This window comes from Corallococcus sp. CA049B (genome assembly GCF_003611685.1).
In the GTDB taxonomy this organism is placed as follows: domain Bacteria; phylum Myxococcota; class Myxococcia; order Myxococcales; family Myxococcaceae; genus Corallococcus; species Corallococcus coralloides.
On the sequence record NZ_RAWC01000041.1, the window covers coordinates 1 to 53140 of the forward strand.

Consider the following 53140-nt stretch of genomic DNA (forward strand, 5'->3'; position numbering starts at 1 on the left):
GGGTGGGGGCCTCCAGGGACAGCGGCAGCCGCGTGATGCCATGCCGCGCCAGCGCGTCGTCCACGCACGCGGCGAAGAGGGCCTCCGGCGCGTCCACGGACAGCTTCACCGCGGCGGCCTGGGGGCACGGCCCGCCCGTGGGCGAGCGCCACGTGCAGCGCACTCCGCCGCCTCCGCGCACGCAGGCCAGGTTCGCGCGCTCGGCGTTGACGTCCACGTTCACCACCGCGGACAGCGTGGCGAAGGTGGGCGTCCACTGGACGGAGGGCGCGTCCGCGCAGGTGGCTCCGGGGGCGCGCGCCAGCGCCAGGTCCACCACGTTCTCGCGGAAGACGAAGGGCGTGGGCGCCGCGCTGTAGGCGTAGGCCGCGTCATCCCAGGCCCAGCCCGGGCCCATGCCGCCGTCCAGGCCGTCCGTGCCGGAGATGCGCACGTTGCCGCGCCACTGGTGGATGCCGCGCGCCTGGAAGGCCTCCGCGATGCGGTCGCACGCGAGCGCCGTCTCCGGGAAGCGCCACGAGCCCAGCGACGGGTCCCCGGACGCCTGCGCCACCACGTCGCCCAGGAACAGGCCTCCCGCCTGCGAGCCCTCCAGGAACACCGGCGTGGTGAAGCGGAAGTCCGCTCCCAGCGCGGACAGCACGGCGGACGTGGACACCACCTTCATCGTGGACGCGGGCAACAGCCGCACGTTCTCGCGGTGGGTGAAGAGGGGCTCGCCGGTGCGCGCGTCCACCACGTACGCGCCCGCGAGCGCGCCGTCCGCCTCCAGGGTCTCCAGCAGGGCGTGAGTCACCCCGGGCAGGGTGTCGCGTGGGGCGCCGTCTGGCGTGGCGGCCGTGTGGGTGCAGGCGGACAGGAAGAGGGCAACGACGCTGGCGGGAAGGAGGGCGCGGCGCATGGCGGCGGCCACCGTATGTCGCGTGCCTGGGAGTGTCATGGATTCCCGCCAGCGGGTGGGGCGGAAGAAGTGCACGGTTGGACGGCGCCCGGGCAAACGGCTTCCGGCGAAGGCTATTCCCGGCGCTTCACGTCCAGCCACACCGAGTGCCTTGACGCGGCGACACAGGACCCCCATCCTGCCGCGCCCCATGCCTGTCCTACGTGGTGCAGTGACCTTTTCGCGCTTCCGGACCGAGCCGGCCAAGGATGCGCCGTCCGACGTCAAGCGCTGGATGACCAAGGGACTCAAGTCCCATGCGTTCGAGCCCATCGACCGCCGCTCCGAGGAGGAGCGCGCCGCGGGGTTTGTCGAGTTGGAGAACCCGGAGTCCTCCGAGTTCGCCACCGGCAACCTCTTCTATGGCGAGTACGCCCTCTTCGCCTTCCGCATCGACACGCTGAAGGTGCCCGCGTCGATGATGAAGTCGGAGCTGGACAAGTGGGCCGCCGCCTTCGGCAAGGAGAACGGCCGGCCGCCCGCGCGCGCGGAGAAGAACAAGCAGCGCGCGGAGCTCAAGCAGTTGTTGCGTCAGCGCGCGGTGCCGCGCACCAGCACGCTGGACGTGACGTGGAACCTGAAGACGCACACGGTGCAGGTCTGGGCCGCGTCGCGCAAGACGGTGGATGAGATCTGCGTGGCGCTGGAAGGCGCCCTCGCGGTGAAGGTGATTGGCATCACGCCCGCGTCCATGGCGCAGCGCGCGGGCATCGACGAGAAGGCCCTGGGCCCCACGGCGGAGCTCATTGGCATGGACCTGCCGGCGACGGCTTCGGTGGAGGACACCCATGGCGAGGCGTGAGCAGGCGAGGGAAGAGGCGGCGTTCGCCCGGGGCGATGTCGGCGTGGATGGTGCTGCCACCGAGGAGGAGAAGGACGAAGCCGAAGTCGAAAAGGGCAAGGCGCGCGAACAGCTGCTGCGCGGCCGGGCCTACCTGGGCCGCGAGTTCATGACGTGGCTGTTGTGGCGCTCGGAGTCGGGCGACCCGCTGGTCGAGCACGACGGCGCGGGCGTGGTGGTGCTCTACCTGGGCAAGGTGGTGCTGCGCGGCGTGGCCGGCGACGTCACGGAGATGAGCGCCAAGGGCACGCTGGCGCCGTATTCGGAGAACGTGCGCCACTCGCTGGACCGGGGGCTGCTGGTGTCCCAGGCGCGGCTGCGCATCTCGCACGGCGAGCGCGAGTACGAAGTCACGCTGGATTCCGAGTTCCTGGACATCCGCGCCGCCAAGCTGCCCGCGCTCATGACGGAGGAAGAGGATGATCAGCTCTCCGAGCGTCTGGAGTTGACCGAGCAGCTCTCCGCCATCGTGGACGCGCTGGTGCAGGACTTCCTGGCCGTGCGCGCCGGCCGCGCCTGGAGCAAGCAGGTGGTGCCCGCGCTGAAGGCGTGGATGAAGGGCGAGGAGAAGGGGAGCGACCTGCTCTCCAAGGCCGCCCGCGCCAAGGGCCGTGACGCCCGCGCCGCCCGGGGCTGAGCAGGAGATTGGAGGGAACAGCCGCCCGCGCCCGAGAGGTGACGGGCGGCTGTCCTGTTTCAGGGCAAAGGCGTTGAGCGTGCGCCGATGGCTGGAAAGCGTTCGTAGGTCCGCTTGAGCGCTTCCACGTGCACGGGGTTGTCGTAATCAAGCGGCGTCTCCGTGAGCTGCACGATCCACCCGCCTGACGGAGTGCGACGCGCCCGCGTGAGCAACTCGGCATCGCGAGCAGGATCCGGGAACCCGATGACCTCCGCGGCGGCAGCGGACCAATAGTTCACCCATCCAAGGAAAGAGGGAGTCTCCGGCCTGGGGCTCTTCTCAGGCATGTTGAGCATGGGGAGCCCACGGGGAGATTGCTCAGGTCCGTCCGGTGAGCGGCGGAACTGCTGCGCGACTTCCGAGCCGTAACCATACGGCGACGCGTGCCCCCAGAACGCACGAGCCCCTTCCGCCACGGCCTCAAGCAGAGCCGCCGCTGCTGCGATTACAGGTGCGTCGAGTGGCAGCTTGCCATGAACTTCAAATTGGGCCTGGCCGCCGGGACTGAAGAGCTCGGACCGGTCCCTTCCATTGACCGTCACGGGATAACTCTCGTCCCCGTTGCATATGAGGGGGAATCCTCCATCCTCAATGCTCGCCAAGAGCCATTCGTCGCGCCGTGGCAATGCAATAAGGCGCCCGCCTTCTCCGACTTCCCACTCCAGTCGTATGCTGGGCAACGCCTTCTCCATCCCATTGACGATGGCGACGGGGCGGCTGTCGTCAACCAAGAGCGCAGGCGCGTAGACAATGAGAGTGAGTCTTTTTCGCGTAGTCATCGTTGACACCCTGTGACGACGATAATGAGAGTGGGTTCCAGTTCCTCCAGCGCCGCTTTGTGCGCCTCGGTGCTCACCCCAACGATGAATTCATATCCACAGGCCTTCGCGACCTCTCGCTCCTTTTCTAGCTGATCCAGTTCTTTCTCAATCTCTCTGTCCTGGATGAAATCATTATACGAGTCGAATCGGTGGGTCTTGATCTCCCACAGTTTGCGGACACCGACTTGCAGCGCATCGAAGCGTACACCGCCAACAAGCACATCCATCCCGGGATAACGGTTGGGCGGAAACTTATCGGCACACTCGTTATGCGCACGATCTTCGCCCGCGTGACGCACGGGAACAGGCTCGCAGCTGGCGCGGCCCGTCCTGTCCACGGGCACAGGCGGCACCGGGGGCTGTCTGCCCTGGCCCGCTGGCTCCGGTTCCAGCTTGGGCTTCGGCTTCGCTACAGCATCTCGGGACGCAACCTTCGTCCCTCGTGAGCTCCCTGCTTCCTCGGGGTAGAGATGGCGGAGCTCATAGGCGTCCCATTCTTCCTGGATGGCGACGGCGACGACCACCACGCCCAGGACGATGACGGCTCCCACGGCGATTTCAGGGGCCGCCAGCACGCAGAACCCGAGTCCCAAGGTCGCGGCGTCAGCGGAGGCGACCGTGCATCTTCCCGTGGTGTCACGGAACTCGACGCGAGCATGATCGAGCGCCGGATAGCACCGCTCCACCAGCACGGGCCAAGGCTGGGACGCCTCGCGGACAACGCACCGCCCGTCATCCCTCCAGGGCAGCGCCGCCGCTCGTTGGAGGTTGGCCGCCCTCGTACCGCGGGCCGCTGGCGCACGGGCGCGTGGCTCCGTCGTGGCGCAGGCCGAAAAAATGAGCAGCAGCAAAAGGGCGCCGCATGTCCGGAGACGCATGGCCATCTCTTCGCAACAATTGGAAAGCCTCCGAGTCCTGGGACTCGGAGGCTGATGGGGGCGCTTCCTTCAGGTGTCTACATCGGGTTGGTGCAGCGCCAGACCCCGCAGGAACCCTCACGCGAGCCACAGTCATACTGGCTCGAGCACGGCTTGCAGCTGGCCGAACAGATCATCTGGACAGCGGACGTCTGATTCTCGGTCGTCTCCGCCGTCGAGCCGGGAACCATGGCCAGCGCCGTGCCCGCCATGATGCCGATGATCAGCGCGAATCCAGGAATCGTCTGCTTCAGTCGCGATGCCTTCATGTTTCCTCCGGGGTGGGTGCCATCGGGCCGGAGCATCCCCGCCCGCGCACAGGATGCATTCGAACAGACGCCGAGCAGCGTTCCAAGCTCGGCAGGCGCTCCAGTCTGGAACACCACGCACCGGAATGGAGCGAGCCCCCATGCCAGTCCGGAGCGGTGAGGGGCTGTTCCAGGGCGGAGCGGTGACGGCATGGGGCTCGCAATGACTCGCGGCCGAACCCCACCCCCGCGAGCAGGTGTGCCATGCCGTCCGCCCCCAGCACCGAAGCCATCCAGCGCATCTCCCTGAAGAACCGCGAGTACGCATACATCGAGGACGCCAACCGCGGCGTCGTGCTCATGGAAGTGGGCCCGCGCGTGCTCACGCTGGAAGCGCACCTGACGCTCGTGGCGAAGGAGCGGATGGTGGAGGTGGGCGCCGGCAGCTGGTGCGTGGTGCGCAACCCCGTGGTGCGCGTGGACGGACAGGTGGCGCTGGACGACTTCGGCCAGGCCCGCGTCGCGGTGGGCGACCGAGAGGTCCGCGTGGGCCCGAAAGTCTTTCCGCTGTACCCGGGCGAAGAGCTGGAGGGCGACATCGTCCCGGAATACGTCCTGGGCGTGTCCGAAGCGCTGCGGCTTCGCGCGCTCACCGCCTTCACGGACACCCACGTCCCGGACGCGCCCCGACGCCGCGAGGCAGGTGACGAGTGGCTGGTGCGCGGCCCCGGCCGCTACGTGCCCGGCGAGTCCGTCACCGTCGTGTCACTGGAGAAGGCCCGCGTCCTCAAGGAGACCGAATACTGCGTCATCCTCAATCCCGTGGACCGCGCCACTGGCCGAGTCCAGGAAGGCCGCCGCAAGGTCGTCTCCGGTCCGGATGTCTTCTTCCTCGAACCCGGTGAGGCGCTGGAAGGGGACGTGCGCCGCAAGCACGTCCTGTCGGAGCTCCAGGGGCTGAAGCTCCAGGCGCTGGATGACCTCTCCGAGAACGAGGGCGGCGAGCCTCGCGCGCGCAAGGCCGGTGACACGTGGATCGTCCGGGGCCCTCGCACCTACGTTCCCAGCGAGAAGGTCCTCATCCACCGTGAGATTGCAGCGCTGTCACTGGGGCAGGGGGAAGGCCTGTACGTGCGCGACCTGCGCTCGGGCAAGGTGTCGCTCGTCCAGGGCCCGTGCCAGTTCATGCCGGAGGCGCACCAGGAGCTGCACGAGAAGCGCCTGTCCCCGGACGCGGAGGCCCTGCTGGGCCTCACGCCTCCGCTGCCGCCCGCGGAGGCGAAGGACGCCCGCGCTCCTCGCCCCATGATCGCGACGGAGAAGGGGGACCGCACGCGCGCCATCGTGCTGCGCATCGAGGACAACACGGCGGTCCTCATCAACGACTTCGAGACCAACCACGCGCGCGTGGAGTTCGGCCCCGCGAAGGTGATGTTGCGCCCGTACGAGGACGTCACCGTCCTGGACCTGTCCGGCAGCACGCCCAAGCGCCCGCGTCAGCTCAAGGTGCTGATGCTGCGGCTGGGGCCGGACTTCGCCACGGACCTGTTCGAGGTGGCCACGCGCGACCACGCGCGGCTGCGCATCAAGCTTTCCTACAAGTGGCAGTTCGACGTGCAGGGCGACCCGGAGAAGGACAAGGCCATCTTCCGGGTGAACGACTTCATCGGGTACGTGTGTGAGAACCTCGCGTCGCGCATCCGCCAGGTCGCCGCGGAGAACGAGTTCGAGACCTTCCACAAGAACGCCAGCGTGCTCATCCGCCGCGCCATCTTCGGCATGGATGACGCGGGCCGCGCGCGCAAGGACCGCCTCTTCTCCGAGAACCTGCTGCGCATCATCGACATCGACATCAAGGACATCGCCCCCGTCGATGAGAAGACAGCCCTGAAGCTGCGCGAGGCCATCGACACCAACATCCAGATCCAGCTGGACGCCTCACGCCAGGAGGCCCAGGCCGCCGCGGAGCTCAAGCGCATCCGCAGCGAGGAGGAGAAGCAGCTCGCGGACATCGCCAGCCACCGCAAGTCAGAGGCGGAGCGCCAATCCCTCATCGAACTGCAGAACCGCAACCACCAGCTGGAGACGCTCAGCCGCGCCAAGGTGGAGGCCGAGGCCCAGCTGGAGCGCGCCCGCGTGGAGAGCGAAGAGGCGCTGGCCCGCGCCGAGTCCGACGCTCGCGCCTCGCGCATCCGCTCCGAGGCGGAGGCCGAGCGCGAACGGCTCACCACCCAGGTGGCCCTGGAGCGCCAGCAGCGCCTCAACGACCTGGAGGTGGAGCGCCAGTCGCGCCTCGCGGAAGTGGAGGCCAGCCAGTTCCGCCAGCGCGTGGAGTCCCTGGGCGGCGGAGAGAACTTCGTGAAGGCCGTGGCCGCGCAGGCCCAGGCCGCCGTCGTCGGAGGCCTGGACAAGGTCGTCTTCCTCCCCAGCGGCTCCAACCTCAACCTCTTCGACGCCATGCAGGGGCTCCTGGGCCCCGGCGGACAACCCCGCCTGTCCGCCCCCCACGCGCCGAAGCCGGCGGACGTTTAGCGCTCGTACTCGTCGCACCCCGTCTCCTGCTTGGACGGGAAGGCGGACTTCTTCTCCTGGCGCACGTAGTCGTGGCTCTGGGAGAAGAGGTCCGGGCTGTTCACGGACACGGTGCCCTTCGCGGCGTCGGCCGTCTTCCACTGGAGCGCCTCCGGCTTGCCGTCCGCGGACGTGAGCCCCAGCACCCAGGCCCCGGCGCCCTTGCCGGGCTCCACGGACGTCACCTTCAGCGTCGTGGCCTCCTGGCCCAGCTGCACCTCCACCTCGCCCGTCGCGGGCTTGACGGTGAAGCTGCGCGTCGCGGCCGAGCAGGGCTTGAGCACCACGAAGCCCTTGCCCTGCCGCGTCAGCTCCACCCACGTCCCCGCGAAGGGCTGGAGCTTGTCCGCGGCCACGGGGGCCTTCACGGCGGCCTTGGGCGCGGACTCCGCCGCACAGTCCAGGTCCTCGCGCTTGAGCAGCCCCGCCGTGGCCTTCTGGGGCCCCTGGAAGCGCGCCGCGAGGAAGTCCGGCTCCACCGGGTCGACGTAGGCCTCCACCGCGTCGCCGGACACCACGAACGCCTTGCGCGGCGTGTTGGCCGCGTCCGACGCGTGGAAGCCCGCCTTGGACACCTTCACCTTGCAGATGCCCAGCGGCCTGGCCGTGCTCCGGGCGAAGGTGTCCTTGCCCGGGTAGCCGGCTCCGCAACAGGACGGTGACGGACCGGACTCCAGCACGAACTGCTTGGGATTGACGCGCAGCGTCCAGGCGTCCTCCTCGCCGGCCTGCTGAAGTGACCAATTCGTCGCGGTCTTCTTCTGGACGACCAGGGCGCAATCGCACGTGCCCGCGCTCTCGCCCTGCGGGAACGAACCGGAGAAGTGCACCAGCGTCTCGTTGCTGCCCTCGACGATGGCCAGCGTCCCGCCCTTGTTCGAATAGACCCCCGTGAGTCCCTCGGGCCCCTGGGCCGAGGCCTCCGGGACCGCGCTCGTGACGCAAATGGCAAACAGTAATGCCACACTTTTGAAATCCGGTTGGATCCTGGACATCCGACTGGGCCTCCTGGGCAGGTTCTTCAGTCTCAGCGGATCCATCCGTTGAAACTGAAGTTGCCGGAATCACTGGTTTAACGGGATTGTGACTGGGAATGCGAAACTGATCGCATTGCCTTCCGATAATCGCTGCAATCCAAGCACGTCCGCGGCGCGTCTGTTCGCGGCCTGACATAGAGGGGTCTTCTCCGTGACCGTCTCCAATATCCGCATCAAGTCGGGTGACACGCTTACCGGGCTCGCGAAGCGCTACAACACGACCGTCGACGCGCTGGCCAAGGCGAACAACATCAAGGATCCGAACAAGATCCAGGCCGGCAAGACGCTGAAGGTGCAGGACGGCTTCGACACGAAGGGCACCACGAAGTCGAGCGCGGGGACGAAGACGTCGGGTGACAGCTTCACGCAGGCCACCGACGGCGCGAAGGCGACGACGCCCGCGACGAACACGTCCTCCAGCAGCGCGGCCAGCGGGGAGCTGGGCGGGCTGAGCCGCAAGTACGAGGCGCGCGGCCCCGGCACCGTGTCCACGGGCAAGGGTGACAAGGGCGGCGTGTCCTACGGCTCCTACCAGTTCGCCTCCGCGAACGGGTCCGCGCAGTCGTTCGTCAACTCGCTGAAGAAGACGCACCCGGAGTTCCACCAGGCGCTGTCGGGCAGCAAGCCGGGCTCCGCGCAGTTCTCCGCCGCGTGGAAGCAGCTGGCGGCGAAGGACCCGAAGGGCTTCGACAAGGCGCAGCACGACTACATCAAGGCCACGCACTACGACAAGGGCGCCGCCAACATCAAGAGTGCGACGGGCATCGACCTGGACAAGCGCTCCGCGGCGCTGCGGGACGTGGCCTGGTCCACCTCCGTGCAGCACGGCCCGGGCAAGGCGGATGACATCTTCAAGAAGGCGCTGGCCGGGCGCGACCCCTCGAAGGTGAGCGACGAGCAGCTCATCAAGGACATCTACGCCGAGCGCGGCCGCACCAACGGCAACGGCACCCTGGTGCACTTCTCCGGCAGCTCCAAGGACGTGCAGAAGGGCGTGGCCAACCGCTTCAAGTCGGAGGCGAAGGACGCGCTCGCGATGCTGAAGCAGGAGAAGTCGGGCGCCACGACGAAGCCGGCCAACACCAACACGGGCGTGGTCCCCCCGTCCGTGAGCGGCGACTCGAAGCCGGGCCGCACGGAAGGCCAGGGCACGAACACGTCCAAGCCCACCACGGAGGCGGCCCCCGCGAACACGGAGCAGGTGGCCCCGTCCAAGGACAAGCCGGCGGTGCACGTGAAGGTGCCGTACTACAGCCAGTTCGAGAACGGCCACGGCTACACCGCGAGCGACACGGCGTGCTTCAAGGCCGCGACGGCCATGTCGCGCGACGCGGGCGCGACCGTGCTGGGCCCCGACCGCCGCATCCAGGTGGGCACCAGCGAGAACGGCGTCGGCGCGCTGAAGGTGGACTCGAAGAAGGCCGCCGAGGGCCGCAACTACATCGACAAGCAGCTGGAGGCCGGCAAGCCGGTGGTCGTGGGCGTGAGCCACAAGGACGCGAGCTACAACGCGGACGGCCTCACGGACCACTTCGTGACCATCACGGGCCGCGGCGTCGACGAGAAGGGCCGCACCTACTACACGTTCCACGACCCGGGCACGAAGAACGCCAGCACGGGCAAGGACACGAACCCGAACAACCGCTTCTACGTGGATGACAAGACCGGGAACATGTACCGCCCCGGCAAGGCCGCGAACGGCTACGTGACGGAGCGCCACTACGACGTGGCCATGGTGCGCCGCAACGCGTAGTCCCTGGCGCAAGGCAGCCCTCCGGAAGTGCTTCGGCCCGGCGACCTCGTGAGGAGGTCGACCGGGCCGTTGCACGTCATCCGTCTGTGATTCGAAGCGACGGCCCTACGCGTGCGCCGCCTCGCGCCGCGCGGGCACCTCGCCGCGCAGCTCCGCGACCTCGGCGCGCAGGAGCCAGTCGGACGGGAAGTCCGTGCTCGCCCGGGCGATCTGCTCCAGCCGCTCGGGGGCCAGCTGCCCCGCCTCGCGGATGCGGCGCACCTCCGTGTAGAGGGCGGCCAGCGACGGGGGCAGGGCCTGCGCCTTGCGCTCGCGCGCCTGGGCCTCGCCGTCGCCCGCGGTGAAGGCGTCCAGCTCCCCGAACCACTCGTCCCACGTGCCCGGGTCGGCGGGGCCGCCCGCCACGGACGGCAGCCGCTCCGTCAGGTACAGGCGCGCCATGGACGGCAGCGTCAGCTCCTGGCCGGCCAGCGTGCCGCGCAGGGCAATCACCTCGCCGCCGCCCACCGCGAAGCCCTCCAGCACCAGCCCGCTGTCGAGCGTGAGCTGGAAGCTCCCGCGCTCCGGCAGGGTGCCCTGGCCAAAGGCGACCAGCGCCGCGCCGCTGAACGGCTTGTCCACGGCGTGCCCGTTCACGGACGTGAGGATGGGGCCCTCCAGCCGGGCCAGCGCGGTGGACAGGCCCGGGGCCACGTCCTTCGCGGCGGGCAGCAGCTCCACGACCTTGCCCGTCACCTCGCGGCCGTCCGCGAGCACCAGGTGGTTGACCGTGCGCGCGCGCAGCGCCTCGTTCAGGCCGTGGTCCCCGCCGCGCTTCCACGCGAGCGTGGACTCGAACTCCGCCAGGACTTCGAAGAGGTGTTCAAAGTCGCGCGCCACGAAGAGCTGCGGCTGCATGCGGGTGATGTCGTAGTCCGTGTCCGCGCACGCCACGCCCAGGGGCAGCTTGTGCACGGCGGACGTCAGGCAGTGCCGGGCCTCGCCGATGCTGGACAGCAGGCCCGCGCCGTAGATGCGCGGGTGCTTCAGGTCGCCAATCAGCCCGTACTCCGCGGTCCACCAGTACAGGCGGCTCGCGCGGGTGCTCTCGCTGATGTAGCGGTGACTGGCGTTCGCGGCCTCCAGGCGGGCCTGGGCGTGGGCGATCTCTTCTTCCGTCGCGGTGGGGTCCTCCTTCACCACGGAGAGGTTGCGGATGGCCTCGAAGACGGCCTGGTCCTCCACGCTGGCGATGGCCTTGAAGCCCACCAGCCCCACGGCCTTGAGGTACTGGGCATACCGCGCGTTGGCGATGATGGGCGCGTGGCCCGCGCTCTCATGGACGATGTCCGGCGCGGGCGTGTACTGGATGTGCTCGTGCGTGCGGATGTCCGCCGCGATGGCCAGCACGCCCAGCGCCTGTAGCTCCGTGAAGACGGCCGGCGGGATGAAGCCGCGCACCGCCACGCAGGCCCAGCCCAGCTTGGACAGCTTCTCGTTCATCTCGTCCAGGCTGGGGATGGCCTCCGCGCCAATACCCGTGGCCTCCAGGCCCTCCAGGTAGACGGGGTGCGCCTTGTCGCTCAGGTGCTCGCGCAGCTGCCCCAGGATGTGCCGCCACACCGCCTGATCCCGGGGCGTGTACGCCGCGTAGTCCTGGCTCACCACGTAGCGGCGCAGGTGGGCGGGAAGGCGGGCAATGGTCCGTTCCGTGGGCGTCATCGCGGGCGGCTCCTTCTGGAGAAACAGGACTCCTGAAGAATACGCATGACGCTGCAAGACGGAAATCCGGCAGAATTCGACGTCTTCGTCGGATTATCGCCGTTTCCCCAGGCGACGACGCACCCCGTCGAGGATGGCCTGGACGGCGGGGCTGAGGCCGCCGGAGGGCCACACGGCCACGACCTCCACCACCTGGGGCTCCCGTTCGCGCAGGGGCCAGACGTGGAGGTCCGCCGGGAAGGGCTGGGTGGGGCGCACGTCCGGGGCGATGGTGCAGGCCTTGTAGGCGCGCAGCAGCTCGTAGAGGTGGAGGAAGCTCTCCACCCGGCCGACCTCGGTGACGGAGACGCCGTGCGCGGCGAAGCGCGCGCTGTTGGCGCCGCCGTAGGGGTCGTCCCGCAGCCAGTCCACGAAGCGCTGACCCTGGAGATCCTTCACGTCCAGGGAGCGGCGGGAGGCGTGCGTCCGGGCGAGCGCGGAGTCAGGGCCCGCGATGACGACGAAGGACATGCGCAGCAGGGACTCGGTGTCCACGCCCTCGTGTGGGGGCAGGGGGGTGAAGTCGAGCGCCAGGTCCTGCTGCCGCGTCTGCACCTGCCGCATGAGCTCGTGCGAGCCGCCGAAGCCCACCACCAGCTTGAGGTCGGCGGCGGCGGCGTCCTGCGCGATGCCGCCCAACAGCGACATGGACAGCGTGGGGTTGAGGCCCAGGCGCAGGGTGGGCTCCACGCGGGCCAGGTCCATCAGCCGCTTCACGTCCAGCTGGTGCAGCGGCGTCTGGGTGCCCGCGTAGAGGCGCTCGCCGCGCGCGGACAGTTGCAGGCGCCGGCCCGGCCCCCGCTCCAGCAGGGCGGCGCCATCCGCGAGCGCCTCCTCCAGGGCGCGGATGTGCTCGCTCACGACGGAGCGGGCGACGCCCAGGTGCTCCGCGGCGGCGTCGATGCTGCCGGCCTCCACGGCGGCGGTGAAGGACTCGAGCCAGACCAGGTGCCGCTGGAGCTTGCGCGGGGGCATGGGGCCTGAGGCGCGCTAGAGGAAGAAGTCGGGCAGGAGCTCCGCGCCGGGGACGGACTGGTACTTGTCCAGGTCGGTGATGCCGGCGGCGCGCAGCACCTCATCGTCGATGCAGAAGTTGCCGGTGAAGGAGCGGCTGGGCTTGGTGAGGATGGTGTACGCGGCGTCCGCCATGATCTCCGGCTTGCGGCTGCCCTTGATGGTGTCGTCACCGCCCAGCAGGTTCTGCACGGCGGCGGTGGCGATGACGGTGCGGGGCCACAGCGTGTTGACGGCGATGCCGTCGTCCTTCAGCTCCTCCGCCATGCCTAGCGCGCACAGGCTCATGCCGTACTTCGCGATGGTGTAGGCCACGTGCGGGCCGAACCAGCGCGGCTCCATGTTGAGCGGCGGCGAGTTGTTGAGGATGTGCGGGTTGGAGGACTTCTTGAGGTACGGGATGCACGCCTGCGAGCACGCGAAGGTGCCGCGCGTGTTGATGCCGTGCATCAGGTCGAAGCGCTTGAGCGGCGTGTCCAGCGTGCCGGTGAGGCTGATGGCGCTGGCGTTGTTCACCAGGATGTCAATGCCGCCGAAGGTCTCCACGGCCTTGGCGACGGCGGCGTGGATCTGCGCCTCGTCGCGGATGTCCACCACGCACGGGAGGGCCTTGCCGCCGGCCTCTTCAATCTCCTTCGCCGCCGTGTAGATGGTGCCGGGCAGCTTGGGGTGCGGGTCCGTGGTCTTCGCCGCGATGACGATGTTGGCGCCGTCACGGGCCGCGCGCAGCGCGATGGCCTTGCCGATGCCGCGGCTGGCGCCGGTGATGAAGAGGGTCTTGCCTTGGAGGTTGGACATGGGCCGCATCCTCGCTCAATCGCGCGGCGCCGCAATGCCCGGAGCGGCCGGACCCGGCTGGGACCGGCCGCTCGTCGACAGAGCTTCAGCGGAGTTTCAGGTGGGCTTCAGGGGCTCGCGGGCGTGTAGACGAGCACGGCGCTGACGCTCCCAGGGGTGTCCCGGTCCCAACCGCCGATGAAGAGCACCTTGCCGTTGGGCAGCACGGTGGCGGCCATGGAGTAGCGGTTGGACGCCATGCTGGTGGAGAACGCGGAAGTGCCCGTCGCCAGGTCGAAGACCTCCGTCGTCAGGCCCAACGTGGAATTTCCGCCCGCGAGCAGCAGCTTGCCGGAGTTCAGCTGGACCAGGGAGGAGTTGGCACGCTCGTAGGTGAAGTGGCCCAGCGTGGCCTGGACGTTGAGCACCGGGTCGTACGTCGCGACCAACGTCCCGTCCACCAGGACGACCTTGCCAGACTGCTGGAGGAATGCGTCCGTGAAGGTCCGCGTCGTCAGGCCGGTGGCGATGCTCCAGGTATTGTTGGACGGATCGTAGATCTCCGCCGGCAGGCTACCGCCCAGGACGAGCACCTTTCCCGAGGGCAGCAGCACCGCGCGGTGGCTCGACCGGGGGTGAGTCGGGCTCGCGACCGGTACCCAGCTGTTCGTGGCGGGGTCGTAGAGCTCCACGACGCGGTTGCTGACGCTGTCACCGGAATTGATGCCGCCGACGGCCAGGACCTTGCCGTTAAGCAGCAGGGTCGTGGTGTGGGCTCCGCGCGCGTAGGCCATCTGCGGGCCCGCCGTCCAGGTGTTGGTCGCGGGATCGTAGAACTCCACGGCGCGCAGCGGGGTGGTGGCCGAGTACGACGCGAAGCCGCCCGTGACCATGACCTTACCGGAGGGCAGCAGCGTCACCGCGGGGTTGTAGTGCGAGGTGCCCAGCGTTCCAGCGGAAGACCAGGTGGCCGTCGCGGGATCGTAGAGCTCCGCGGTGCCCAGGATGGGGTTGGAGCTCACCGTCCCGCCGAAGACGAGGATCTTCCCGGAGGGCAGGGCGATGAGGCTCGCGCCAAAGCGGCGCTGCGTCAGGCTGGCCGTCAAGTCCCACCGCGCGACCGTCGTGGGCGGCGTGCACGCGGGGGCGTTCTGCACCGCCACGGTGAAGGCCTGGGACGCGGAGAAGCCCTGCGCGTTGGTGACGGTGGCGGTGACGGTCGCGTTCCCGCCCGTGGGCGCGCAGGTGGGGGCCTTCCAGGAAATCTCGCTGGAGGTGAAACCCGACACGGGCGTCGCCAGCGTGCCCGTGCTCGAGGCCCAGTTGAAGGTGAGGGCGCCACCGTTGCCGTCCTCCGCGAGGACGCGGAACGTCACGGTGCTGTCGCCCACCACGGACGCGCTGCTCTGGTGCGCGAGGACGATGCGCGGGGGGACGTTGGCGCTCGCGCCGTCGCCCACGCAGATGCGCAGGGTGCCTTGCGTCTGTCCGCCCTTCGGGTCCTTCACGGTGACGGTGAGCGCGCAGTTGCCGCACGAGTCGCCAGCGGGCACGGCGGTCGGGGTGAAGGAGGCGATGCTGGAGGTGTCATCCGCCCAGGTGCCCGCGCAGGACGCGGCCCACTGGTAGGTCAGCGCGTCGCCGTCCGGATCCGTCACGTCCGCGGTGACGGTGGTGCTCTGGCCCACGGGCACGGGGGACCGGGACGCGGTGACGCGGGTGACGGCGGGGGAGATGTTGAACGTGACGGACACCTCCGCGGTGCCGGCCGTGGTGCCGCCGTCCTTGGAGATGACCGTGATGTCGATGCGGATGGTCGCCGTGGCGCCGCGCGAGTCGGTGACCGTCAGCGTCAGCGCGTACACGCCCGGGGTCGCGGGGGCCGTCCAGGTCGTCGACGTGAGCGTGGGCGAACCGAAGGTGCCCTCCGCCGCCGTCCAGGCGTACGTGAGGGTGTCGGACGCGTCCGGATCATGCGCCGTGGCCTGGAGGGAGAGGGTGCCCCCGGGGAGGACGGCGCTCGCGGACGCCACGAGCGAGTCGATGCACGGGGCCGAGTTGTCGAACGGGCCCGGGACATCCAGCGCCTGGAGGGTGATGGCCACGATGGAGGTGGCGCCCGCGGTGATGGTGACGTCCGAGGCCACGCCCCGGTAGCGCAGGGCGCCGTCCGCGGCGAAGGCCTCCGCGGTGAAGGTGCGCTGGGTGCCGGCGGGCACCTGGTACATGGTGCCGCTCCAGCCCTCCGTGCCCTTCGTGAGCACGGTGGTGGCGGAAGGCACGCCGGACGCCGTCAGCGTGACGGTCACGCGGGTGATCTCATCGCCCGCGAGCGCCTGGGGAACCGCGCTGACGAACCGGACGTTGCCGGTCTCCCGCTCCGGTTCGCCACCCGTGTCGCAGGCCGTGACAGAAATGACAGCGCTGATTAATGCGTAAAACAAAACCCGAGACAGAGTGGCTTGTCGGCGCATCGCACCTTCCTGGGGCAGTGAGAGGAAAGGGCGATCTATCAGGTTGAAAACATGAAGACAGACGTGTTGTGAGATTTTGGGGTGTCTGTCCAAACCCGATCGGGGTCTATGACTACCCCACGGAGGGGAGCCGCGTGGGCTCCCCTCGTCCAGGCGGGGTTGCTACCAGGTGATGCAGGTGACGGTTTCGAGCAGGGTCACGTTGGCGTTGCCGGTGGTGTTCCAGTTGCCCACGCCGTTCGTGCCCACGATGTACGTATAGGCGGAGCCGCGGATGGCGGTGGTGAAGCTGCGCACGTTGACGTGGCCCAGGTCCTGGCAGAAGCGGCGGGCGGTATCCACCGGCGTGCTGAAGTTGCCGGACGGGTAGTTGGGCTGGATGGTGCCGATCTGGTAGCCGTTGACCTTCGGCGTCGTGTACGTGACGTCCGCGGGGGAGGGGGACGTGGAGGTGACGCAGGTGATGCTCTCCAGCATGGTCACGTTGGAGTTGCCGGTGGTGTTCCAGGGGCCCACGCCATTCGTGCCAACGATGTACGTGTACGAGGCGCTCCGGATGGCGGTGGTGAAGCCTTGCGCGCCGGTGTGGCCCTGATCCTGACAGAAGCGGCGGGCGGTGTCCGCGGCGCTGCTGAAGTTCCCGGTGGGCTGGCTGGGGAGGACGGTTCCAATCTGAAAGCCATTGACCGTGGGCACCACGTAGGTCTGGTAGGTGTCAGCGCTGGCCGGCGACGCGAAGCCCACGACGAAAAGCAGGGACACGAAGAGGGAGGGGAGACCGCTGTTGCGACGAGACATGTTCTTCCTCGGTTTGTAGCTGAAGCGGGGGGATCTGGACCGTAGCGGCTCGCTGGGTTGAACGCACTGATTCACGGACCTGGAGACATCTCGAGACTGCTGTGAGTGCGGGTCGAGCCATAGGCCCGGTGCGCGACTTGCGCATGGTCTACGCTGCGCCCCCATGCGACTGCTTCCACTCCTGGTGCTGGTGGTGTTGACCGTCCGCTGTGCGCACGCGCCAGAGGCCGCGCCAGCGGCTTCCGCGCCGCCCGCTGTTTCGTGGCCGGAGGCCCTGCCTCCCGCGCTGCGGCTGCCGGACACCGTGCGGCCCGTGCACTACGCGCTGGACCTGAAGCTCGTGCCCTCGGAGGACACGTATCCGGGCAGCGTCACCATCGACGTGGAGGTCCGCGCGCCCGTGCGCCAGGTGTGGCTGCATGCGCAGGACCTGGAGGTGACACGGGCTCGCGTCACCGTGGCGGGCCGCACGTTCGACGCGAAGCCTGTCACCGCGCCGGAAGGACGTCTGGGATTGCTGCTGCCGGAGGAGTTGCCGGCAGGCAAGGCCCAGCTCCTGCTCGACTTCACCGGCAAGGTGGACCGCGAGCGCAGCCAGGGCCTCTATGGGGTGGACGAGGGCGGTGATCCCTACCTCTACACGTTCTTCGAGCCCATCGACGCGCGCCGCGCCTTCCCGTGCTTCGACGAGCCGACCTTCAAGGTGCCGTGGCGCCTGCGCTTCACCGTGAAGGCCGGGCACGTGGCGCTGGCCAACCATCCCATCGTGTCGCGCGAGCCCCTGTCGGACGGCTTGGAGCGCGTCACCTTCGCGGAGAGCAAGCCGATGCCCAGCTACCTCGTGGCCTTCATGGTGGGGCCGTTCGACGTGGTGGAGGCCGGCGCCGTGGGCCGCACGAACGTGCCGCTGCGCTTCATCGTCCCCAAGGGCCGGGGCGCGGAGACGCGCTACGCCGCGAGCATCACGCCTCGCATCGTGAAGGGCCTGGAGGACTTCTTCGACCAGCCGTATCCGTACGAGAAGCTCGATGTCGCGGTCGTGCCCCGGTACTGGGGCACCATGGAGCACCCGGGCCTCGTCGCGCTCGGGCAGCCGCTCACGCTCATCCCGCCCGGTGAGGAGACGCTGGCCCGCCGCAAGTCCTACGCGGTCATCGCCAACCATGAGCTGGGCCACTACTGGTTCGGTGACGTCGTCACCTGCTCCTGGTGGAACGACATCTGGCTGAACGAGTCCTTCACCGCGTGGCTGGACCGTCAGACCGTGGACCGGCTGGAGCCGTCCTGGGATTACCAGCAGGAGCGCGCCATGTTCGCGACCCGCTCCGCGCTGGCGTCGGATGAGCTGGCGTCGGCGCTGCCCGTGCGCAAGCCGGTGGAGAGCAATGATGACATCGTCGGCTCGTTCGACAACGGGACGACGTATGACAAGGGCTCGTCCGTCATCGCCATGTACGAGGCCTGGCTGGGACCGGAGCGCTTCCGCGACTTCCTCCGGGGCTATGTCCGCAAGCACGAGTGGAAGGTCGCGACGATGGAGGACCTCCTCGCGGACCTGTCCCAGGCGGCGGGGCCGGAGGTGGCGCGGTCCTTCGGCGGGTTCATCGAGCGGACCGGAGCGCCCCGGATCACCGCGCAGCTGTCGTGCCCGGCGGGCGGCGCTCCGTCCGTGAAGCTGTCCCAGGAGCGTTACCTGCCCGTGGGCTCCAAGGCGGACGCGCGGCAGGAATGGCAGGTGCCCGTGTGTCTTCGCGTGGGCACGGGCACGCAGTCGTCGCGGGTGTGCTCGATGTTGCAGGGACCGTCCGCGGAGGTCGCGTTGCCCACGAAGCAGTGCCCGGCGTGGGTGCTGCTCAACGCGGGCGGCACGGGTTACTACCGCGGCGGTTACACCCGCGAGCAGTTGACGAAGCTGCTCGCGACTCCGGTCGCCGCCTTCACTCCTGCGGAGCAGGTGTCGCTCTGGGCGGATGTGGATGCGGCGGTGACTCGGGGCGACCTGCCGCTGGGGGAGGCGCTGAAGGCGGTGCCTGCCTCCGCGAAATCGCCGAACCGGCTCGTGGTACAGAGCGCCGCCTCGCTGCTGGAGCTCGTGCGCCTGGATCAGCTCACGCCCGAGGAGCGCCAGCGCTTCCGCGCGTGGGTGGCCTCGCTCTACTCGGCGCGCGCACATGCCATGGGCTGGGTGCCGAAGCCGGGCGAGGACGACTCCGTGAAGGACTCACGCTCCCTGTTCCTCCGGCTGGCCGGCGGTCTGGGCGATGACCCCCGGCTGGTGAAGGAGTCGCTGCCCCTGGTGCGGGCCTGGCTGGCGGACCGGAAGTCGGTGGATCCAGAGGCATTCGGTGCCGCGCTGCCCCGAGCGGCGACGCACGGTGATGCGGCGCTGTTCAACGCGCTGCTGGAGGCGGCGAAGAAGGAGCCGGACCGCACCGAGCGGTCCCGGCTGCTGACGTCGCTGGCGTACTTCCGGAACCCGGACCTGCTGTGGCGGGCGCTGGGGCTGGTGGTGTCGCCGGACTTCGACGTGCGGGACTCGCAGGTCATCCTCCGGATGGCGTTGATGTCACCGGAGTCGCAGTCGCTGGCGTGGAACTTCTACCAGACGCACTTCGATGCGCTGACGCAGCGGCTGCGCTCGGATGAGCTGGGCCGGCTGATTGGCCAGACGGGGAGCCTCTGCGATGACCTCCACCTGGCGCAGGTGGAGACGTTCCTCACGCCCCGCGTGGACAAGGTCGAAGGCGGTCCGCGCGCGCTGACCCGGGCCCTGGAGTCCATCCGGCTGTGCATCGAGTCCCAGAAGCTCCAGTCCCCGAGCGTCAAGGCGTTCCTCCGCGCCCGGTGACTCACGGCCCGTAGGGACACATCTTCAGCATCTGCGCGATGGGGGGGCGGCAGAGCTCCAGGAGCTGTGTCTCGTCCAGGAACGAGGAGTTCCGCGCCTTGAGGAAGCAGGACGCGGGATCATCCGAGGGCGTGGCGTACTGGCAGAGCTGGAGCGCCTGCGGGTCGGCGAGGAAGCCCTTCTCCTGCACCCGGAGGAAGCACCGTGCCGGGGAGTCGGAACGGGCACCCTGGCAGAGCTGCGCCGCGATGCTCTCGCTCACCGAGCTGCCCTGGCGCGCCGCTTCGAAGCAGGAGTATTGCGACGAACCCTCGGGAGGGCCTTCCAGTTGCCCCGCCGCTGGAAGCCCGAGCAGCGCGGCAGCCAGCCCCCAGCAACGTCTCCATTGGCCTCGCTTCATCATTCACCTCCCACGGAAGGTGGGGGAGTCATGGCCCGCATGGGAGGGACGGGCGGGAAGACAGCCGCCGTGCGCAGGCTGCTTCAGCCGTGCACGGTGCGACTGTCAGCGGGCACGGCCGCCCGGTCCGTCAAGCCGTAGTCCCTCACGACGTGCGCCACCCGCAGCCGGTAGTCGCTGAACACGCCTCCCCGGCCTTCGCGCTGGGCTTCACGGTGGGCCTCCAGTCGCCGCCATTCCGCCACCGCTGCCTCGTCTCGCCAGTAGGACAGGGACAGCAGCTTCCCCGGTTCGCTGAGGCTCTGGAACCGCTCGATGGAGATGAAGCCGTCGATGTCCGCCAGCAGGGGCCGCAGCTCCGCGGCGAGGTCCAGGTACCGCTGCCGATGCGACTCGTGTGCCCGGACCTCGAAGATGACAGCAATCATTCCAGTCCTCCCAGGACGCGGGTGTTGGTGGCGGCACGCCAGGTGACGGTGCGCGACAAAGGCGACAGGTCCAGGCCATTCGCGAGCACTCGCTCCGCCGCCGCCGTGGCCATCGTCGTCGCGAGCAAAGACCCAGGACAGGCATGCGAGCCCAGGCCGAAGGTGAAGCTCTTGCGCCCCGCGCGCCGTGGAAGGAAGGCGTCGGGCTGGGGATTCTCCAGGGGATCCCGATTCGCGGCGGCGAGCACGACGACCACGGTCTCACCGGCTTCCAGCGCCTGACCCGCGACGACCGCGGCGGCATGGGTGAAGCGCCGTGTGTTCTGGACCGGGGAATCGTGACGAGCTGCTTCCTGGACCACGTCGTCCATCGTGCAGGTACCCCGTGAGAGCTGTTCACGCAGCTCGGGCATGCGAGCGAAGGCCCGCAGCGTCGCGCCCAGAAGACCGGCCGTCGCTTCATACGCCTGGGTGAGCAGGCCCACGGTGTTGGGAACGAGCAGGTCCTCCGGGCCGTGGCCTTCCATCAGCCGGGCCGTGAACGCGGTCCTCGCCGTGGACCGGAAACAGGCCGCCACGCGTTCGTGCAGCCTCGCCGCCCCCTTGCTGCCAGCAGGGGACCCGGCGACCGAGCGGACATAGGCATCCACATCCCGCACGCTCGCCTCCAGCGTGTCTTCTGGGAAGCCGAGCAGCGACCCCAGCACGAACACGGGAAGCTGGAGGGCGGCGTCCGGCAGCCGTGACAGCGAGGGCGTCGAGAACAACCGTGTCGCCTGGCGGCGGCTCTCCGCTTCGACCTCCCGCAGCGCCAACGGCAGCGCACTTGAAAGTGTCTGCTTCACGGCGGGGTAGGGGCCACCGTCGTTCATCCGCACCAGCCGTCCAAAAAGGGCCCCCGCGGCGGTGCCCGCCAGGTGCGGAGGCACTGGCTCCGACCGTGGCCGGACCCGGCAGTGCTCGCTCGTGAGCACCGCGCGGACGGTGGCCGCATCCGCCGCGATCCATGGCCCGAAGCCGGGGACGCGGTGCAGGCCGCCCCGGGCTCGAAGCTCCGAGTAGTAGGGGTAGGGGTCGGGGTGGGTGACGGCTTGATACGGGTCGGTCGGCGGTGTCATCGGTCCTCGTGGCCGGGCACTCTGCCGCCGTTGCCGTGTCCGTGTGCTAGGAAATGGTTCGTCATGGACCGAACGATGAATGCAGGGCCGGACCTCGCGACGCTGGCCACGGCCGTGGGGGATGCCACGCGGATCCGGATGCTGGAGTTGCTCATGGAGGGCCGGGCGCTCGTCGCGAAGGAGCTCGCGTTCGGTACGGGCGTCAGCCCCGCGACGGCGACCGCGCACCTCCAGCGGTTGGAGCAGGCCCGGCTGGTCCGCGCCACCCGTCAGGGGCGCAACAAGGTGTTCCGGATCGCCACGCCCACCGTGGCGCGGATGGTGGAGGCGCTGATGACCGTGGCGGTCCGGGGCCCCCGAGCGTCAGCGACTCCGGAGCCCCTGAGGGCCGCGCGCTACTGCTACGACCATCTGGCGGGCAGACTTGGCATGGGCATCACCGACGCGCTCCTGCGGGCCGGGCACCTGTCCCTTCGCAAGCGCGCGTTCGCGCTCACCCCGAGCGGCGAGGCGTGGTTCCAGGACTTCGGCATCGACCTGGCGCCCGTGCGCGAACAGCGGCGCCACTTCGCCCACCGGTGCCTGGACTGGAGTGAGCGGCGCGATCACCTCGCGGGGGCGCTGGGCGCGGCGCTCGCGGCCCGGGTGTTCGCATTGGGATGGGTGGAGCGTCAGCCCGACTCACGCGGCCTCATCGTGACGCCTGGAGGCCAGCGGGGGCTCAAGCGTCACTTTGGCGTGCTGTAGGCCGCGGCGTTCGCGTCCGCGCGCTCGCGGGTGCGCTGGATGGCGACGGAGACTGCTTCGCCCACGACGCGAGTCAGACCGTGGGCGTCCATCGCCTTCAGCCCTGCCTCGGTGATGCCTCCCGGGGTCGCGATCTCCGTGATGAGGCGAGGGGTGGTGGCGCCGGGTTCGGCCAGCAGCTTCGCCGCGCCAATGAGCGTTTCCCTGGCGAGCGCCTCCGCTTCCGCCGCGTCCATCCCGTGCGCCATCGCGGCCTGGGCCAGGGTCTCCACGAAGCGGAAGACATAAGCGGGGCCCGTGCCGCACACCCCCGTGCAGACCGTGAGCGCCTCCTCGGTCATCCACATGGGCCGTCCCGTCGCCGCGAAGACGGACTCGGTGGCCAGCCTTGAGGTCTCCGTTGCCCGGGTCCCGGCCGTCAGTGGCGTCACGCCCGCTCCCACGCGCACGGGCGTATGGGGCAGGGCGCGGATGACGGAGACGCAGGAGGGCAGCGCCGCTTCCAGCTGCGCGAGGCGCACGTCCGCGGACAGCGACACCACCGTCTGCCCGGGTTCCAGAGCCGGCGAGATGACCTCCATCAGCTCGCGCAATTGTGCCTGCCGCACCGCCAGCAGGACCACCCCCGCGCCCCGCACCGCCTGCGCGTTGTCCATGAGGACGTTCACGCCGTGCCGGGAGCGCAGCTCCTCTCCGCGCTCGGGCCGGCGCACCGTGACGCGAAGGTCCGAAGGACGCACGTGGCCGGAGCGCAACAGTCCCAGGATGAGCGCTTCAGCGATCTTGCCGCCTCCCAGGAGGACTACGGGAGCAGAGATGGAATGGGACGCCATCGCTAGAGCCTACCCTCAAGCGGGCCGCCAGGAGTTCGCCAACAAGGTCCGCCTTCGAGGGTGCAGCGATGTGGCTCGATTGGATGCAGGAGCGGAGGGCAGGTCGGGCCCGGAACGCTCAGAACCTGTCCGACAGTCGGACAGGATTCGCGGCAAGCAGTCCGAGGCCACGCCAGTCCACCAGGTCAGCGACGTCATGCGTGCGCGAGCGCAAGGTCGTGACACGGGGAGAGGGGCCGCCCGGGTCCGGTTCGCTCAAAACCTGTCCGACAGTCGGACAGCTTTTCGAAGCATGCGGTCCGAGGTCGCGCTGGGCCGTCGGTCGAGCAATGTCATGCGTGCGTGAACTCCAGGGATGGACTCGGACAGAGGCACCCGCCTGGGACGGGTTCCCTCAAAACCTGTCCGACAGTCGGACAGGTTTCAGACACCTGAGGCCCGGGGGCCGCGCTGGCCGACGGACGATGCGGACGGTGGGCCTTCGCGCTCATGTCAGACCCCAGTGGTTGGATGGCCATGCTGGGACGAGGAGGGGACGGGGATGGGGAAAGCGAAGCTGACGCGTCTCTATGACGTTTGTCGGGACACGGCGCACGAGGCGCTGCGGTGGCTTGCTGCGCGGGACCTTGGGGGCCAGTGCCCCAAGAACAATTCTCGCGCTGTGACAGTGGATGCGTCGTCGACGGAGGAGATGCGTCCTCCCGCGCCTTGTTTGCGCGCCCGATGCGTCAACGCGCTGCTTGCCGCCCACTCAAAACTTCACTCCCACCGTGGTGCGCAGCTGCGTGTCCAGGGGCGGCACCGTCGCGGGCGGTGCGCTGTCGTAGGTGAGGTTGAAGCCGATGCCCACCGTGACGCGGGGATTGGGCGTCACCGCGAAGATCGTCTCGTTGAGCACGCGCAGGTCGGAGGGGCGGGTGACTCGCGGCTGGAAGTAGACCGTCTCCACGAGGTCGATGTTCTCCATCAGCTTCACCCGGGCCAGCAGATAGCTGGAGACTCGCGGATCCATGTAGCGGTCCCCCGCGTCCGGCTCGCCGTCCTTGCGCAGCCGCTCGTACTCCAGCATCAGCGCCACCCCGAAGGTGAACCCCAATCGGGTCTCATTGAGCAGGATGAAGCGCGGACCCGCGCCCAGCAGGGCCCGGAACTGGAGCCGGCGGAACTCGTTGTATTCGTGCTGCGCGAAGACCTCGCCCGACACCGTGTCCGTGAACTTTCGCCGGTAGCGCACGTGCTCCAGCACCTGGCTGACGATGCGCTCGCCACTGGCGAACGAATATTCACCCCGGATGACGCCCAGCCAGACGTCTCGCTCGGAGCGCAGCTGGCCCACCAGCGAGCCCCGGATGGCGAACAGCTCCGTGCTGCCCGTGCGCCAGTCGCCCCCGAGTTCGATGGCAGCGGCCGGCCCCGGCTCCGCCTTCTCGTCGAAGAGCGCCTGCACGTTGACGATCTGCGCCGCCGCGCCGCTCGCGTGGAGCAACGCCACCAGCACCACCCACGCACCCGACTTCAGGAGATTCATGCATCTTGCTGTGCCTGCTCGCGCGCTCTCGTTCAACCTTGTTGTGGGGGCTCCGGTGCGTCGGGCCAGCGCTTGACGCCGGCGGTGGCGCGGAGCATGCCTGCGACGTTCCCCTGGCCCTTGCCCTGTCCGGAGTCCGCCCATGCAGGTTCACATCATCGATGCCTTCACCCGCACTGCCGGTGCAGGAAACCGCGCGGGCGTGGTGCTCGACGCTGCGGCGCTGGAGGTCCCCACGATGCAGCGGACCGCCGCGGCCGTCAGCGCGTCGGAGACCGCGTTCCTGCTGTCCCGGCCCGGCGACGCCACCGTGCGCCTGCGCTACTTCACGCCCGTGGACGAGATTCCCTTCTGCGGCCATGCCACGGTGGCCACCTTCCACCTGCTCGCGGAGAAGGGGCTCCTGCGAAGCCCGGGGACGTACACGCTGGAGTGCCCCGGTGGCACGTTCAGCATCGAGCTGGAGCCCCAGGGCACGCGCGGGACTCGGGTGTGGATCACCACGCCCCCGCCGCCCGCGCAGCCCAACCCCGTGGCCCTGGACGCACTGATGGCCACGCTGGGCGGGACCGCGTCGCAGGTGGAGCCGTCGCTGCCGGTCATCCGCCAGGGCCACCGGCTGGTGGTGCCCCTCCGGCGGCTCGCGGACCTGGAGGCCCTGACGCCGCGAGGCGCGGCGATGAACGCGCTGCTGATGCCGCACGGCTTGCGCGGCGTCTACCTCTTCACCCGCGAAGCGAAGGAGGAGGGGAGCGTGGCCCAGGCGCGCTACTTCGTCCCGGGCTTCGGCATCCTGGAGGACCCCGTGACGGGCTCCGCCGCGGGACCGCTCGCGGCCTGGCTCGCCGAGCACGGGAGCCTTCGCCTGCCGGAGCACGGCGGCACGGTGTCGAGCCGCATCGAACAGGGCGACACGCTCGGCAAGCCGGGCCGAATCGACATCCAGGTCACCGGCCGGCCAGGCCACATCGAACGCGCTCGCGTTGGCGGGGTGGCCCTCACCGTGATGGACGCCACGCTGCTCGCGTAGCGGGGCGCCCGTGAATGCCAGACCGCGGGGCCGGGCCCCCTTGATGGCCCCGCCGCGCGCCTCCAGGTTTGGGGTTGGGATGATCCCATCCCCGCTTGAGTGACCGGTGCGGTCCGGCGGCCGGGGGCCAGCCGGCTCCACCGGGGGAGGACGTCATGGCAACCGACAACAGGAACGCAGGCGCGCAGGGGGAGCCCTCCTCGCCCGCCGTGAAGAACGCCCAGGCCGGTGCGCCGGGCGCCACCTCGCAGGGGCAGGAGCCCAGGACGGGCGCTGGCATCAGCCGCCGCGAGTCCCCGGCCCCCGCCATCGGGAGGGAAGCCGCGCCCGTGAGCCCGTTCGGGCTGCTGCGTCGCATGATGGAGGACATGGACCAGCTCGTCACCGGCTTCGGAGGCCGGGGCATTGCCGCCCGGAGCGGCGTGCTGGACGAGGGCCTCTGGTCGCCACAGGTGGACGTGCTGGAGCGGAACGGAAGCCTCATCGTGAAGGCAGACCTGCCGGGGATGAAGCAGGAGGACATCTACGTCGAGCTGCAGCCGGACCTGCTCATCATCGAAGGCGAGCGCTCCTTCGAGCTGGAAGAGGAGGAGGAGGCCGAAGGCATCTGGAGCCTGGAGCGCAGCACCGGGCTGTTCCGCCGCGCCGTTCCGCTGCCGGAAGGCATCGACACGGAGTCAGTCCAGGCGCACTTCGAGAACGGCGTCCTGGAGGTCTCCCTGAAGCTCCCGGAGGAGCTGCCCCAGGGCAAGCGCATCGAGGTGAAGGGCGGTTCGCGCGAGCAGGCCCGCCGGATGACGCGCGGGAAGCCCATCCACTGAGGGAGGGGCGCCTGCGTCAGTGCGTGTGGCGGCGGCCCTCGTCCTCCACGACGGCCGCCGCCACCTTCTCCGATGAAGCGCGAAGCTCCCACTCGGAAGGCGAGTGCCAGGACTCGAAGGCGAACAGCTTCCGCATCAGCTTCCCGGCCTGATAGCCGGGGCGCAGCTCGATGGCGTCGAACATCCACGACAGCGCCTCGTCCGCGAAGGTGTACCAGGCCTCCTCGCAGCCCGTGGCGTCCATGGTGAGGGTCATCGTGGTGACGATTCCCTCCGCCAGGGCCAGCGTCCGGATGTCATTGTCGTCCGGGCCCGAGGGCAGGTCCCGCTTCAGCGCCTGGAAGTGGGCCTCCAGCTTGAACAGCCATTCACGCGACCGCTCCAGCGCGTCGATGATGAGCTGGATGTTGTATTCCACGCTCATGTCCGGCGTGGGCTTCTGCCGGAAGAAACGGTGACACCAGCAGTAGCCGCCGAAGCTCTCATTGCCCAGATACAGCCCCGTCTCCGTGTACCAGGGCCCCAGGTTCTGGTTGAGCATCCACTGGATGTGTTTCGCCATCGTGTCGTGCTGCTCGTCCGTGAGCTTGCGCGTCCCCGGGGGCACGCGCGGCGCCAGGTATTCACGCAGCATCCGGATGAGCTTCTCCGGGTCATACCCCTCCAGGCTGTCGCGGATGAGCCGCCAGTGCCCCAGGGCTGGCCGGCTCATACGGCCACCTCCGCCACCCGCGCCGCCGCCTCACGGAGCACCTCCGGGGGAGGCGAGATCCAGGACGTGAAGACGAAGGCCGTGTCCAACTGCTCCAGCGTGGCCTCCGACAAGGGCAGCCCCATCGCCTCGATGCACCACGTCATGGCGTCCTGCGCGACCTGGTACCAGGTCTCCTCGCAAGACGTCGTCTCCGCCGTCAGGTCCACGGTCCGCACCAGCCCTTCCGCGAGCGCCTGCGCCCGGAGAGCCTTGTCGTCAGCCGCCAGCTCCAGCTGACGGCGCGAGGCCTGATACACGCCGTCCAGCGCGTACAGGAACGAACGGATCCGCTCCAGCGCGTCCAGCATGAGCTGGATGTTCTCATCCACATCCAAGGTCCGATGCGGCGGGTTCTGGTTGAAGAACGAGTGGCACCAGCAATAGCCCCCCAGCACTTCATTGCCCAGGGGCAGGCCGCTCTCGATGTACCAGGGACCCAGCTCGGCCTGGAGCAGGTCCTGCACGGCGTTCTTCGCCTGCTTGAGCCGGCTGGTGTGGATGCTTCCGGTCCGCAGGGGGGCCAGGGCCTCCCTCAGCCGGGACGCCAGCGATTGAGGTGAGTAGGCATCCAGGCTGTCGCGGATGCGGCGCCACGTGAAAGCCGAAGCGTTGCTGCTCATTCAGGCACCTCGTTGCGGCACGGGGCGTCCGGCCCCGCGAGGGTCCGGGCCAGCAGCCTCGCCAACCGCGTGTAGTTCACCGCGTCTCCCGGCCGCTTGGGCCACAGCACCACAGGCGCCAGCGGTGGCGTGGGCAGCCGGCCCCGGCGCAGCATGTACTCCAGCCACAGCCGCGCCGCGCGGGCGTTGCCGTCCGGGAAGGGGTGGAAGAAACACAGGTCCAGGTACAACCGCGTGGCATGTGCCACCGGGTGACGCTCTTCCCGTGCGTCCGCTTCCACCTTGTCGCGGAAGGCCGCCTCCAGGCCGGGCGCGTGCGCATAGCGGTGCGCGCCACCCCACGCGAAGGCGTCCCCGGTGCGGAAGCCCGTGGGCCCGCCCAGCAGCTCCGACTGGACCTCCACCATCCGGGCGAAGGTCAGCGGCTCGCCCGCGTCCGCGAGCCGCCGCACCCGGGCCAGGGCCCGCTCGAAGCGCTCCGTCCGCGCCAGCCCCCAGGCTTCATGGGCCGGTGCGTCATGGCGGTGCAGGAAGTCCTCCTGGGCCCCTGTCTCCCGGAAGGGCTGCCGCGCCGCCGCCACCAGGTCCGCCCGGAGCGAGGGCAGCGCCCAGTCCAGGGCGCGCGTGGCCTCCCGGTGAGGCTCGAGCTGCTCGGTGGGGGACGGGGCTTTCACTCGGGGTCCGGGACGAAAACAGGGGGCGGAGAGCCCAGCATGGACGGGGCCGGGTGACAAACACCCCGGGCGATGAGGCCCTCCCGTGGGTCACGGAGTGGAGCCTTGGCTCACAATTGCGTAAACAGGCCGTTCTGGCAGCAGGGAGAAGGCACTGAATGAAGACGTTCCTCGTGGTCAACCCGCGCAGCGCCAACGGGCAGACGGGGAAGCGATGGGTGGAGATCTCCGCGCAGGTGGGCAAGGTGCTCGGTGACTTCGGGTCCGGCTTCACCAGCGGCGGCATGGATGCGGCGCGTCTTGCGCGGCAGGCCATTGACGACGGTTATGAGTGCATCGTCGCGGTGGGCGGCGACGGCACGCTCAACGAGGTCACCAACGGCTTCTTCCGCGACGGACAGGTCATCAACCCCCAGGCCACGCTGGGCCTGCTGCCCCGAGGCACGGGCGGCGACTTCCGCCGCACCTTCGGGTGGGACCTGGAGCTGACGTCCGCGCTGGAGCGGCTGCGCACGGAGAAGACCGAGCCCTTCGACGTGGGGCGGCTGGAGTTCACCGGCAACGACGGCAAGCCGGCCACGCGCTTCTTCGCCAACATCGCCTCGTTCGGCGTGAGCGCGGTGGTGGCCCGCGAGGTGAACCAGGGCAGCAAGGCGCTGGGCGGCAACCTGAGCTTCATGTGGGGCACCGTGAAGGGCCTCATCAAGTACCAGGAGCAGCAGGTGCGCCTCACGGTGGACGGCGGCGAGCCGGAGGTGGTGAGCGTCACCGCGGTGGCCGTGGCCAACGGCCGCTACTTCGGCAGCGGCATGTTCGTGGCGCCGGAGGCGGTGACGCACGACGGCCTCTTCGACGTCACCATCTGGTCCAACTACGGCCTGTCCGACTTCGTCCTCAAGTCCAAGGGCGTCTACAACGGCGACCACGTCACCTGGAAGGGCACGCGCCGGCTGCGCTGCCGCACGATCCACGCGGAGCCGCTGACGGGCGACGTGTTCCTGGACGTGGACGGCGAGACGCCGGGTCGGCTGCCCTGCACCATGACGCTGTTGCCGGGCGCCATCCGCCTCAAGGTGTAGCGCCGGAGCGGGGAGGGCGCCGCGCGTCCTCCACGGGCACGCTGACGCCAGACGCGGCGGGCGTGGGGCGGTACCAGCTCGTCTGTCCAATCAGGTGCCGCGTGAAGCCGTCCTCCACCAGGGGCGAGGCCTCCGCGGCGCCCAGCACCAGGTAGCCGTCCGCGTGGAGCATCCGCCGCACGCGGGCGAGCACCGCGCGCCGGGTGGGCGCGTCCCAGTAGATCATCACGTTGCGCAGGAAGACGAGGTCCACGGGCGCTTCCCGCGGGACGTCGTCCATCAGGTTGAGCGGCCGGAACTCCACCGGCTTGCGCACCTGTTCGCTCAGCCGCCACCCGTCGCGCTCCTGGTGGAAGTAGCGCTGGCGCAGCTGGGGCGTCAGGCCCCGGTGGATCTCCTTCGCGTCGTAGCGGGCCTCGCAGGCGCGGACGATGGCGCGGGTGGAGAAGTCCGTGGCGAGGATGCGCACCGTCCATCCGGTGATGAGCAGCCCGGCCTCGGCCAGCGTCATCGCGACGCTGTAGGGCTCCTGACCGTAGGCGCACGCCGCGCACCAGATGCGCAGGGTCCTCGTGCGGACGCGCTTCGCCAGCAGGCCCGGCAGGACGGTGGTGCGCAGGGCCTCGAAGACGGGCGCGTCGCGGAAGAAGGCCGTCTCGTGGTTGGCCAGCGCCTCCGCCAGGCGCTGGTGCAGCGGACTGCCCTCCGGCTGCGAGCGCAACCGCGCGACCAGGGCGGAGAGGCCCGGCAGCCGCTCCTCGCGCATGAGGGGCGTGAGCCGAGTCTCCACCAGCGCGTACGTGTCGGGCTCCAGCACGAGCCCGGAGCGGCGCAGCACGCGCTGCCGCAAGTAGGCGAAGTCGTCGGGAAGCAGGGACATCATCCAGTCCTCCGTCCGCGCGCATCCACGCGCCGCGCCAGCTCCAACGCCAGCGCCTCCAGGGGCACCACGGCATCCGCGAGCCCCGCCTGCTCCACCGCGCCCGGCATGCTGCCGACGACGCAGCTGGCCTGGTCCTGCACCACCACCTGTCCGCCTGCCTCGCTCACCCGCCGGCAGCCGCGCAGCCCGTCCTGGCCCATGCCGGTGAGCACCACCGCCAGCACCCCCGCGCCGTACACCTCCGCCGCGGAGCGGAAGAGCAGGTCCACCGCCGGACGGCACGCGTTCTCCGCGGGCCCCTGGTGCGTGAGCAGCCGCACGCCCATCGCATCCCGGCGCACGGCCAGGTGGAAGTCGCCGGGAGCGACCCACACCTCGCCCGCCTGCACGGAGGCGCCCGTCAGCGCCTCGCGCACGGTGAGCGGCGTCACGCCCTGCAACCGCTCCGCGAGCAGCCGGGTGAAGAGGGGCGGCATGTGCTGCACGATGAACACCGGCACCGGCAGGTCCGCGGGCAGCCCGGACACCAGGCGCGCCAGCGCGCCCGGGCCCCCGGTGGACGCGCCGATGACGATGGCCTCCACCCGCGCGGGCGACCTCGGCCGGGCCAGGGGCTCGCGTGGCACCGGGGCCAGCGACGGCGGAGCGGACGGCGCGCGCACGTTCAGCGCCTTGAGCTTGCGCACCAGCTCGTCCCGCACGGCCTCCACGGTGATGTTCATCCCGCCCGCGGACGTGGGCTTCGTCACGTAGTCGCGGGCCCCCAGCGCGAGCGCCTCCAGGGTCAGCACGCCCGCGCGTTCGGTGAGCGCGCTGAACATCACCACGGGCAATTCCGGGGCCCGCTGGCGCAGGAGCTTCAGCGTCTCCAGCCCGTCCAGCTCCGGCATCTCCAGGTCCAACAGCACCACGTCCGGCTGGAACTGCTCCACCTTCGCCAGGGCGATGCGGCCATTGGCCGCGGTGGCGACGACCTCCAGGCCCGGGGCCGCGCCCAGGAGCAGCGACACCTGGCGCCGCACCACGGCCGCGTCGTCCACCACCAGGACCCGGATGGCGTTCATTCGCACCTGCTTCACCGCGCCGCGTGCGCGACCGGGCAGCGGCCCAGGGGGGCACCGGAGGCCCTCTCGCCGTACACCTCGTGGCGCGGCCGGCTCGCGAGGATGGCGCTGGCGCCCCAGTCCGTCACGCGGTGGAAGGCCTCGGACGCGATGAAGGCGTCGAAGCCCTCGCGGCTGTGCCACTCGGAGACGATGAGGTAGCGCCCCGGCGCTCCCACGCTCTTGAACAGCTCCGTGTGCGCGTGCGCCGGCAGCTTGCGCATCGCCTCCAGCACGAGCGCGAACTTCCGCTCGAAGGCTTCCGCCTTGCCCTCACGCACTTCGTAGTTCATGCCGATGGTGACCATCCGTCACCTCCTTGTCCGTGTGTCATTCGAGCCAGACCCGGACACGCCGGGGGCCCTCGTCCAGGTGGAACAGCTCCGACGGCCGCAGCCCCGCCGCGACCGCCGCGATCCCCATGGCCGCCGCATCCAAGCCCCGCGCCGCCAGCTTGCGAGGCAGGTCCTCCGGGAGCAGGTCCTCCAGGTGCGCCGCCACGTCCGCGCGGAAGGTCAGCGCGACGCGCGTGTGCCCTCGCTCCGTCACCAGGACCTTCAGGTAGCGCGCGGCGCCCTCCACGCGCGCCTCCGGTGGCGAAGGCGGAGGCGGCAGCGACGGGGCGCGGGCCTCGTCCAGGAGCGGCCCCCAGGCGATGGGCACGTCCAGCACGTCCAGGTGGCGCACCAGCCCGTGGAACGCGCGCAGGACGAACAGGAGCGACGCGGGCCCCGCCGCGCGGAAGTTCCAGCGGTGTGGCCCCAGCGCCTCGGTGAGCCGCTCGCCCAGCCGCCAGCGTCGCGCATGGAAGGGACGGTCCAGGAGGAAGGGCTCCAGCAGCACGCGGCTGACGGCGGGCAGCGCCTCCGCCATGGGCTCCAGCAGCTCCGGGGCGAAGCCCAGCATCACCCACGCGGACAGGAGCTGATCCGGGCGCGGCGGCGTGCCCGGACCCTTGAGGAGTGCGAGCAACCGCCCCAGCCCCACGGCCAGCTCCGGCGGCAGCGGCTTCACACAGCCGAAGTCGAGCACGCCCAGCACGGGCTGTCCGTCCTGTCCCCGCGACACGCGGTAGTTGCCCGGGTGCGGATCCGCGTGGAGCGTTCCCCACGTGAAGCAGCCGTGGAGGAACAGCCGTACGAGTGTCGTGGACAGCGCGCGGCGGTCCGCTTCGCTCCAGCGCCAGCCCTCCGCGAGCGACGCGCCGTCCACCCAGGTCATCACCAGCAGGTCTTCCCGAGTGAGCGAGTCCACCGGCACGGGGACGATGACGCCCGGCACGTCCGCCATGCGCGTGCCCGCGTCCCGCAGGGCCTGGGCCTCGTGGCGATAGTCCAGCTCGCCCTGGAGCATGCGGGCCAGCTCGTGGCGGTAGGCGGACAGGTCCAGCTTCCCGCGCCAGCCTCCCAGCGGCGCGGCCAGCCACCCCAGCGCGCGCAGATCATCCCGCACGGCCTCCGCGATGCCCGGGTGCCGCAGCTTCACCGCCACGGCGCGCCCGTCATGCAGCACGCCCCGGTGCACCTGGCCCAGCGACGCGGCGATGCCCACACCCTCCAGCGACTGGAACACCTCCCGCCACGGGCGGCCCAGCCGGCGGGACACCTCCGCCAGCGCGGCCTCCGGCGCGAGCGGGGAGGGCGCCTCCGCGAGCGAACCGAACCCCGGCGTGTCCGCGCCCAGCTCCGCGAGCGTGAGCACCTGGCCCACCTTCTGGGGCAGCCCGCGCATCCCCAACAGCCGCTCGGTCAGCTCCCGCTGTGCTCGCTCCGCGTCCTGGGGCCGGGACACCCGCCGCAGGCGCGTGGAGGCACGGGCCACCTGGCCCAGCGCCCACCACCGCTTCAATCCGGTTCGCACGTGCCGTGGCTCCCTGTGCCTGACGCCGCCCGAGCTACTTCGTCCGCGCCTGCGTGGAGGCACGGGCCACCTGGCCCCGCGCCCACCACCGCTTCAATCCGGTCCGCACGTGCCGTGGCTCCCTGTGCCTGATGCCGTCCGCGCTACTTCGTCCGCGCCGGCTTGTCGGAGGTGTCCACCTGCACGACCAGCCGTTGCAGCGACTGCGCCATGTGGGCCAGCTCCACCGCGGAGCGCTGCGTGCTGCCCGCGCCCTCGGTGGTGCTGCGCGCGGCCTCCGCCACGGCGGCCATGTTCTCGGAGATTTGCTGGCTGCCCTTGGCGGCCTCGCCCACGTTGCGGAGGATCTCCCCCGCGGTGGCCGTCTGCTCCTCGACGGAGGAGGCGATGGACGTCTGCAGCTCGTCGATGCGGCTGATGGTGGCGCCGATCTCCAGGATGGCGTTGACCACCTCCTCGGTGTCGCCCTGGATGGTGCCGATCTTCTGGCCGATGTCCTCCGTGGCGCGGGCCGTCTCGCGCGCCAGCTCCTTCACCTCGTTGGCCACCACCGCGAAGCCCCGGCCCGCCTCACCGGCGCGCGCCGCCTCGATGGTCGCGTTGAGCGCCAGCAGGTTCGTCTGCTGCGCGATGGAGGTGATGACCTTGATGACCTTGCCGATCTCCTGGCTGCTCGTCCCCAGCTTGCCGACGACGTTGGACGTGGAGTCCGCGAGCTTCACCGCGGACGCGGCCACCTTGGCGGCGGTGCTCGCGTTGCGCGCCACCTCGCGGATGTTCGCGTTGACCTCCTCCATGCCGGACGCGACGCTCTGCACGTTGCGGCTGACCTGTTCGGCGCCAGCGGACACCTGCGTGGCCTGCGCCGCGGTCTCCTGTGCGTTGCTCACCAGCTGCTGGCTGACGCTGGACAGCTCCTGCGACGACGCGGCGAGCGTCTGCGAGTGCTGCGTCACCTCCTGGAAGATGCCGCGCAGGGTGGTGTCCAGCTCCTGCTCGCGCTGCTGCACGGCGAGCTTGTCCGTGATCAGCTCCCACGTCACCATGGGGCCCAGGTAGCGGCCCTGGCCGTCGTACACCGCCGTCACCAGCAGGTCCGCGGTCTCCGGGCCAATGGGGATGTTCGCGCGCACCGGCAGGTTCTTGTCGTTGGCCAGGATCTTCCGCTGGTACGCCACGTCCCGGTGGAAGACGTCGATGTGGGAGCCCAGCACCCGGTCCGCGGCGACGGGCAGGTGCTTCTCCACGCGCTGCAACAGCCGGCGCGAGGCGGGGTTCAGGTAGATGATCTTCAGGTCCAGGTCCGCCACCATCACGCAGGTAGGGGCGTTCTCCATCATGGCCCTGAGGCGCGCCAACTCCGTGTCCGTGCGCTGCTGATCCGTGACGTCCGTCCACGTCACCACGTAGCCGGTGAGCGCTCCGCCCCGGCCGGAGATGCCGTCGATGCGCGCCTTGATCAGCGTGGGGCCCACCGCGAAGTGGGCCTCGTGCGGCAGCGCGGAGGGCTCCAGCAGCCGCTCCTCCTCCAGCCGGAGCTGGTGCTCGAAGTGGGCGAGGAAGTCGCCGCCCGCGTCCCCCGCGCCGTCGCGGAGGCCGGACGCCTGGTGGATGCGCTCGATGGCCTCCGACGAGGACGCGTTCGAGAAGACGATGGCCAGGTCCGCGTCCAGGACGAACAGGTTGACGCTCGCCGCGTCCAGCACCGCCTCGCTCAGGGCGCCTTCGAGCGGCGTGGGCGCGCGGCGGCGCGAGGACCGGGCCGCGGGGGCGGACGCGGCGGCGACCCGGCGTCCCTCCGTCCGGGAGGCACGCGCCGGAGCACGCTTCACGGCGGCGGTCCGCGAGGCGGCCTTCGCCACGGGCCTGCTCACGCTGTCGCCCTGCGACGAGCCCACGGCCGCCAGCAGCTCGCGGGCGACGGGGCCCGGCACGTCCAGGTCATCCAGCACGGTGGCCAGGTGTTCGGCGACGCGCCCGAAGTGACGGGGCTTGAGTTCCATGCGCGCGTGCACTTCGCGCATCGACGGGCCCTTGTAGACGCCCGGACCGCCCAGGTGCTGGGTGAGGAACGCGACCATCTGGCGCTGTAGCTGGAGCATGTCCGCGCGGCGGAAGTAGGGCTTGAGCAGCGCGTCCGTCATCACCCGCGCGTAGAGCTTCTGCACGGCGGCCGTCAGGGGGGCCTTGCCGCCCAGGCGCTGGAAGAGGGTGGTTTTCACGGCGGGCGCGGTCGGGCGGGCCATCAGCGGGACTCCTGGGGAAGCAGGGGGAAGGAAGGGGAGGCGGAGGCGCTGGACGCGGGGGAGAGCCCGTCCACCACCGCGTCCGCGGACAACACGAGCAGCAGCCGGTCCGGCAGCGCATGGACACCCAACAGCAGCGAGCGCAGCGGCCCGCCCAGGTTGTCCGGCAGCGGCGCCAGGTCCGACTGCTCGAAGGGGAGGATGTCGCCAATGGCATCCACGCGAAGGCTCACCGCGCCCTCGTCGCCGCGCAGCACGACGTGGGGCGCGTCCGCGGGGGCGGTGCCCTCAGGGAGGTCCAGGCGGCGGCGCAGGTCGATGGCGGGGACGATCTGCCCGCGCAGGTTGAGCAGCCCCGCCACCTCCGGAGGCGCGCCGGGGAGGCGCGTGAGCGGGGGCGGCAGCAGAATCTCCTGCACGCGTTCGATGTCCAGGCCGAACAGGTGGTCACCCACCTGGAACGAGCACAGCTGGCGGGAGCCGCTCATGGCGCACCGCCTGTCAGCAGCTCCGGGTGCACGGCGCGCACGGTGCCCTCCACGTCCAGGAACTCGGTGGCCCGGGCCTGCACCACCATGGAGCCCAGCACGCCCGGGCGGCGCGTCTCCCGCTGGAGCGCGAGCTCCACCTCCGCGACGTCGAGGATGGCGTCCACCACCAGCCCCACGCGCGTGTCCGCGTGCTGGGTGACGACGACGGACAGCGACTCGCCCAGGGCGACCTGAAGGTGTTGCGTGATCCGCTCCGTCGCGCCGGGCCTCGCCTCCAGCACGGACGCCACGCGCACCAGCGGCAGCAGCTGCCCGTGGTAGCGCGCCATCTCCATGCCGCCGCTCAGCCGCTCCACGTCCGACGCGGGCAGCTCCTCCAGCCGGGCCACGCGCGACAGGGGAATGGCCACGCGGCCCTCCGCGCCATTGCGGCACAGCAGCACGCGCTCGCGCGGCTCCTCCGGGGCCGGTGTTTCCGGAGCGGCCTCCGGAATGACGACCTGGGCCTGCGCCTCGGTGACGGTGCCCAGGCGGCGGCCCAGGCCCATGGCGTCCAGGATGAGCGCCACGCGCCCGTCGCCCAGCACCGTCGCCCCCGCGTAGCAGGCCAGCCCCTTCAGGTGCTTCCAGAGCGGCTTGACGACGATCTCCTCCGTGTCGTGGATGGCGTCCACCCACAGCCCGAAGGTGCGCTCACCGGCCTGGAGCACGACGACGGTGGCGCCCTCGTCCAGGTCCGGCAGCGCCGGCCCCACGCCCAGCTCGGCGGCGAGCACCACCAGCGGGAGCAGCTCTCCGCGCAGCCGCAGGACGCACGCTCCTTGGATGCGGGTGATGTCCTTGCGGGCCTGGGCCGGCTCCAGGAACACCACCTCCCGCAGGGAGGCCTGCGGCAGCGCGTAGCGGTCCCCCCGGCAGGTGACGAGCAGCGCCGGGATGATGGCCAGCGTGAGGGGAATCTTCAGGGTGAACGTCGTGCCCTGGCCGGGCCGGCTGTGCACCTCCACGGTGCCGCCGATGCGCTCCACCTGCGAGCGCACCACGTCCATGCCCACGCCCCGGCCGGACAGCGACGTGACGCGCTCCGCGGTGCTGAAGCCCGGCATGAAGATGAGCATCCGCGCGTCCGCGTCCGGCATCCGCGCCGCCTGGTCGGCCGTGAGCAGGCCCCGCTGCACCGCGACCTGCCGCACCCGCTGCACGTCGATGCCCGCGCCGTCGTCGGACATGCCCAGGTGCACGAGCCCGCCTTCATGCGACGCGCTCAGCGTCAGGCACCCCACGGGCGGCTTGCCCGCGGCGCGGCGCTGCTCGGGCGTCTCCACGCCGTGGTCCACGGCGTTGCGCAGGAGGTGGGTGAGCGGATCATGCAGCGCCTCCACCAGCGTCTTGTCCAGCTCCGTGTCCGCGCCCTGCAGCTGCAACCGCACCTGCTTGCCGCACCCGTGCGCCAGCTCGCGCACCAGCCGGGGAAAGCGGTTCCACACCTGGCCCACCGGCTGGAGCCGCGTCTTCATCACCACCTGCTGCACCTGCGTGGTGACGACATCCAGCCGCTGCGACGCGGTGAGCAGGTCCGCGCCCGGCGTGGACGAGGCCCCGCACTGGAGGATGCGGTTGCGCGCCAGCACCAGCTCGCCCATCAGGTTCATCAACCGGTCCAGCAGCGCCACGTCCACGCGCAGCTTGGAGTCCACCCCGGTCGCGGCACCGCGCCAGGGCAGGGCGCCCGGAGGCGTCAGGGGCTCGGACACCTCCTGCGGCGCGGAGCCCGCCGCCGCGCCCGCCATGCGAGCAAGCAGCGCGGAGTGGTCCACCGCGGGCTCCAGCCCCGTCACCTCGATGTGCTCCAGCGTCCCTCGCGCCGCGTCCGCCAGCGCCAGCAGCGTGGACACGCGCTCGCGGTCCAGCACCAGCCGCCGGTCGCGCGCCAGGCAGAGCATCTCCTCGGCGGCGTGCATCAGCGCCTCCAGGCGGCTGAAGCCCAGGAAGCCGCAGGTGCCCTTCACGGTGTGCAGGGCCCGGAATAGCTGCGCCATCAATGGCTGAGCGCCCGGCTGTGCCTCCAGCTCCAGCACCGTCGCCTCGATGCTCTGCACGTGCTCGCGGGACTCGAGGAGGAACTCCCGCATCACGTCGTCCCAGCCCGGAGTGTCACTCACGGACAGGACGCCCTTGGACAAGAGTCCAGACAGACTGTATGTGTTTGATGAGACGGATTTGACTGGCGCTGCCCATGGGCAACGGCCCCCCCGACCCACAAGACTCCGGAGTCGAAATCCCAGCATCCTCCAAAGTCAACGCCGTGAAAGCTGTCCCGGAGGGCAGGCGCCCTGCTCAGAAGAACAGGCGGAGCAAATCGTAGCGAGTCTCCGCGCCCAGCTTCCGGAGCAGGTTGGTCTGGTGGAATTTCACAGTGCGCTCGGTAATTCCTAGCACTGTTGAAATGTCGGTCGGCGAGCGGCCGAGCGCGAGATATCGCAACACATCGCCTTCCCGCTCGGACAGCCGCGCGGCGTGCGCCATGCGCCGCACCTTCGCCTCGAAGAGGCCGCTGAGGGTCTCATCCCCGATGGTGTGAACGCTGACACGCGCGGTGCCGGCGCCCGTGGGCGTGGCGGTGACGACCTCATAGCCCTCGGCGTGCTCGGCGGCCTGCCGCACGATGGTGTGTGGCCACGAGGCAGGCGCAGCCACCGTCAACGGACAGTCCAGGCAGGGGGCGTCGCGGTGCGCGAAGGCGCCGAAGCACGGCTGGCCCACCATCTCCTCCTGCCGCGCCTCTCCGGACGTCCACACCGCCTTGAGCGTCCCGAACGACGACAGCTCGGTGGAGATTTCGTAGCTCAGGTCCCGGTGGGGGCCCTGGGCCGGGGCCGGCTCCGGGACGACGGTGCGCTCGGGGACGGAGAGGGGCGCAGAGGCGCGCGTGATGATGGCCACCAGCCGCAGGGGAGGGCGGCCCACCGCGGCCACGTCCAGCTCCACCGACAGCCGCTCGCCGTCGCGCGTGAGCACCTCCGTCTCCAGCCGCGTCTCCGCGCTGGTGAAGATGGCCCGCAGCGCCTGGCCCACCTCGCGTCCGTGCTCGCGTGGCGTGCAGACATCCGTCCAGCGGCGCCCCAACAACTCCTCACGGGGCCGGCCCAGCAGCGACGTGAACGCGCCGTTCGCCAGCTCGATGCGGCCTCGCCGGTCCATCACGACGATGGGGCGTGTGTCCCGCTCCGCGAGCAGCGACGCGGTCAACGACCAGTCCATGAGGCCCCCCGGCCGTTGCAAGCTCGTTCAAGCTTTACATGGGTAGTGCCGAATTCCTTGTTTTGAGTAGCTTACAGCGAAGCGACTGCGTTTGCATTTGGACATAGGTCCAATCACATACCGTGGTGATGGGAAGAGGACTGTCCGTGCGTGGCCGTCCGCCTGGAGGGCGTGCTGGAAACCTGGAACGTCGCGCTGAATCGGGGCAACCTGCTGCATCACCTGGGCTCGGGGATTACTCCCAGGGCTTCCCCGCCGTCCCCTCCGTGGGAGAGGAGCTGCACGCATGAGCGCACCGCGAAGACCCGCGCAGTTCGACCTCTTCACCGGCGCGGTGGAGGAGCCCCCGGCGTCGTCGCGGCGCAGGACCCAGCCGGTGGGGCCCGCCGAGCCGTCCGACAGCCTGCGCCTGCTGGGCGAGCAGCTCCCGCGGGGCGTCTACCTGGGCACGTCGTCGTGGACCTTCCCCGGTTGGGACGGGCTCGTCTACGACCATGAGGCCAGCACCACCCAGCTGGCGCGCGAGGGCCTGGCTGCCTACTCGCACCACCCGGTGCTGCGCACGGTGGGCATCGACCGGACGTTCTACGCGCCAGTGCCAGCCACCACCTTCGCCGAGTACGCCCAGCAGGTGCCGGACGGCTTCCGCTTCCTGGTGAAGGCCCACGAAGCCTGCACGCTGGCGCGCTTCCCCGTGCACGACCGGTACGGCGCGCACCGGGGGCAGGTGAATGACCGCTTCCTCCAGGCGGCCTACGCGGTGGACCACGTGGTGGCGCCGTTCCTGGAAGGGCTGGGCGACAAGGCCGGGCCGCTCGTCTTCCAGTTCCCGCCGCAGGACCCCGCGGCATTGGGCGGCGCGGGCCGCTTCGTGGAGCGGCTGCACGCGTTCTTCTCCGCGCTGCCCCGGGGGCCGCTGTACGCGGTGGAGGTGCGCAACGAGGAACTGCTCACGGAGGGCTTCGCCCAGGCGCTCGCGGACACGGGCGTGAGCCCGGTGCTCGCGGTGTGGGCCCACATGCCGCCCGTCGCGCGGCAGGCGAAGCTCACGCGCGCCTTCGAGGCCCGCGCCGTGGTGGTGCGTTGGATGCTGCCGCCGAACCTGGGCTACGAGGAGGCCTATGCCCGCTACGCGCCATTCAACCGGCTGGTGGACGAGGACGTGGGCACCCGCGACGTGCTGGCCCGGGTGTGCATGGCCGCGGTGCGGCGCGACCGCCCCGTCTTCGTGACCATCAACAACAAGGCGGAGGGCAGCGCCCCCCTGTCCGCCGTACGGCTCGCTGAACGCGTCGTGTCACACAAGGAGGAGGGCGGTCAGAGAGGCGCCGTTCACGCAACATGACTTGCGCGCGAGCACGGCGCTTGCTTACGTGATTGGGCATGATGGTGATGACCCTGGCTGCGCTGTTGATGCAGATGACCTCCTCCGGTGGAGCCGGCTCGGAGGGCAGGCGTGCGGGCAATCACGTGGAGGGGACTGGCGAAAGCCACCCGCGAGCGGTGAAGGAGGACATCAACCAGCTCAAGGGGGAGATCACCAGCCTCAAGGAACAGTTCCGGCTGGCGCGCGAGCGTCAGCGTCTGGCGGCCGAGGAGAAGCAGCGCCAGGAGGAGGCCCGCTACGGTGTCTCGCCGAAAGCCACTCCCGCCCCTGCCACCGGAGGGTCCGGAGCCGCCGCCCGATGAGCTGGATGCGGTAGAAATTCCGGTCGATGGGAACCTCGACCTGCATCTCTTCCAGCCTCGCGAGGTGAAGGAGCTCGTCACCGAGTACCTCTGGGCCTGCCGCCAGAAGGGCGTGCTCGACGTGCGCATCATCCACGGCAAGGGCACGGGCGCGCTGAGGCGCACCGTGCAGTCCCTGCTGCCCACGCTGCCAGAGGTGGAAGGCTTCCAGACCGCCTCCGAGGCGGACGGAGGCTGGGGCGCGACGTGGGTGCGGCTCAAGCCCCTGTGACGGGGCCCGTCGCCAGACGGCTCAAGACAGCCAGAAGTACGCGGAGGCGATGAGGGTGCGCTTCTCCGTCACGCGCGCCTTGTTCGCCAGCTCCGCCATCTGCCGGTCCTTGGAGGCGTAGCGCTTCTCCTCTTCATTGCGCAGCGACGCCAGCTTGCGGCGATAGTCGCGCTCCTGCCGGTCCGCGTGCGCCCGCGCCTTCGCGCGCTCCGCGATGTCCTCGATGCCGGAGACTTCCTTGCGCGCGTCGAACCACGCCTGGCGGGCGGACTCCACCACCTCGCGCGACTCCATCAGGCAGTCCTCGACGTAGCGGTCCGCGCGCTCCTTGGCCTTGTCCAGCTCCAACGCGTTGCGCCGTTCCGCGGCCCGAATCAGCTCATCCTTGGCGGTCATCAGCGACTGCTCTTGCATGAGCTGGACCGACACCGGCGCGGGCTGCCGGCGCTTCTCTTCCTTGGCGTCGAGCTTCGTGAAGTGGACACCGTCCGTCAGCGGCAGGGCGCGGAAGCCGCCGTCCCGGTCCTTCACCAGCACCAGGTGGACCAGCTTCTCCTCCGGCTTGAGGCCGGTCGTCTCGAACTTGTAGACGAACCACCAGCCCTCGCTGCCGGCCAGCCGCGCCAGCCGCGAGGGGAGCCCCGCCGCGTCCAGCTGCAGGTAGCTGACGGTGTCCTGGGTGCGGTCGCGCACCGCGTAGGCGGCCTTGGCCACCTGGAGCCGTCCAGAGGTGCGGCTGCCCAGCACGGAGCCGGTGAGCGCCTTCGCCTCCTGCTGGCGCCTGGCCACGACCTCCTTGGCCGCGTCTCCCGCCACGCGCAGCCGGCGGCGCACGTCGCCGTCGAAGCGCTCCAGCACCACCGAGCGCATGGACGTCATGCGCTGGTTGATGCTGCCCTCCAGCTCCTCGCGCAGCTTGTCGAAGGCGACGTTGATGTCCTTCGGGTCGCGGCAGGACTGGTAGATGTCCAGCACGCGACGCTCGAAGTCGACGCCGCTCTCCAGCGCGCCCAGGATTTCGTCGGACGCGCCGAACACGCCGTCGAAGAGGTTGAGCTTCTTCTCCAGCAGCTCGAACAGGCGCGCGTCCGCCGCGTTCTGCCGGTTGAGGAAGTTCACCACCAGCACGTCGCGCTGCTGGCCGTAGCGGTGGCACCGGCCGATGCGCTGCTCCACGCGCTGCGGGTTCCACGGCAGGTCGTAGTTCACCACCAGGTTGCAGAACTGGAGGTTGAGGCCCTCGGCGCCGGCCTCCGTGCAGATGAGGATCTGCGTCTTGTGGCGGAACTCCTCCACCAGCGCCCGGCGCTCCTCGGGCGTGCCGCCGGCGTCGCCGGACAGGAGCGAAATCTTGTCCTTGTAACCGTGCTCCGACAGCAGCCTGAAGAGGTACTGCTGCGTGCGCTTGGACTCCGTGAAGATGAGCGCCTTCTCCGGCCAGGAGTGCGTGCGCATCACCGCGAAGGTGCGGTCCAGGGCGCGCTTGAGCGCCTCACCCTTGGCGTTGATGCGGATGGAGTCAGCGAGGTCCGCGTACTGGCGCAGCTCCCAGACCTCCTGCTCCAGCGTGCGGACCTGGGGCGCCTTGGCGGGGTCGTCGGACCACTCCTCGCCCTCTTCCACGAACTGCTTGGCCTCTTCCGGCTCGAAGAGCGACAGGGCCTGCTGTCCCAGCCGCGCGGCCGACAGGCGCTTCTCCAGGTTCTCCGACAGCCGCCGCAGCGTGGGCGCGATGGCGAACGTGGAGGAGGCCAGGAGCTTGCGGTAGCACAGCGTCAGGAGCGTCTTCTTGCCCGGCTCGATGGCCGCGGCCTCCGAGCGCTGCAGGTACTCACTGACCTTCTCGTAGAGGTCGTGCTCCTCGGGGGAGGGGAGGAAGTCCTCCACGATGCTGCGGCGGTTGGTGTAGCGGACGTACTCGCGCACCTGCCGGCGCAGCGTGCGTTGCACCACCGGGGCCAGCCGCTCCTTGAGCTCGCACGCGGCGGCCTCCGTCATGCCGCCGCCCTCGTCGGCGCGGTAGCGGCTGCGGAAGGCGTGCTCGGGGCCCAGAATCTGCTCGTCCAGGAGCGACATCAGGCCGAACAGCTCCATCAGGTCGTTCTGGAGCGGGGTGGCGGTGAGCAGCAGCTTGGGGCGGCCCGCCAGCGACGCGCGCAGCGCCTGGCCCGTCTTGTTGTTGGGACGGTGCGCGTTCCGGAGCCGGTGGGCCTCATCGATGATGATCAGGTCCCACGGAATCTCCGACACGAGCGCGGAGCGGTTCGCCGCGAACGGGTGCGAGCAGATGACGGGGAAGGGCTGATCGAAGCAGTTGTTGTGCTTCTTCACGTCGCGGCCGTCGACGAGGACGCTGTCCAGGTCGAACTTCTCGCGCAGCTCGGCATTCCACTGCGCGCGCAGCACCGCGGGGGCGAGGATGAGGATGCGGTTCTTCCCCTCCGCCATGAGCTGGGCGATGACGAGGCCCGCCTCGATGGTCTTCCCCAGGCCCACCTCGTCCGCGAGCATGCAGCCGCCGCGCGACAGGGCGTCCAGCGCGAACATCGCGGCTTCGACCTGGTGGGGGTTGAGGTCCACCTTCGCCTCGGCCAGCGCGTTCGCCAGCCGCTGCTGCGTGTCTCCGCTGCGCGCGAGCAGTTCCTCGGCGAGGAGCCGCTCGTGGAAGGGCGTCAGCCCCGCCTCCACGAGCTCCTCCGCGGCACGGGCCGCGATGGCCGCGGCGTCCGCCTCCACTTCCAGCTTCAAACCCCTCGCGACCTCCGCCAAGTCCCGCCTCCCGTCCGGTTTGGAGCGTGCGCGCGTGCGCGCGAACAGTTGAGGCGCGCCATTCTGGGGAGCGATCGGCATCTGTAAAGGGGGTCCTCCCGGAGGCCGAAAACTCGGCCTCCGCGCGATTGGCAAGCGTGCTGTTCGGCGGAGCGACGCATGCGCGCGCGAGCGCTGGAAGGTTTCAAAGGGCTTGACGAATGCGTCGTGAGCGCTCAGAGGCGCCCGCGCGCCTTCACGTCCAGGTACACGTTGAGTGCAGCGGCGCCGAAGCCGCGGGCCGGCGCGCGCACCACCAGTGCCCCCGCGTCGCGCAGCGTGGTGGCGGTGCGGCGGTACTCGGACTCCATGCGGGAGGCGGCCTGCCGCGCGTAGGCGGACGTCGCGTCGCCGGGCACGTCCGTGGCGGCGGCCTCCAGGTCCTCGTCCAGGAGCGATGCGACGACGGGCAGGTGCCGGGGGCGCAGGGCCAGCGTGCGCGTGAGGAGCGCGGAGGACGCGTCCGGATCCACCAGGTCGGTGAAGAGCACCACCAGCGCGCGGCGCGTCTGGCGGGCGAAGGCGAAGTCGAACGCGCGGCCGTAGTCGCTCTCCTCCAGGCCGGCCTCCGCGCGGTAGAGGGACTCGGTGATGAGGCGCAGGTGCTCCGCGCCCTTGCGAGGGGGCAGGAAGGCGCGCACGTCGCTGGCGAACGCGAGCACGCCCACCACGTCGCCCGCGTCCAGGCTCACGCGCGCCAGCCGCAGCGCCGCGTCCACCGCGTGGTCCAGCTTCCTGCGCCCCTGCACCCGGCCCGCCATGTGACGGCCGCAGTCCAACAGCAGCAGCACCGGCTGGTTGCGCTCCGGCTGCCACGTGCGCACCAGCGTGTGGCCGTGGCGCGCGGAGGACTTCCAGTCGATGTGGCGGTAGTCGTCGCCGGGGCGGTACTCGCGCAGCGACTCGAACTCGCGGCCCTCCACGGACTTGCGCAGGAGCGTGCGCGCGGACACGGCCTCCGACGCGCGCGCCAGCGTCAGCGCCTCGCGCGACAGGGCGCGCAGGTCCGGGTACACCTTCACGTCCTGGCCCGCGGGCAGCCGCACCTGCCGCGAGCACAGGCCCAGCGGCCCCATCAGGCGCAGGTTCACGTCGCCGAAGCGCGCGTCGCCCCGGGAGGGAGGGTGCACGCGGTACGTCAGCCGCGTGGCGTCTTTCGGCTCCAGCGTGAAGGACTGACGGTGGCCATGGCTCTCCACGTCCAGGGGCGGCTCGTCGCGCAGCTCGCCGCGCACGGGCCGGTCCGTGCGCGAACGCAATTCCCAGCGCACGGTGTTGTCCACGCCGGAGGAGAGGATGGGCTCCACCTCACGGCGCGCGTCGACGTCCTGGGCATGCGGCGCGCGCAGGAAGTCCACCGCGCACAGGAGCAGGACGGCCACGTCCACCGCGAGCGCCAGCCACCCGAAGGCGGGGCTCGCCACCGCGAGCGCGGCGGGCACCAGCGCTCCGGCGAACAGCGCCACGGCGAGGCCGCTGGGGACGGGGCGCCCGAGGCTCACCGGGGCACTCGCACCCGTTCGAGCATCTGCTTGAGCACGTCGTCCGCGGTGACGCCCTCCACCTCCGCCTCGGCCTTGAGGAGGAGGCGGTGGTTGAGGACGCTGGGCGTGACGGCCTTCACGTCGTCCGGGGTGACGAAGTCGGTGCCCCGGAGCGCCGCGTGCGCCTTGGACGCCGCGAGCAGGGCCTGCGCGGCGCGGGGGCTCGCGCCCAGCCGCACGCGAGGATGTGCACGGGTGTCGCGCACGAGCTGCACCACGTACTGGAGGATGGAGTCGTCACACGCGACGCGCGCCGCGCGGTCCTGCAGCTCCGTCAGCGTGCCAGCGTCCAGCACGCGGGACACGGCGGGTGGCCGGCCCTCGCGCTGGTGGAAGGCGCGCAGGAGGGACGTCTCCGCGTCGCCATCCGGGTAGCCCACGCGCACGCGCATGAGGAAGCGATCCAGCTGCGCCTCGGGGAGGGGATAGGTGCCCTCCAGCTCCAGCGGGTTCTGCGTGGCGACGACGAAGAAGTGCGGCGGCAGCGCGTGGGTGACGCCGTCGATGGTGACCTGCCGCTCCTCCATGGCCTCCAGGAGCGCCGCCTGCGTCTTGGGCGGCGTGCGGTTGATCTCATCCGCGACCAGGACCTCCGTGAAGACGGGGCCCTTCATCAAGCGGAAGGTCTGCTCCTGCGGCTGGAAGACGTTGGTGCCCAGGATGTCCGCGGGCATCAGGTCCGGGGTGAACTGCACGCGGGAGAAGGACAGCCCCAGCGCCCCGGCCATGCTGCGCGCGGTGAGCGTCTTGGCGACCCCGGGCACGCCCTCCAGCAGCACGTGGCCGCGCGCGAGGAAGGCCGTCACCAGGTCGGCCAGCACGCGGGGCTGGCCCACGACGGCCGAGCCCAGCGCGTCGAGGAGGCGGGAGAGGGGCGTGGCGTCGGACATGGTGGCGGGCGACGGTAGCCCGCCTCACGCCCGGCGCGGCAGCGAAATCCTCGCGGGCCTACTCCTGGCGCTTCAGGCCCATCAGGCCGCCCAGCACCGCGATGACGCCGCCGAGGATGCCCAGGAAACAGCCGATGCTCGGCGACGAGTTCATCATCTCCGCGTTGCCCAGCGGCGACGGCACGAGCGTGGTGTCCGAGGACAGCTTCAGGAACACCAGCGACCAGACGAGGGTCACCACGCTGCAGACCATCTGCGCGCCCCACGGCAGCATGGGGTTCACCCAGGTCATCACCTGACGTGCCCGCAGGCCCACGAAGACCATGGTCGCCACGGCGAAGAGGAAGGAGATGAACCCCAGGCTGATGAGGCCCAGGAAGTCGCCGCCCTCCGCCGTCTCCTTCCACGGCATGAAGCAGGAGAGCACCACCAGCGTCGCGCCCCAGAACGCGATGCGGTCGCCGCCCTCCAGCTCGCGCAGGAACGAGCGCGCGTCGTCCAGCAGGACCTCCGGATCGTCGATGGGCGAGCGGGGCGACTCCAGCTCCCGGGCCTCGCGCGACCAGGGATCCGCCACCGCGTCGCCCGAGTCGTCCTCTTCCTCCTCGACGGGAGCGGGCGCCGGGGCGCGACGGGCCGGCGCGCGAGCGGCCCTGGCGGCGCCACCGCCCCGGGCGGGAGGCGCGGCACGTTGGGCCTTCTCCCGGGCGATGTCGTCCATGCTCCGCACGTTGGTGGCGTCGTCGCTCGGCGGCGGCGCGGCGGGGCGGGCGCCCGTCCTGGCGCGGGCCGGAGCAGGGCGTGCACGAGGCTCCGGAGCCGCCCGGGCCGGAGGGGGCCGCGAGCGCGGCGGAGGACGGATGCCGGTGCTCTCGTCTTCACCGCCGGAGTTCCCCTCATCCCCGGTTCCCCCAAGGAAGGACTCGTCGATGATGTGGTCGCAGTGGGGGCAGATGGCGGTGTCTTCCGCGACCTTGCGATTGCAGCCTGGGCAGTTCAGGGCCGGTGCTCCGGGAGGGGGGAAACGGCCCGATATCTTCCCGGCCCCGGCGCGCGGCTGTCAAACCTGTTCAGCGGCATAACCCCTGGATTTTCGCGGGGAATTGACCTAGCCCATTCGAGCATGGCTCGCCTGCCCGCCGCCGTGTCCGCCGGAGTCCTCCTCGTGAGCGCCTGTGTCCGCTCGGTGCCGACGCCCGACGTGCCTCCGCCCCAGGAAGCGCCCGCACAGGTCCTCGCGCGCATCCAGGACTGGGAGGACCGCCGCTCGCTGGGCGGCGGGGAGCTGGTGCGGCTCGCCACCTCCGCGCCGCAAGTGGCCGTGCGCGTGCGAGCCCTCCGGGCCCTGGCGCGAATCCAGGACGTGGCGACGTTGGACGCGGTCCTCTCCGGGCTGACGGCGCCGGACAAGGCCGTGCGCGACGAGGCCGCCTTCGCGGCGGGTGAGCTGGCGCAGTCGTGGGAGCCGCTGCCGGAGGACGCACGGACAGCGCTCACGCAAGCGCTGGTGCACGCCGAGGCCACGGAAGCCGACGGCTGGGTGCGCATCACGCTGTTGGAGGCCCTGGGCAAGCTGGCCACGCCGGGGGCGGTGGAGGTGCTGACGGCCCGCCTGTCTCCGGCCAGTGGTCCCTGGTCCGAGGCCGCGGCGACGGCGCTGGGCGTGGCCGCGCGCAAGGCGGGCGCGGCGGCGGTGGCGAACGTGCCCCTGGAGACCATCCGCGCGCTGCTGAAGCCCCGATTGCGGAGCGAGGTGAACCTCGCCGGGGCGTACCTCCTGGCGGCGTCGAAGCGGCCGGATGCAGTGGATGCGCTCCAATCCTGTCTGGCGAACGGGCATCCGGACGTGATGGCCCTCTGCGTGAAGGGCCTGGGCGACGTGGGCAGCCCGCGGGACGCGGTGGCGCTGACCCTGATGATGGGCGACACCACGTCCCGCGTGTCGGCGGAGGCCGCGCGTGCGTTGGCGAAGCTCGCCGCGAAGTGCGAGGCCGGCTCACCCTGTGCCCCGCTCATCGCACTGGAAGGCCAGGCGCTCCTGGCGAAGCAGGTGGCGGAGGGGAAGGCGGCGAAGGGCCACGTGTTGCTGGCGGTGGCGCAGCAGGGACTTCCGCTCCAGGGCCGGCCGGTGTTTTCGCGCATGAGGGGGGCGCTGGCCGATGCAGACCGCGCGGCCGTGTCCGAAGAAGCCCACGCGGACCTCGCCTGGCTGGACTGCCGGATCGCGGCGGCCATGGACCGGCAGCAGGGCGCGCTGGAGCAGGTCCTCCAGTGCGGCTACGGTCGTGTCCCCGAAGCGCGATGGCTCGCGCTGGGCCTGCACGAGGTGGCGCAGTTCAAGGGACAGCCCACCGGCGCTGCGTTCGCGGTGCCCTACCTGGACCACGTCAGTCCCATCGTGCGCGGCGCCGCGCTGGATGCCCTCTCCGAACGTCCCGTGCCCGAAGCGCTGGCGCCCATTCGCGCGCTCATCGGAGGAGGGGACGCGGTGGTGGCGGGGCTGGCCGCGGCCGCCGCCGGCAAGCTGAAGGACGCCGAAGCCCTGACCGCGGTGCAGGCCCTGGCCGACCGCGTCCCCAAGGAGCCGGACCTGGCGGAGGCGGTGGCCGGCGCGCTCGTCGCGTTGCAGGGAAAGGCCGCGGAACCGCGCCTGCGCGAGTGGCTGGGCCATCCGCACGCCAACGTGCGCCGGGTCGCGGCCGAGTCCCTCACGACGCTCACGGGCACGCCGGTCCGCTCCGCCCGCGTGGAGCTGCCTCCGGAGACGTACCGTCCGCCGGCAGCGCCCTCCGGCACGACGCTCATGCTGCGCACGCGCAAGGGCGACATCACCGTCCTGTTGGATCCGGACGCGCCGCTCACGGGCGGCAACCTGGTGGCGCTCGCGAAGCAGGGCTACTTCCGCGGCATCACCTTCCACCGCGTGGTGCCGGACTTCGTCGCACAGGGCGGAGACCCGCGCGGAGACGGGGAGGGGGGGCCCGGTTACTCCATCCGCTGCGAGATGACGCGCCGTCCGTATGCGCGGGGCACCGTGGGGATGGCGCTGTCGGGCAAGGACACCGGCGGCAGCCAGTTCTTCTTCACCCACTCACCGCAGCCGCACCTGGATGGCCGCTACACGGCCTTCGGTGAAGTGATTCAAGGCATGGACGTCGTGGACGCGCTCCTGGAGGGCACGATCATCGACGAGGTCGCCGTCGGCACCCGCGCCCCCTGAGGCGGGGCCCTTCGCGCGTCAGGCCCCGGCGGCGCGCGCGGGCACGGGCTCGCCCTGGGCGTTGAGCTTCGCGCCCGTCCAGCGGTGGCTCTCCGACTCCTCCATCATCTCCACCTCACGGCGGATGCGGGCCCACTCCGTCTCCGGCAGCCCGAGGAACGCCTCCGCGAGCATCGGATCGAACTGCGTGCCCGCGCAGCGGCGGACCTCGTCGCGCGCCACGCTCATGGGACGCCCCTTGCGATAGGGCCGGTCGGAGGTGATGGCGTCCAGCGTGTCCACGAGACAGAAGATGCGCGCCCCGATGACGATCTCCTCGCCCTGGAGCCCCAGCGGATAGCCCTTGCCGTCCCAGCGCTCCTGGTGCTGCAGGACGACGAGCGCCGCCTCGTGCAGGTACGGCATCTTCGCCAGCATCCGGTAGCCGAACTCCGGGTGCAGCTTCATCTCCACCCACTCATCCGGCGTGAGCGGCCCGGGCTTGAGCAGGATGGAGTCCCGCACGCCAATCTTCCCGATGTCGTGCAGGAGCGCGCCCTGCTCCACCACGTCCAGCGCCGGCCCGGTGAGGCCGATCTCCTGCGCCAGCCGCCGCGCGTACAGCGACACGCGCCGCGAGTGCCACTGCGTCTCCGTGTCGCGGTAGTCCAGCGCGCTGATGAGTCCGTCCAGGAGCCCCGTGGTGCGCTCGATGATCCGGCGCTCCAGCCCCTCGTTGATGGACAAGAGCTCCGCGTTCTTCTCCGCGACCTCGCGTGTCAGCCGCTCGTTGGCCGCCACCAGCCGGTGGTGCTCGATGGCCTGCCGCACGCTGCTGGTCAGCTCGCTCAGCGCCCACGGCTTGCCCAGCAACCGGAAGACCTCGCCCCGGTTCACCGCCTCCGACGCCGTCTTGAAGTCCGCCGCCGCCGTCAGCATCAGCCGCACCGCGCGAGGGTTCTTCTCCCGGAGCGCCGACAACAGCTCGATGCCGTTGAGGTACGGCATCATGAAGTCCGTGAGGACGACGTCGAACCCCTGCTCCCGCGCCGCCAGCACCGGGTCGCTGTGGGTCACGACCTCGTAACCCTCCGCGTGGAGGATCCGGGACAGCGCCGCGAGGATGAGCACGTCGTCGTCCACCACGAGGATTCGGGCCATGGGCTGATACGCTCCGAGCGAGTGGGCTGCGTTTTTTCTCAGAGTCTTATAGCCGGTCCGCATGCGGGCAAACAGGCCCCCCCAAGCTTTCCAGTACCGCCAAACTACCGGAATTCTTGAGGTTTCCCTGAAACAGGCGGTCGCTGGATTCCACGTCCTGCTTGCCTGCCCGTCGAGCCGTGTTCTATGGTGGCCTCCTACCCAACGTAAATGGCTGTAACCCCTTGGAATTCGGGAGCAATCTCCGATGGCTAGAGCCCCTGATGGGCCGGTGCCGGTGGTGGTGATGGGGCTGGGGTTCATCGGGCAGGAGATTGCCAGGGCAGCCCTGTCGTCCCCCGAAGTGGAGCTGATGGGCGCGGTGGATCCGCAGCCCTCCCTGGTGGGTCGTCCCCTGGGCGACGTGCTGGGGCTGGCCGGCCCGCGCTTCAAGGTGGCGGACTCGCTGGAGAAGGCCGTGGGGCGCCGCAAGGGCGTGGTGGTGCTGCACGCCACCAGCTCGCGGCTGTCCCAGGTGATGGATCAGCTGCTGGAGGCGCTGAAGCTGGGCCTGCCGGTGGCCAGCACCTGCGAGGAGCTGGCGTTCCCGCACCTCAAGTACCCGGAGCTGGCGGAGAAGCTGGAGCGCGCCGCGCTGAAGGCGGGCGTCGCCATCGTGGGCACGGGCGTGAACCCGGGCTTCGTGCTGGACCGCCTGGTGGCCACCGCCGGTCAGGTGTGCGGCCCCGTGCGCAAGGTGACGGCCAGCCGCGTGGTGGATGCCCGCACGCGCCGTGAGGCCCTGCAGCGCAAGGTGGGCGCGGGCCTGACGGAGGAGGAGTTCTTCGACCTGGTGGACCGCGAGGAGCTGGGCCACGTGGGGCTGGTGGAGTCCGCGGCGCTGGCGGCGGTGGGGCTGGGGCTGGATTGTGACGACTTCGAGGAGGAGGTGACTCCCGTGTTCGCCGAGGAGGAGATCACCGGCGGCGCATTTGTCGTGAAGAAAGGCCGCGTCGCGGGCATGTTCCAGTCCGTGGTGGGTTTGGAGGAGGGGCAGGAGCGGGTCCGCCTGGAGCTGACCATCGCGGTAGGGGCGGACAACCCACGAGATCGCATCGAAATCGACGCGGATCCGAAGCTGGTGCTGGAGATACCGGGGGGAGTGGCGGGCGACCGGGCCACCGCGAACGCGCTGGTGAATGCCGCGCCACGTTTGACGGCCGCGGAGGCCGGGCTCCTGACGGTGCTCGAGCTTCCGTCAGGTCGCTGAAGGTTCATCAGGAGAGGGAAATGCTGGACAAGAACGCGATTGGCCGCGCCTCGCCGCCGACGCTCAACGAGGTGGAGAAGGGCGCCATCCGGCGCTTCGCCGAGGCAATCGGCGACTACAATCCCATCTACTACGATGAGGAGTACGCCCGCGCCTCGGGCTACCCCACCATCGTCGCGCCGCCCACGTTCCCCGCGTCGTTCCATTCCGCCGCGGACCTCCGGGAGCTGTTGGGGGTGGGCATCAAGAGCCTGCTGCACGCCGAGCAGGGCTTCGACTACGAGCGGCCCATCTTCGCGGGGGACCGCATCTACGTGTCCACCCGCGTGTCGGACGTCTTCGAGCGGCCGGGCATGTCCGGCAAGATGGACATCGCGGTCATCGAGGACGAAGGCCGGGACGAAGAGGGCAACCTCGTCTTCCGCGCCCGCCGGACCCTCGTGGTGCGTGCCGCCAAGGAGAACGCCTGATGCCCGCGCGCAAGCTCTACTTCGAATCCATCCGCGTCGGTGACGAGCTGCCGGCGCTGGCCAAGGCCCCGGTGGACCGCGTCCAGCTGTCGCGCTACGCGGGCGCCTCCGGCGACTACAACCCCGTGCACGTGGACGAGCTCTACGCCAAGAGCGTGGGCATGCCGTCCGTCTACGCCCCCGGCATGCTCGTCATGGGCATGCTGGGCCAGCTCATCAGCGACTGGGCCCGCGGCGGCCAGCTGCGGCGCTACAACGTCCGCTTCATCAAGATGGTGTGGCCGGGCGACACCGTGGTCTGCAAGGGCCGCGTGAGCGACCGCCACGGCTCCGGCGGCCGGTACTTCGTCGAAATCGACCTCTGGGCGGAGAACCAGAAGGGCGAGCTCGTCATGAAGGGCGGCTCGCAGATCCAGCTCTTCTACTCCCTGGAGGACGAGAACCGGCAGCGCTCCGGCCAGTCCCCCATCGTGGTGGAGGTGCCCCGCGAGAGCCTGGTCGTCCCCGCGCCCGCCTCCCCGGAGG

The 53140-nt window shown here is 70.4% G+C and carries 47 protein-coding genes; 16 read left to right on the forward strand and 31 right to left on the reverse strand.

Annotation, left to right across the window (positions count from 1 at the left end; all coding sequences use genetic code 11):
- Positions 1-901: D-alanyl-D-alanine carboxypeptidase (locus tag D7W82_RS12380; protein WP_233587444.1), on the reverse strand; the 901-nt coding region annotated here is incomplete at its 3' end.
- Positions 902-1091: 190 nt separating this feature from the next.
- Here D7W82_RS12380 and rdgC point away from each other — a divergent pair.
- Together rdgC and D7W82_RS12390 are read left to right on the forward strand one after the other, a co-directional pair.
- A complete protein-coding gene (gene rdgC / locus D7W82_RS12385; RefSeq protein WP_120618538.1) occupies positions 1092-1742 on the forward strand; it encodes a recombination-associated protein RdgC in 651 nt (216 codons plus the stop codon).
- Positions 1729-2418 (forward strand): hypothetical protein, encoded by a 690-nt coding sequence (locus D7W82_RS12390; protein ID WP_120618539.1) that lies wholly within the window; start codon positions 1729-1731, stop codon positions 2416-2418. The genes rdgC and D7W82_RS12390 overlap by 14 nt, the downstream gene beginning before the upstream one ends.
- A gap of 59 nt (positions 2419-2477) precedes the next feature.
- Here D7W82_RS12390 and D7W82_RS12395 read toward each other — a convergent pair whose 3' ends face one another.
- The 3 genes from D7W82_RS12395 to D7W82_RS12405 form a co-directional block, all read right to left on the reverse strand.
- Complete coding sequence (locus D7W82_RS12395) at positions 2478-3239, reverse strand: DUF5953 family protein (protein WP_120618577.1); 762 nt, start codon at positions 3237-3239, stop codon at positions 2478-2480.
- On the reverse strand, positions 3236-4159 hold the full coding sequence (locus D7W82_RS12400) for a DUF6310 domain-containing protein (RefSeq protein WP_120618578.1): 924 nt from the start codon (positions 4157-4159) through the stop codon (positions 3236-3238). The genes D7W82_RS12395 and D7W82_RS12400 overlap by 4 nt, the downstream gene beginning before the upstream one ends.
- Before the next feature lie 77 nt (positions 4160-4236).
- Entirely contained in the window at positions 4237-4467 is a 231-nt protein-coding gene (locus D7W82_RS12405) for a hypothetical protein (protein ID WP_120618540.1), read from the reverse strand.
- Between the two features lie 243 nt (positions 4468-4710).
- Here D7W82_RS12405 and D7W82_RS12410 point away from each other — a divergent pair, with 243 nt between their 5' ends.
- The gene (locus tag D7W82_RS12410) at positions 4711-6978 is read left to right on the forward strand and encodes a hypothetical protein (RefSeq protein WP_120618541.1); all 2268 of its coding nucleotides are present in this window, start codon (positions 4711-4713) and stop codon (positions 6976-6978) included.
- On the opposite strand, the gene D7W82_RS12415 is transcribed toward D7W82_RS12410, so the two are convergent.
- On the reverse strand, positions 6975-7982 hold the full coding sequence (locus D7W82_RS12415) for a hypothetical protein (protein ID WP_233587445.1): 1008 nt from the start codon (positions 7980-7982) through the stop codon (positions 6975-6977). The genes D7W82_RS12410 and D7W82_RS12415 overlap by 4 nt on opposite strands.
- A 223-nt stretch (positions 7983-8205) precedes the next feature.
- Between D7W82_RS12415 and D7W82_RS12420 the strand changes: the two genes are divergently transcribed.
- Positions 8206-9807: a LysM peptidoglycan-binding domain-containing protein gene (locus tag D7W82_RS12420; RefSeq protein ID WP_120618543.1), complete on the forward strand. Its 1602-nt coding sequence runs from the start codon at positions 8206-8208 to the stop codon at positions 9805-9807.
- 105 nt (positions 9808-9912) lie between these two features.
- On the opposite strand, the gene D7W82_RS12425 is transcribed toward D7W82_RS12420, so the two are convergent.
- From D7W82_RS12425 to D7W82_RS12445, 5 genes are all read right to left on the reverse strand, one after another.
- A complete protein-coding gene (locus D7W82_RS12425) occupies positions 9913-11508 on the reverse strand; it encodes an aromatic amino acid hydroxylase (protein WP_120618544.1) in 1596 nt (531 codons plus the stop codon).
- A 93-nt stretch (positions 11509-11601) separates the two neighbouring features.
- Positions 11602-12522: a LysR family transcriptional regulator gene (locus D7W82_RS12430; RefSeq protein ID WP_120618545.1), complete on the reverse strand. Its 921-nt coding sequence runs from the start codon at positions 12520-12522 to the stop codon at positions 11602-11604.
- Between the two features lie 15 nt (positions 12523-12537).
- A complete protein-coding gene (locus D7W82_RS12435) occupies positions 12538-13359 on the reverse strand; it encodes an NAD(P)-dependent oxidoreductase (RefSeq protein WP_120618579.1) in 822 nt (273 codons plus the stop codon).
- 107 nt (positions 13360-13466) lie between these two features.
- A complete protein-coding gene (locus D7W82_RS12440; RefSeq protein WP_158617643.1) occupies positions 13467-15647 on the reverse strand; it encodes a kelch repeat-containing protein in 2181 nt (726 codons plus the stop codon).
- Positions 15648-15974: 327 nt separating this feature from the next.
- The gene (locus D7W82_RS12445) at positions 15975-16610 is read right to left on the reverse strand and encodes a hypothetical protein (RefSeq protein WP_120618547.1); all 636 of its coding nucleotides are present in this window, start codon (positions 16608-16610) and stop codon (positions 15975-15977) included.
- 163 nt (positions 16611-16773) lie between these two features.
- On the opposite strand from D7W82_RS12445, the gene D7W82_RS12450 reads away from it, so the two are divergent.
- Complete coding sequence (locus D7W82_RS12450) at positions 16774-19458, forward strand: M1 family metallopeptidase (RefSeq protein WP_120618548.1); 2685 nt, start codon at positions 16774-16776, stop codon at positions 19456-19458.
- Between the two features lies 1 nt (position 19459).
- Here the strand turns inward: D7W82_RS12450 and D7W82_RS12455 are convergent, their stop codons facing one another.
- The 3 genes from D7W82_RS12455 to D7W82_RS12465 all read right to left on the reverse strand — a co-directional run bounded on the left by D7W82_RS12455 (position 19460) and on the right by D7W82_RS12465 (position 21404).
- On the reverse strand, positions 19460-19861 hold the full coding sequence (locus D7W82_RS12455) for a hypothetical protein (protein ID WP_233587446.1): 402 nt from the start codon (positions 19859-19861) through the stop codon (positions 19460-19462).
- Positions 19862-19941: 80 nt separating this feature from the next.
- On the reverse strand, positions 19942-20286 hold the full coding sequence (locus tag D7W82_RS12460) for an antibiotic biosynthesis monooxygenase (protein ID WP_120618549.1): 345 nt from the start codon (positions 20284-20286) through the stop codon (positions 19942-19944).
- Positions 20283-21404, reverse strand: coding sequence for a cytochrome P450 (locus tag D7W82_RS12465; RefSeq protein ID WP_120618550.1), 1122 nt, complete (start codon positions 21402-21404; stop codon positions 20283-20285). Before D7W82_RS12465 ends, D7W82_RS12460 begins: the two co-directional genes overlap by 4 nt.
- Before the next feature lie 63 nt (positions 21405-21467).
- Between D7W82_RS12465 and D7W82_RS12470 the strand changes: the two genes are divergently transcribed.
- Entirely contained in the window at positions 21468-22151 is a 684-nt protein-coding gene (locus D7W82_RS12470) for a helix-turn-helix transcriptional regulator (protein WP_120618551.1), read from the forward strand.
- Here D7W82_RS12470 and proC read toward each other — a convergent pair.
- Positions 22133-22984: a pyrroline-5-carboxylate reductase gene (gene proC, locus D7W82_RS12475; RefSeq protein WP_120618552.1), complete on the reverse strand. Its 852-nt coding sequence runs from the start codon at positions 22982-22984 to the stop codon at positions 22133-22135. The genes D7W82_RS12470 and proC overlap by 19 nt on opposite strands.
- A gap of 751 nt (positions 22985-23735) precedes the next feature.
- On the reverse strand, positions 23736-24512 hold the full coding sequence (locus D7W82_RS12480; RefSeq protein WP_120618553.1) for a YdiY family protein: 777 nt from the start codon (positions 24510-24512) through the stop codon (positions 23736-23738).
- Between the two features lie 142 nt (positions 24513-24654).
- Between D7W82_RS12480 and D7W82_RS12485 the strand changes: the two genes are divergently transcribed.
- Together D7W82_RS12485 and D7W82_RS12490 are read left to right on the forward strand one after the other, a co-directional pair.
- Positions 24655-25542: a PhzF family phenazine biosynthesis protein gene (locus D7W82_RS12485; RefSeq protein ID WP_120618554.1), complete on the forward strand. Its 888-nt coding sequence runs from the start codon at positions 24655-24657 to the stop codon at positions 25540-25542.
- Positions 25543-25697: 155 nt separating this feature from the next.
- On the forward strand, positions 25698-26363 hold the full coding sequence (locus D7W82_RS12490) for an Hsp20/alpha crystallin family protein (protein ID WP_120618555.1): 666 nt from the start codon (positions 25698-25700) through the stop codon (positions 26361-26363).
- A gap of 16 nt (positions 26364-26379) precedes the next feature.
- On the opposite strand, the gene D7W82_RS12495 is transcribed toward D7W82_RS12490, so the two are convergent.
- From D7W82_RS12495 to D7W82_RS40920, 3 genes are read right to left on the reverse strand one after another with little or no spacing between them, the layout of a single operon-like run.
- Positions 26380-27075: a hypothetical protein gene (locus D7W82_RS12495; protein ID WP_120618556.1), complete on the reverse strand. Its 696-nt coding sequence runs from the start codon at positions 27073-27075 to the stop codon at positions 26380-26382.
- Entirely contained in the window at positions 27072-27737 is a 666-nt protein-coding gene (locus D7W82_RS12500) for a hypothetical protein (protein ID WP_120618557.1), read from the reverse strand. The genes D7W82_RS12495 and D7W82_RS12500 overlap by 4 nt, the downstream gene beginning before the upstream one ends.
- The gene (locus D7W82_RS40920; RefSeq protein WP_199727735.1) at positions 27734-28411 is read right to left on the reverse strand and encodes a Fic family protein; all 678 of its coding nucleotides are present in this window, start codon (positions 28409-28411) and stop codon (positions 27734-27736) included. Before D7W82_RS40920 ends, D7W82_RS12500 begins: the two co-directional genes overlap by 4 nt.
- A gap of 158 nt (positions 28412-28569) precedes the next feature.
- Between D7W82_RS40920 and D7W82_RS12510 the strand changes: the two genes are divergently transcribed.
- A complete protein-coding gene (locus tag D7W82_RS12510; protein WP_120618558.1) occupies positions 28570-29490 on the forward strand; it encodes a diacylglycerol kinase family protein in 921 nt (306 codons plus the stop codon).
- Here the strand turns inward: D7W82_RS12510 and D7W82_RS12515 are convergent.
- The 8 genes from D7W82_RS12515 to D7W82_RS12550 all read right to left on the reverse strand — a co-directional run bounded on the left by D7W82_RS12515 (position 29480) and on the right by D7W82_RS12550 (position 39334).
- Positions 29480-30373, reverse strand: a complete 894-nt coding sequence (locus D7W82_RS12515) for a protein-glutamate O-methyltransferase CheR (RefSeq protein ID WP_120618559.1) — start codon at positions 30371-30373, stop codon at positions 29480-29482. The genes D7W82_RS12510 and D7W82_RS12515 overlap by 11 nt on opposite strands.
- A complete protein-coding gene (gene cheB, locus D7W82_RS12520) occupies positions 30370-31437 on the reverse strand; it encodes a chemotaxis-specific protein-glutamate methyltransferase CheB (protein WP_120618560.1) in 1068 nt (355 codons plus the stop codon). Before cheB ends, D7W82_RS12515 begins: the two co-directional genes overlap by 4 nt.
- Positions 31438-31448: 11 nt before the next feature.
- Complete coding sequence (locus D7W82_RS12525; protein WP_120618561.1) at positions 31449-31784, reverse strand: antibiotic biosynthesis monooxygenase; 336 nt, start codon at positions 31782-31784, stop codon at positions 31449-31451.
- Positions 31785-31806: 22 nt separating this feature from the next.
- Complete coding sequence (locus tag D7W82_RS12530) at positions 31807-33336, reverse strand: AarF/ABC1/UbiB kinase family protein (RefSeq protein WP_147439300.1); 1530 nt, start codon at positions 33334-33336, stop codon at positions 31807-31809.
- 143 nt (positions 33337-33479) lie between these two features.
- Positions 33480-35582 (reverse strand): methyl-accepting chemotaxis protein, encoded by a 2103-nt coding sequence (locus D7W82_RS12535; RefSeq protein WP_120618563.1) that lies wholly within the window; start codon positions 35580-35582, stop codon positions 33480-33482.
- The gene (locus tag D7W82_RS12540; protein WP_120618564.1) at positions 35582-36070 is read right to left on the reverse strand and encodes a chemotaxis protein CheW; all 489 of its coding nucleotides are present in this window, start codon (positions 36068-36070) and stop codon (positions 35582-35584) included. Before D7W82_RS12540 ends, D7W82_RS12535 begins: the two co-directional genes overlap by 1 nt.
- Positions 36067-38235: a chemotaxis protein CheA gene (locus D7W82_RS12545; RefSeq protein WP_199727736.1), complete on the reverse strand. Its 2169-nt coding sequence runs from the start codon at positions 38233-38235 to the stop codon at positions 36067-36069. The genes D7W82_RS12540 and D7W82_RS12545 overlap by 4 nt, the downstream gene beginning before the upstream one ends.
- A gap of 175 nt (positions 38236-38410) precedes the next feature.
- On the reverse strand, positions 38411-39334 hold the full coding sequence (locus D7W82_RS12550; RefSeq protein WP_120618566.1) for a PAS and helix-turn-helix domain-containing protein: 924 nt from the start codon (positions 39332-39334) through the stop codon (positions 38411-38413).
- Between the two features lie 286 nt (positions 39335-39620).
- On the opposite strand from D7W82_RS12550, the gene D7W82_RS12555 reads away from it, so the two are divergent.
- The 3 genes from D7W82_RS12555 to D7W82_RS12565 are packed head-to-tail and all read left to right on the forward strand — an operon-like array spanning position 39621 to position 41294.
- Positions 39621-40679, forward strand: coding sequence for a DUF72 domain-containing protein (locus tag D7W82_RS12555; protein WP_120618567.1), 1059 nt, complete (start codon positions 39621-39623; stop codon positions 40677-40679).
- Positions 40680-40717: 38 nt separating this feature from the next.
- Entirely contained in the window at positions 40718-41023 is a 306-nt protein-coding gene (locus D7W82_RS12560) for a hypothetical protein (protein ID WP_199727737.1), read from the forward strand.
- Positions 40962-41294 (forward strand): Smr/MutS family protein, encoded by a 333-nt coding sequence (locus D7W82_RS12565; protein ID WP_120618568.1) that lies wholly within the window; start codon positions 40962-40964, stop codon positions 41292-41294. The genes D7W82_RS12560 and D7W82_RS12565 overlap by 62 nt, the downstream gene beginning before the upstream one ends.
- Positions 41295-41315: 21 nt before the next feature.
- Here the strand turns inward: D7W82_RS12565 and D7W82_RS12570 are convergent, their stop codons facing one another.
- From D7W82_RS12570 to D7W82_RS12585, 4 genes are all read right to left on the reverse strand, one after another.
- A complete protein-coding gene (locus D7W82_RS12570) occupies positions 41316-44063 on the reverse strand; it encodes an SNF2-related protein (protein ID WP_120618569.1) in 2748 nt (915 codons plus the stop codon).
- 215 nt (positions 44064-44278) lie between these two features.
- Positions 44279-45604 (reverse strand): DUF58 domain-containing protein, encoded by a 1326-nt coding sequence (locus D7W82_RS12575; RefSeq protein ID WP_120618570.1) that lies wholly within the window; start codon positions 45602-45604, stop codon positions 44279-44281.
- Positions 45601-46536 carry a MoxR family ATPase gene (locus D7W82_RS12580; protein ID WP_120618571.1) on the reverse strand — a complete coding sequence of 312 codons (936 nt, stop codon included), beginning with the start codon at positions 46534-46536 and terminating at the stop codon, positions 45601-45603. Before D7W82_RS12580 ends, D7W82_RS12575 begins: the two co-directional genes overlap by 4 nt.
- A gap of 58 nt (positions 46537-46594) precedes the next feature.
- Entirely contained in the window at positions 46595-47257 is a 663-nt protein-coding gene (locus tag D7W82_RS12585; RefSeq protein WP_120618572.1) for a hypothetical protein, read from the reverse strand.
- A gap of 402 nt (positions 47258-47659) precedes the next feature.
- Here D7W82_RS12585 and D7W82_RS12590 point away from each other — a divergent pair, with 402 nt between their 5' ends.
- Positions 47660-49756 carry a peptidylprolyl isomerase gene (locus D7W82_RS12590; RefSeq protein ID WP_120618573.1) on the forward strand — a complete coding sequence of 699 codons (2097 nt, stop codon included), beginning with the start codon at positions 47660-47662 and terminating at the stop codon, positions 49754-49756.
- An 18-nt stretch (positions 49757-49774) separates the two neighbouring features.
- Here D7W82_RS12590 and D7W82_RS12595 read toward each other — a convergent pair whose 3' ends face one another.
- Positions 49775-50896: an HD domain-containing phosphohydrolase gene (locus tag D7W82_RS12595; RefSeq protein WP_120618574.1), complete on the reverse strand. Its 1122-nt coding sequence runs from the start codon at positions 50894-50896 to the stop codon at positions 49775-49777.
- 247 nt (positions 50897-51143) lie between these two features.
- Between D7W82_RS12595 and D7W82_RS12600 the strand changes: the two genes are divergently transcribed.
- The 3 genes from D7W82_RS12600 to D7W82_RS12610 form a co-directional block, all read left to right on the forward strand.
- Entirely contained in the window at positions 51144-52145 is a 1002-nt protein-coding gene (locus D7W82_RS12600) for a dihydrodipicolinate reductase (RefSeq protein WP_120618575.1), read from the forward strand.
- A 20-nt stretch (positions 52146-52165) separates the two neighbouring features.
- Positions 52166-52615 carry a MaoC family dehydratase N-terminal domain-containing protein gene (locus D7W82_RS12605; protein ID WP_014397671.1) on the forward strand — a complete coding sequence of 150 codons (450 nt, stop codon included), beginning with the start codon at positions 52166-52168 and terminating at the stop codon, positions 52613-52615.
- The coding region (locus D7W82_RS12610; RefSeq protein ID WP_120618576.1) for a MaoC family dehydratase at positions 52615-53140 on the forward strand (526 nt) is incomplete at its 3' end. The genes D7W82_RS12605 and D7W82_RS12610, both read left to right, overlap by 1 nt.

What these genes read in the sequence shown, in the direction of transcription:
- D7W82_RS12515 (WP_120618559.1), bottom strand. Translation starts at nt 30,373, where the DNA reads ATGATGTCCCTGCTTCCCGACGACTTCGCCTACTTGCGGCAGCGCGTG.
- D7W82_RS12460 (WP_120618549.1), bottom strand. Translation starts at nt 20,286, where the DNA reads ATGATTGCTGTCATCTTCGAGGTCCGGGCACACGAGTCGCATCGGCAG.
- D7W82_RS12605 (WP_014397671.1), top strand. Translation starts at nt 52,166, where the DNA reads ATGCTGGACAAGAACGCGATTGGCCGCGCCTCGCCGCCGACGCTCAAC.
- D7W82_RS12390 (WP_120618539.1), top strand. Translation starts at nt 1,729, where the DNA reads ATGGCGAGGCGTGAGCAGGCGAGGGAAGAGGCGGCGTTCGCCCGGGGC.
- D7W82_RS12400 (WP_120618578.1), bottom strand. Translation starts at nt 4,159, where the DNA reads ATGCGTCTCCGGACATGCGGCGCCCTTTTGCTGCTGCTCATTTTTTCG.
- D7W82_RS12490 (WP_120618555.1), top strand. Translation starts at nt 25,698, where the DNA reads ATGGCAACCGACAACAGGAACGCAGGCGCGCAGGGGGAGCCCTCCTCG.
- D7W82_RS12430 (WP_120618545.1), bottom strand. Translation starts at nt 12,522, where the DNA reads ATGCCCCCGCGCAAGCTCCAGCGGCACCTGGTCTGGCTCGAGTCCTTC.
- D7W82_RS12555 (WP_120618567.1), top strand. Translation starts at nt 39,621, where the DNA reads ATGAGCGCACCGCGAAGACCCGCGCAGTTCGACCTCTTCACCGGCGCG.
- D7W82_RS12450 (WP_120618548.1), top strand. Translation starts at nt 16,774, where the DNA reads ATGCGACTGCTTCCACTCCTGGTGCTGGTGGTGTTGACCGTCCGCTGT.
- D7W82_RS12410 (WP_120618541.1), top strand. Translation starts at nt 4,711, where the DNA reads ATGCCGTCCGCCCCCAGCACCGAAGCCATCCAGCGCATCTCCCTGAAG.
- D7W82_RS12455 (WP_233587446.1), bottom strand. Translation starts at nt 19,861, where the DNA reads ATGATGAAGCGAGGCCAATGGAGACGTTGCTGGGGGCTGGCTGCCGCG.
- D7W82_RS12425 (WP_120618544.1), bottom strand. Translation starts at nt 11,508, where the DNA reads ATGACGCCCACGGAACGGACCATTGCCCGCCTTCCCGCCCACCTGCGC.
- D7W82_RS12600 (WP_120618575.1), top strand. Translation starts at nt 51,144, where the DNA reads ATGGCTAGAGCCCCTGATGGGCCGGTGCCGGTGGTGGTGATGGGGCTG.
- proC (WP_120618552.1), bottom strand. Translation starts at nt 22,984, where the DNA reads ATGGCGTCCCATTCCATCTCTGCTCCCGTAGTCCTCCTGGGAGGCGGC.
- rdgC (WP_120618538.1), top strand. Translation starts at nt 1,092, where the DNA reads ATGCCTGTCCTACGTGGTGCAGTGACCTTTTCGCGCTTCCGGACCGAG.
- D7W82_RS12465 (WP_120618550.1), bottom strand. Translation starts at nt 21,404, where the DNA reads ATGACACCGCCGACCGACCCGTATCAAGCCGTCACCCACCCCGACCCC.
- D7W82_RS12540 (WP_120618564.1), bottom strand. Translation starts at nt 36,070, where the DNA reads ATGAGCGGCTCCCGCCAGCTGTGCTCGTTCCAGGTGGGTGACCACCTG.
- D7W82_RS12585 (WP_120618572.1), bottom strand. Translation starts at nt 47,257, where the DNA reads ATGGACGACATCGCCCGGGAGAAGGCCCAACGTGCCGCGCCTCCCGCC.
- D7W82_RS12580 (WP_120618571.1), bottom strand. Translation starts at nt 46,536, where the DNA reads ATGTCCGACGCCACGCCCCTCTCCCGCCTCCTCGACGCGCTGGGCTCG.
- D7W82_RS12435 (WP_120618579.1), bottom strand. Translation starts at nt 13,359, where the DNA reads ATGTCCAACCTCCAAGGCAAGACCCTCTTCATCACCGGCGCCAGCCGC.
- D7W82_RS12525 (WP_120618561.1), bottom strand. Translation starts at nt 31,784, where the DNA reads ATGGTCACCATCGGCATGAACTACGAAGTGCGTGAGGGCAAGGCGGAA.
- D7W82_RS12550 (WP_120618566.1), bottom strand. Translation starts at nt 39,334, where the DNA reads ATGGACTGGTCGTTGACCGCGTCGCTGCTCGCGGAGCGGGACACACGC.
- D7W82_RS12535 (WP_120618563.1), bottom strand. Translation starts at nt 35,582, where the DNA reads ATGGCCCGCCCGACCGCGCCCGCCGTGAAAACCACCCTCTTCCAGCGC.
- D7W82_RS12595 (WP_120618574.1), bottom strand. Translation starts at nt 50,896, where the DNA reads ATGGCCCGAATCCTCGTGGTGGACGACGACGTGCTCATCCTCGCGGCG.
- D7W82_RS12500 (WP_120618557.1), bottom strand. Translation starts at nt 27,737, where the DNA reads ATGAGCAGCAACGCTTCGGCTTTCACGTGGCGCCGCATCCGCGACAGC.
- D7W82_RS12495 (WP_120618556.1), bottom strand. Translation starts at nt 27,075, where the DNA reads ATGAGCCGGCCAGCCCTGGGGCACTGGCGGCTCATCCGCGACAGCCTG.
- cheB (WP_120618560.1), bottom strand. Translation starts at nt 31,437, where the DNA reads ATGAACGCCATCCGGGTCCTGGTGGTGGACGACGCGGCCGTGGTGCGG.
- D7W82_RS12560 (WP_199727737.1), top strand. Translation starts at nt 40,718, where the DNA reads ATGATGGTGATGACCCTGGCTGCGCTGTTGATGCAGATGACCTCCTCC.
- D7W82_RS12405 (WP_120618540.1), bottom strand. Translation starts at nt 4,467, where the DNA reads ATGAAGGCATCGCGACTGAAGCAGACGATTCCTGGATTCGCGCTGATC.
- D7W82_RS12590 (WP_120618573.1), top strand. Translation starts at nt 47,660, where the DNA reads ATGGCTCGCCTGCCCGCCGCCGTGTCCGCCGGAGTCCTCCTCGTGAGC.
- D7W82_RS12480 (WP_120618553.1), bottom strand. Translation starts at nt 24,512, where the DNA reads ATGAATCTCCTGAAGTCGGGTGCGTGGGTGGTGCTGGTGGCGTTGCTC.
- D7W82_RS12395 (WP_120618577.1), bottom strand. Translation starts at nt 3,239, where the DNA reads ATGACTACGCGAAAAAGACTCACTCTCATTGTCTACGCGCCTGCGCTC.
- D7W82_RS12470 (WP_120618551.1), top strand. Translation starts at nt 21,468, where the DNA reads ATGGACCGAACGATGAATGCAGGGCCGGACCTCGCGACGCTGGCCACG.
- D7W82_RS12485 (WP_120618554.1), top strand. Translation starts at nt 24,655, where the DNA reads ATGCAGGTTCACATCATCGATGCCTTCACCCGCACTGCCGGTGCAGGA.
- D7W82_RS12445 (WP_120618547.1), bottom strand. Translation starts at nt 16,610, where the DNA reads ATGTCTCGTCGCAACAGCGGTCTCCCCTCCCTCTTCGTGTCCCTGCTT.
- D7W82_RS12510 (WP_120618558.1), top strand. Translation starts at nt 28,570, where the DNA reads ATGAAGACGTTCCTCGTGGTCAACCCGCGCAGCGCCAACGGGCAGACG.